This is a genomic window from Pseudoduganella sp. R-31, from assembly GCF_049913235.1.
Lineage (GTDB): Bacteria > Pseudomonadota > Gammaproteobacteria > Burkholderiales > Burkholderiaceae_D > Rugamonas.
The window spans coordinates 1,017,610-1,072,593 of sequence record NZ_CP183986.1; the positions used below are offsets into that span (position 1 = coordinate 1,017,610).

56 protein-coding genes and 1 pseudogene (2 of these 57 cut by a window edge) are annotated in these 54,984 nt (G+C 61.8%); 39 read left to right on the forward strand and 18 right to left on the reverse strand.

Features of this window, described 5'->3' with window-relative positions:
- Positions 1-489 carry the 5' portion of a hypothetical protein gene (locus tag ACN9MY_RS04670; protein WP_426336886.1) on the reverse strand. 240 nt of this gene lie to the left of the window's left edge, so 489 of the gene's 729 nt are visible here — the first part of the coding sequence; the start codon lies at positions 487-489; its stop codon lies off the left edge, out of view.
- Positions 486-839, reverse strand: coding sequence for a hypothetical protein (locus tag ACN9MY_RS04675; RefSeq protein WP_426167914.1), 354 nt, complete (start codon positions 837-839; stop codon positions 486-488). The genes ACN9MY_RS04670 and ACN9MY_RS04675 overlap by 4 nt, the downstream gene beginning before the upstream one ends.
- Positions 840-940: 101 nt before the next feature.
- Here ACN9MY_RS04675 and ACN9MY_RS04680 point away from each other — a divergent pair, with 101 nt between their 5' ends.
- Both ACN9MY_RS04680 and ACN9MY_RS04685 read left to right on the forward strand, forming a co-directional pair.
- Positions 941-1,315 (forward strand): VOC family protein, encoded by a 375-nt coding sequence (locus ACN9MY_RS04680; RefSeq protein WP_426320797.1) that lies wholly within the window; start codon positions 941-943, stop codon positions 1,313-1,315.
- A gap of 78 nt (positions 1,316-1,393) precedes the next feature.
- Positions 1,394-1,888 carry an arsinothricin resistance N-acetyltransferase ArsN1 family B gene (locus tag ACN9MY_RS04685; protein WP_426167918.1) on the forward strand — a complete coding sequence of 165 codons (495 nt, stop codon included), beginning with the start codon at positions 1,394-1,396 and terminating at the stop codon, positions 1,886-1,888.
- Here the strand turns inward: ACN9MY_RS04685 and rapZ are convergent, their stop codons facing one another.
- The 5 genes from rapZ to ilvA all read right to left on the reverse strand — a co-directional run bounded on the left by rapZ (position 1,889) and on the right by ilvA (position 6,990).
- Positions 1,889-2,752, reverse strand: a complete 864-nt coding sequence (rapZ, locus tag ACN9MY_RS04690; protein WP_426167920.1) for an RNase adapter RapZ — start codon at positions 2,750-2,752, stop codon at positions 1,889-1,891.
- Positions 2,753-2,899: 147 nt separating this feature from the next.
- Positions 2,900-3,835, reverse strand: coding sequence for an HPr(Ser) kinase/phosphatase (gene hprK, locus ACN9MY_RS04695; RefSeq protein ID WP_028101576.1), 936 nt, complete (start codon positions 3,833-3,835; stop codon positions 2,900-2,902).
- A 2-nt stretch (positions 3,836-3,837) separates the two neighbouring features.
- Positions 3,838-4,320 carry a PTS sugar transporter subunit IIA gene (locus tag ACN9MY_RS04700; protein WP_028101575.1) on the reverse strand — a complete coding sequence of 161 codons (483 nt, stop codon included), beginning with the start codon at positions 4,318-4,320 and terminating at the stop codon, positions 3,838-3,840.
- Between the two features lie 95 nt (positions 4,321-4,415).
- Positions 4,416-5,249, reverse strand: a complete 834-nt coding sequence (queF, locus tag ACN9MY_RS04705) for an NADPH-dependent 7-cyano-7-deazaguanine reductase QueF (protein ID WP_426167923.1) — start codon at positions 5,247-5,249, stop codon at positions 4,416-4,418.
- Between the two features lie 208 nt (positions 5,250-5,457).
- Entirely contained in the window at positions 5,458-6,990 is a 1,533-nt protein-coding gene (gene ilvA, locus ACN9MY_RS04710; protein ID WP_426336887.1) for a threonine ammonia-lyase, biosynthetic, read from the reverse strand.
- Positions 6,991-7,130: 140 nt separating this feature from the next.
- Between ilvA and ACN9MY_RS04715 the strand changes: the two genes are divergently transcribed.
- A complete protein-coding gene (locus ACN9MY_RS04715; RefSeq protein ID WP_426167927.1) occupies positions 7,131-7,625 on the forward strand; it encodes a YqaA family protein in 495 nt (164 codons plus the stop codon).
- A 2-nt stretch (positions 7,626-7,627) separates the two neighbouring features.
- Here ACN9MY_RS04715 and ACN9MY_RS04720 read toward each other — a convergent pair whose 3' ends face one another.
- Complete coding sequence (locus ACN9MY_RS04720) at positions 7,628-8,287, reverse strand: TetR family transcriptional regulator (RefSeq protein WP_426320805.1); 660 nt, start codon at positions 8,285-8,287, stop codon at positions 7,628-7,630.
- A 223-nt stretch (positions 8,288-8,510) separates the two neighbouring features.
- On the opposite strand from ACN9MY_RS04720, the pseudogene ACN9MY_RS04725 reads away from it, so the two are divergent.
- The 5 genes and pseudogenes from ACN9MY_RS04725 to ACN9MY_RS04745 all read left to right on the forward strand — a co-directional run.
- Positions 8,511-8,837 (forward strand): annotated as a pseudogene (locus tag ACN9MY_RS04725) (SDR family NAD(P)-dependent oxidoreductase); the annotation flags it as partial.
- 152 nt (positions 8,838-8,989) lie between these two features.
- Positions 8,990-9,367, forward strand: a complete 378-nt coding sequence (locus ACN9MY_RS04730; protein WP_426337672.1) for a hypothetical protein — start codon at positions 8,990-8,992, stop codon at positions 9,365-9,367.
- A 238-nt stretch (positions 9,368-9,605) separates the two neighbouring features.
- Entirely contained in the window at positions 9,606-13,616 is a 4,011-nt protein-coding gene (locus ACN9MY_RS04735; RefSeq protein ID WP_426320807.1) for a DUF3683 domain-containing protein, read from the forward strand.
- Positions 13,613-14,071 carry an HIT family protein gene (locus ACN9MY_RS04740; RefSeq protein ID WP_426167934.1) on the forward strand — a complete coding sequence of 153 codons (459 nt, stop codon included), beginning with the start codon at positions 13,613-13,615 and terminating at the stop codon, positions 14,069-14,071. The genes ACN9MY_RS04735 and ACN9MY_RS04740 overlap by 4 nt, the downstream gene beginning before the upstream one ends.
- Positions 14,068-14,487, forward strand: coding sequence for a gamma-butyrobetaine hydroxylase-like domain-containing protein (locus tag ACN9MY_RS04745; protein WP_426167936.1), 420 nt, complete (start codon positions 14,068-14,070; stop codon positions 14,485-14,487). The genes ACN9MY_RS04740 and ACN9MY_RS04745 overlap by 4 nt, the downstream gene beginning before the upstream one ends.
- Before the next feature lies 1 nt (position 14,488).
- Here ACN9MY_RS04745 and ACN9MY_RS04750 read toward each other — a convergent pair whose 3' ends face one another.
- The 3 genes from ACN9MY_RS04750 to ACN9MY_RS04760 form a co-directional block, all read right to left on the reverse strand.
- A complete protein-coding gene (locus tag ACN9MY_RS04750) occupies positions 14,489-14,752 on the reverse strand; it encodes a hypothetical protein (protein ID WP_426320810.1) in 264 nt (87 codons plus the stop codon).
- Positions 14,727-15,224 carry a hypothetical protein gene (locus tag ACN9MY_RS04755; RefSeq protein ID WP_426336888.1) on the reverse strand — a complete coding sequence of 166 codons (498 nt, stop codon included), beginning with the start codon at positions 15,222-15,224 and terminating at the stop codon, positions 14,727-14,729. Before ACN9MY_RS04755 ends, ACN9MY_RS04750 begins: the two co-directional genes overlap by 26 nt.
- Positions 15,225-15,306: 82 nt before the next feature.
- Positions 15,307-15,555, reverse strand: a complete 249-nt coding sequence (locus ACN9MY_RS04760; protein WP_028101568.1) for a hypothetical protein — start codon at positions 15,553-15,555, stop codon at positions 15,307-15,309.
- Positions 15,556-15,688: 133 nt separating this feature from the next.
- Here ACN9MY_RS04760 and ubiE point away from each other — a divergent pair, with 133 nt between their 5' ends.
- The 11 genes from ubiE (at position 15,689) to ACN9MY_RS04815 (ending at position 26,655) form a co-directional block, all read left to right on the forward strand.
- Positions 15,689-16,423: a bifunctional demethylmenaquinone methyltransferase/2-methoxy-6-polyprenyl-1,4-benzoquinol methylase UbiE gene (ubiE, locus tag ACN9MY_RS04765; RefSeq protein ID WP_426167943.1), complete on the forward strand. Its 735-nt coding sequence runs from the start codon at positions 15,689-15,691 to the stop codon at positions 16,421-16,423.
- Positions 16,424-16,434: 11 nt separating this feature from the next.
- Positions 16,435-17,376 (forward strand): Tim44 domain-containing protein, encoded by a 942-nt coding sequence (locus tag ACN9MY_RS04770; RefSeq protein WP_426336889.1) that lies wholly within the window; start codon positions 16,435-16,437, stop codon positions 17,374-17,376.
- A gap of 77 nt (positions 17,377-17,453) precedes the next feature.
- On the forward strand, positions 17,454-18,062 hold the full coding sequence (locus ACN9MY_RS04775) for a ubiquinone biosynthesis accessory factor UbiJ (protein WP_426336890.1): 609 nt from the start codon (positions 17,454-17,456) through the stop codon (positions 18,060-18,062).
- Entirely contained in the window at positions 18,059-19,618 is a 1,560-nt protein-coding gene (ubiB, locus tag ACN9MY_RS04780; protein WP_426320817.1) for a ubiquinone biosynthesis regulatory protein kinase UbiB, read from the forward strand. The genes ACN9MY_RS04775 and ubiB overlap by 4 nt, the downstream gene beginning before the upstream one ends.
- A 208-nt stretch (positions 19,619-19,826) precedes the next feature.
- Positions 19,827-20,291 carry a methyltransferase gene (locus ACN9MY_RS04785; RefSeq protein WP_426167951.1) on the forward strand — a complete coding sequence of 155 codons (465 nt, stop codon included), beginning with the start codon at positions 19,827-19,829 and terminating at the stop codon, positions 20,289-20,291.
- A gap of 33 nt (positions 20,292-20,324) precedes the next feature.
- Positions 20,325-20,606, forward strand: a complete 282-nt coding sequence (locus ACN9MY_RS04790; protein ID WP_426167953.1) for an FmdB family zinc ribbon protein — start codon at positions 20,325-20,327, stop codon at positions 20,604-20,606.
- A 22-nt stretch (positions 20,607-20,628) separates the two neighbouring features.
- The gene (locus tag ACN9MY_RS04795) at positions 20,629-21,207 is read left to right on the forward strand and encodes a DUF502 domain-containing protein (RefSeq protein ID WP_426167955.1); all 579 of its coding nucleotides are present in this window, start codon (positions 20,629-20,631) and stop codon (positions 21,205-21,207) included.
- 26 nt (positions 21,208-21,233) lie between these two features.
- Positions 21,234-23,039 carry an aspartate--tRNA ligase gene (aspS, locus tag ACN9MY_RS04800; RefSeq protein WP_426336891.1) on the forward strand — a complete coding sequence of 602 codons (1,806 nt, stop codon included), beginning with the start codon at positions 21,234-21,236 and terminating at the stop codon, positions 23,037-23,039.
- 122 nt (positions 23,040-23,161) lie between these two features.
- Positions 23,162-23,611: a dihydroneopterin triphosphate diphosphatase gene (gene nudB, locus ACN9MY_RS04805; RefSeq protein WP_426167959.1), complete on the forward strand. Its 450-nt coding sequence runs from the start codon at positions 23,162-23,164 to the stop codon at positions 23,609-23,611.
- A 78-nt stretch (positions 23,612-23,689) separates the two neighbouring features.
- Positions 23,690-24,970 (forward strand): HD-GYP domain-containing protein, encoded by a 1,281-nt coding sequence (locus tag ACN9MY_RS04810; RefSeq protein WP_426167961.1) that lies wholly within the window; start codon positions 23,690-23,692, stop codon positions 24,968-24,970.
- Positions 24,967-26,655 carry an ATP-binding protein gene (locus ACN9MY_RS04815; RefSeq protein WP_426167963.1) on the forward strand — a complete coding sequence of 563 codons (1,689 nt, stop codon included), beginning with the start codon at positions 24,967-24,969 and terminating at the stop codon, positions 26,653-26,655. The genes ACN9MY_RS04810 and ACN9MY_RS04815 overlap by 4 nt, the downstream gene beginning before the upstream one ends.
- A gap of 16 nt (positions 26,656-26,671) precedes the next feature.
- Here ACN9MY_RS04815 and ACN9MY_RS04820 read toward each other — a convergent pair whose 3' ends face one another.
- Entirely contained in the window at positions 26,672-27,352 is a 681-nt protein-coding gene (locus ACN9MY_RS04820) for a penicillin-insensitive murein endopeptidase (protein ID WP_426167965.1), read from the reverse strand.
- Positions 27,349-28,137 (reverse strand): CPBP family intramembrane glutamic endopeptidase, encoded by a 789-nt coding sequence (locus ACN9MY_RS04825; RefSeq protein WP_426167967.1) that lies wholly within the window; start codon positions 28,135-28,137, stop codon positions 27,349-27,351. Before ACN9MY_RS04825 ends, ACN9MY_RS04820 begins: the two co-directional genes overlap by 4 nt.
- A gap of 73 nt (positions 28,138-28,210) precedes the next feature.
- On the opposite strand from ACN9MY_RS04825, the gene ACN9MY_RS04830 reads away from it, so the two are divergent.
- The 10 genes from ACN9MY_RS04830 (at position 28,211) to ACN9MY_RS04875 (ending at position 39,331) form a co-directional block, all read left to right on the forward strand.
- Positions 28,211-29,023 carry an endonuclease/exonuclease/phosphatase family protein gene (locus tag ACN9MY_RS04830; RefSeq protein ID WP_426167969.1) on the forward strand — a complete coding sequence of 271 codons (813 nt, stop codon included), beginning with the start codon at positions 28,211-28,213 and terminating at the stop codon, positions 29,021-29,023.
- 3 nt (positions 29,024-29,026) lie between these two features.
- Positions 29,027-30,190 carry a cardiolipin synthase ClsB gene (gene clsB / locus ACN9MY_RS04835; protein ID WP_426167971.1) on the forward strand — a complete coding sequence of 388 codons (1,164 nt, stop codon included), beginning with the start codon at positions 29,027-29,029 and terminating at the stop codon, positions 30,188-30,190.
- Positions 30,187-30,567: an RNA-binding S4 domain-containing protein gene (locus ACN9MY_RS04840; protein WP_426167973.1), complete on the forward strand. Its 381-nt coding sequence runs from the start codon at positions 30,187-30,189 to the stop codon at positions 30,565-30,567. The genes clsB and ACN9MY_RS04840 overlap by 4 nt, the downstream gene beginning before the upstream one ends.
- Positions 30,568-30,837: 270 nt before the next feature.
- Positions 30,838-31,428 carry a TetR/AcrR family transcriptional regulator gene (locus ACN9MY_RS04845; RefSeq protein WP_426167975.1) on the forward strand — a complete coding sequence of 197 codons (591 nt, stop codon included), beginning with the start codon at positions 30,838-30,840 and terminating at the stop codon, positions 31,426-31,428.
- Between the two features lie 56 nt (positions 31,429-31,484).
- A complete protein-coding gene (locus ACN9MY_RS04850; RefSeq protein WP_426167977.1) occupies positions 31,485-33,275 on the forward strand; it encodes an acyl-CoA dehydrogenase C-terminal domain-containing protein in 1,791 nt (596 codons plus the stop codon).
- A gap of 139 nt (positions 33,276-33,414) precedes the next feature.
- The gene (locus tag ACN9MY_RS04855) at positions 33,415-35,811 is read left to right on the forward strand and encodes a 3-hydroxyacyl-CoA dehydrogenase/enoyl-CoA hydratase family protein (RefSeq protein ID WP_426167979.1); all 2,397 of its coding nucleotides are present in this window, start codon (positions 33,415-33,417) and stop codon (positions 35,809-35,811) included.
- A 6-nt stretch (positions 35,812-35,817) separates the two neighbouring features.
- Complete coding sequence (locus ACN9MY_RS04860) at positions 35,818-36,315, forward strand: PaaI family thioesterase (RefSeq protein ID WP_426167981.1); 498 nt, start codon at positions 35,818-35,820, stop codon at positions 36,313-36,315.
- Positions 36,316-36,341: 26 nt separating this feature from the next.
- Positions 36,342-37,538, forward strand: a complete 1,197-nt coding sequence (locus ACN9MY_RS04865) for an acetyl-CoA C-acyltransferase (protein ID WP_426167983.1) — start codon at positions 36,342-36,344, stop codon at positions 37,536-37,538.
- Positions 37,539-37,678: 140 nt separating this feature from the next.
- Positions 37,679-38,455, forward strand: a complete 777-nt coding sequence (locus ACN9MY_RS04870; RefSeq protein WP_426167985.1) for an enoyl-CoA hydratase — start codon at positions 37,679-37,681, stop codon at positions 38,453-38,455.
- Between the two features lie 12 nt (positions 38,456-38,467).
- Complete coding sequence (locus ACN9MY_RS04875) at positions 38,468-39,331, forward strand: CPBP family intramembrane glutamic endopeptidase (protein ID WP_426336892.1); 864 nt, start codon at positions 38,468-38,470, stop codon at positions 39,329-39,331.
- 116 nt (positions 39,332-39,447) lie between these two features.
- Here the strand turns inward: ACN9MY_RS04875 and ACN9MY_RS04880 are convergent, their stop codons facing one another.
- Positions 39,448-40,065 carry a hypothetical protein gene (locus ACN9MY_RS04880; protein ID WP_426336893.1) on the reverse strand — a complete coding sequence of 206 codons (618 nt, stop codon included), beginning with the start codon at positions 40,063-40,065 and terminating at the stop codon, positions 39,448-39,450.
- A gap of 10 nt (positions 40,066-40,075) precedes the next feature.
- Positions 40,076-41,101 carry a hypothetical protein gene (locus ACN9MY_RS04885; protein WP_426320835.1) on the reverse strand — a complete coding sequence of 342 codons (1,026 nt, stop codon included), beginning with the start codon at positions 41,099-41,101 and terminating at the stop codon, positions 40,076-40,078.
- 204 nt (positions 41,102-41,305) lie between these two features.
- On the opposite strand from ACN9MY_RS04885, the gene ACN9MY_RS04890 reads away from it, so the two are divergent.
- From ACN9MY_RS04890 to ACN9MY_RS04905, 4 genes are all read left to right on the forward strand, one after another.
- Positions 41,306-41,755, forward strand: a complete 450-nt coding sequence (locus ACN9MY_RS04890; RefSeq protein ID WP_426336894.1) for a hypothetical protein — start codon at positions 41,306-41,308, stop codon at positions 41,753-41,755.
- Positions 41,722-42,633 carry a DUF2145 domain-containing protein gene (locus ACN9MY_RS04895; protein ID WP_426336895.1) on the forward strand — a complete coding sequence of 304 codons (912 nt, stop codon included), beginning with the start codon at positions 41,722-41,724 and terminating at the stop codon, positions 42,631-42,633. Before ACN9MY_RS04890 ends, ACN9MY_RS04895 begins: the two co-directional genes overlap by 34 nt.
- Before the next feature lie 9 nt (positions 42,634-42,642).
- Entirely contained in the window at positions 42,643-44,721 is a 2,079-nt protein-coding gene (locus ACN9MY_RS04900) for a putative bifunctional diguanylate cyclase/phosphodiesterase (RefSeq protein ID WP_426167997.1), read from the forward strand.
- A gap of 84 nt (positions 44,722-44,805) precedes the next feature.
- Positions 44,806-46,884: a putative bifunctional diguanylate cyclase/phosphodiesterase gene (locus ACN9MY_RS04905; protein ID WP_426320841.1), complete on the forward strand. Its 2,079-nt coding sequence runs from the start codon at positions 44,806-44,808 to the stop codon at positions 46,882-46,884.
- 159 nt (positions 46,885-47,043) lie between these two features.
- Here the strand turns inward: ACN9MY_RS04905 and ACN9MY_RS04910 are convergent, their stop codons facing one another.
- A complete protein-coding gene (locus ACN9MY_RS04910) occupies positions 47,044-49,173 on the reverse strand; it encodes a ricin-type beta-trefoil lectin domain protein (protein WP_426336896.1) in 2,130 nt (709 codons plus the stop codon).
- A 158-nt stretch (positions 49,174-49,331) separates the two neighbouring features.
- Here ACN9MY_RS04910 and ACN9MY_RS04915 point away from each other — a divergent pair, with 158 nt between their 5' ends.
- From ACN9MY_RS04915 to ACN9MY_RS04930, 4 genes are all read left to right on the forward strand, one after another.
- On the forward strand, positions 49,332-50,312 hold the full coding sequence (locus ACN9MY_RS04915; protein WP_426336897.1) for a lipin/Ned1/Smp2 family protein: 981 nt from the start codon (positions 49,332-49,334) through the stop codon (positions 50,310-50,312).
- A gap of 42 nt (positions 50,313-50,354) precedes the next feature.
- Positions 50,355-50,732: a PH domain-containing protein gene (locus ACN9MY_RS04920; protein ID WP_426320847.1), complete on the forward strand. Its 378-nt coding sequence runs from the start codon at positions 50,355-50,357 to the stop codon at positions 50,730-50,732.
- Positions 50,729-50,857 (forward strand): hypothetical protein, encoded by a 129-nt coding sequence (locus ACN9MY_RS04925; RefSeq protein WP_426168007.1) that lies wholly within the window; start codon positions 50,729-50,731, stop codon positions 50,855-50,857. Before ACN9MY_RS04920 ends, ACN9MY_RS04925 begins: the two co-directional genes overlap by 4 nt.
- A gap of 77 nt (positions 50,858-50,934) precedes the next feature.
- Positions 50,935-51,840, forward strand: coding sequence for an alpha/beta hydrolase (locus ACN9MY_RS04930; RefSeq protein WP_426320849.1), 906 nt, complete (start codon positions 50,935-50,937; stop codon positions 51,838-51,840).
- Here ACN9MY_RS04930 and ACN9MY_RS04935 read toward each other — a convergent pair.
- Positions 51,837-52,589, reverse strand: coding sequence for a substrate-binding periplasmic protein (locus ACN9MY_RS04935; protein WP_426320851.1), 753 nt, complete (start codon positions 52,587-52,589; stop codon positions 51,837-51,839). The two genes, ACN9MY_RS04930 and ACN9MY_RS04935, sit on opposite strands and share 4 nt — an antisense overlap.
- A gap of 215 nt (positions 52,590-52,804) precedes the next feature.
- Between ACN9MY_RS04935 and ACN9MY_RS04940 the strand changes: the two genes are divergently transcribed.
- Positions 52,805-54,298 carry a tetratricopeptide repeat protein gene (locus ACN9MY_RS04940; protein ID WP_426336898.1) on the forward strand — a complete coding sequence of 498 codons (1,494 nt, stop codon included), beginning with the start codon at positions 52,805-52,807 and terminating at the stop codon, positions 54,296-54,298.
- A 9-nt stretch (positions 54,299-54,307) separates the two neighbouring features.
- Positions 54,308-54,883 (forward strand): nicotinamide riboside transporter PnuC, encoded by a 576-nt coding sequence (gene pnuC / locus ACN9MY_RS04945; protein ID WP_426336899.1) that lies wholly within the window; start codon positions 54,308-54,310, stop codon positions 54,881-54,883.
- Between the two features lie 6 nt (positions 54,884-54,889).
- Here pnuC and ACN9MY_RS04950 read toward each other — a convergent pair whose 3' ends face one another.
- Positions 54,890-54,984, reverse strand: the end of a protein-coding gene (locus tag ACN9MY_RS04950; RefSeq protein ID WP_426336900.1) for a TonB-dependent receptor plug domain-containing protein. The gene runs 1,999 nt beyond the window's last position; 95 of the gene's 2,094 nt are visible here — the last part of the coding sequence; its start codon lies beyond the right edge, outside the window; the stop codon is at positions 54,890-54,892.

Sequence of the window (54,984 nt, forward strand, 5' to 3'; positions counted from 1 at the left end):
AAGCTTGTCAAAACCAATTTCTTCTTTCCATTCTCCGCCAATGAAAATGGTGCCGCGCCGGGAATAGCGGTTGGCCAGCGCCTTGCGATCGCCGGCGGTGAGGTCTTCTGCATAGGTGTCCATGAAGAAGTGCGCGAGATCGAGGATATCGGTTGCCGCAGGATCCGCGCAGGCGATCTTTGGCAGTGGGCCGAAGATCACGATGGAATCCAGCGTGCCCGCGGACTGCTCGACGTAAGCGCTGCCGGCTTTGACATCAACGTACATGACATGCGACTTGCCGCCCGCATAGGCGCCCGCTGTGTTGAGCAGCATGGACCTCTTCTTGCGCAAGCGCTCCGGCAAGGCCTTCAGCACCGGCCATTTGGCCGCGGTTCCGGATGGCGAAACGAAGGCGCCATAGTGCTGCGCCGTGCAGCGCCAGGCCGGATCGGGATCGACGGGCGCAGAACCGGCAGCCGCTGCGGCCAGCAAGACGAGCAAGCTCATTTTTCCTTCAACTCCCTCATGCGTTGCGGGATCAGATCCATCTTGCCTTCAACGTTGAACTCTTCGCAGCTGTCCGCGACTCTTTGCTCTTGGCCACCCTCTTTGGTGAAGTAAAGCTTCTCGCAATCGCAACGCAGGCGAGCCTTGAGCTGCTTGCCCTGCTTGAGTTCCGCAGTCCAGCACGAGTCGGCACAGCCGCAGGATTGGTAGGTCAGGACTTCGCCTGCACGTGGCCAGTCCAGATTGTATTTGTGATGCTGTCCAGCTGCCTGCACTGCAGGAGTCAGGGCCAGCATCGCAAGCAGGATGAGGATAGGAGTTGATTTCTTCATATCGGCGAATGTTAGCATATCGCCAAGTGAGAAAATTTCTCACCGCTATAGAGGTAATCGGGAAATCGTTTCGCCTGGACTGCCTATGATGATCGCTCGTTGTTTGAAAGGAGAGCATCATGATTGACCACGTATCCATTGCCACCCGCGACCTGCCACGTGCAGTGGAATTCTACAAAGCCTGCCTGGAGCCGCTTGGCTACAGCGTGCAGCACGAAGACGAAGGCCAGGCCATCTTCGGCGCCGACGGCCACTGGGCCTTTGCAATCTACCCGGCGCAAGGCGATGCGCCGCTGGTGGGCCAGCGCGGGCACATTGCCATCAAAGCGCCGTCGCAGCTGGCAACGCACGCCTTCCATGCCAACGCCATGGCGCAAGGCGCCGCTTCTGTGCGCAAGCCGGGCCTGCGTCCCGACGTCAACGAGCGCTATTTTGGGACGATGATCACCGATCCTGACCAGCATACGATCGAAGTGGTGCACTGGCTGGATTAATTTGGTGCACGCGGCCGGCCGGCGGCTGGCCCGCATCTTGCTGTAACGCTTGGGTCATCAAACTTCACCCAAGCGCTCATGACCAACATACGCTCAGCCCACCCGGCCGATGCTGCTGCCATCGCTGCAATCTACAACCACTACGTTTCATCCACCACCATTACTTTCGAAGAGGCCGAAGTCGGTGTCGACGACATGGCCGGCCGAATCACGAAAGTGATTTCATCGAAGCTGCCCTGGCTGGTGCTGGAGCAGGACGGCAAGATCCTGGGCTACGCCTACGCCAGCAAATGGAAGGAGCGCTCCGCTTATCGCTTCTCGGTCGAAAGCTCCATCTACCTGCACCAGGAAGTGCGTGGCAAAGGCTTTGCGCGCAAGTTGTACCAGCATTTGTTCAACTTGCTGCGCCAGAGCGGCGTGCACCTGGTGATCGGCGGCGTGGCGCTGCCGAATGAAGCCAGCGTTGGCCTGCATGAGAAGATGGGCTTCCAGCCTGTCGGCGCGTTCAAGGAAGTCGGCCGCAAGTTCGGCCGGTGGATCGACGTCAGCTACTGGCAGCTACGCCTGGAGTGATCAGGATTGCTCGCGGTGGCGCAGCACAACGGTTTCAGTCGGCGCGAAGTGACGCGCCAGGCGTTCGGCCATATAGACTGAGCGGTGCTGGCCGCCGGTGCAGCCGACGGCTACCGTCAGGTAGGAGCGGTTGTCCCGCTTGAAGTGCGGCAGCCATTTGGTAACGAAGCCCTTGATGTCCAGGAACATCTCCTCCGCGCTCTCCTGCGCATCGAGGAAGGCGATCACCGGTGCGTCGCGGCCGTTCAACGGACGCAAGGTGAGGTCGTAATACGGGTTGGGAATCGCGCGCACGTCGAACACGAAATCGGCGTCGAGCGGCACGCCGAGCTTGAAGGCGAACGATTCAAAGAACAGCGTCAATGGCGCGTTCTCGCTGTGCACCAGGTCCTTGACCCAGGCGCGCAGTTTGTTGGCACTCATTTCCGACGTATCGATCACGTGGCCAAGCTGCTGGATCGCGGACAGGCGTTCGCGTTCTTCGGCGATGCATTCGATCAGCGTGCGGCGTGCTGCAGGATTTTCGCCAGGGGCCAGCTCGTGCGACAGCGGGTGGCTGCGGCGCGTTTCGGAGAAGCGCGCCACCAGCGAGTGGGTATTCGCGGTGAGGAAGATCACCTTGACCTCGTGGCCGTCTTCTTTCAGCTTGCGGTATTCGCCGGGCAGGCTGGCAAGGCTGGAAGCGCTGCGTGCGTCGACCGCGACGGCCAAAGCATCCGTTCCCTCGATTGCGAGGCGATTGATCAGGTCCGGCAGCAGGGCAGGCGGCAGGTTGTCGACGCAGTAGTAGCCGATGTCTTCAAGAACATTCAGCGCAACGGATTTGCCGGAGCCGGAGATGCCGGTGAGTAGGATGATTCGCATGTGACCGATAGTACCATTAGTCCGAATCAGTCGCCGGACATGGCCTGTCGTTGGTGAAGCAGGGGTTTCGCCGAGCGGGCTCGGCGCCTGCGGAACGGGCCCGCTATGCATAGCGGGCTTCCTTAGCAACATGAGTCATGGGTGGGGCTAGTCCCCACTCATGGCCTGGCGTTGCCGCTCCATGAATTCCTGCAGCGTGTCGATGCCGCGCAGTTGCAGGATGGTGTTGCGAACCGCAGCCTCCAGCAGCACCGCGATGTTGCGGCCGGCTGCAACGGGAATCACGACCTTGCGGATCGGAAGTCCCAGCACGTCTTCGGTCGGGAACTGGAACGGCAGGCGTTCCACCTCTTCTTCCAGCGCCGAACGGCGCACCAGGTGCACGATCAGCTTCAGACGCATCTTGCGGCGCACGGCAGTCTCGCCGAAGATCGCCTTGATATCCAGCAGGCCCAGGCCGCGCACTTCCAGCAGGTTTTGCAGCAGCGGCGGGCAGCGGCCTTCGATCATGTTGGGAGCGATGCGCGCGAATTCCACCGCATCGTCGGCCACCAGGCCGTGCGAACGTGAAATCAATTCAAGTCCCAGCTCGGATTTGCCGAGGCCGGAGTCGCCGGTAATCAGCACGCCCACGCCCAGCACGTCCATGAACACGCCGTGCATGATGATGCGCTGCGCCAGCTTTTTCGACAGGTAGACGCGCAGAAAGTCAATCACCTGCGCTGCAGGCAGCGGCGTGGAGAACAGCGGGATATTCTTTTCGTCGCAGATCGCCAGGATGTCAGGCGGGGTCTCGAGCCCTTGCGCGATGATCAGCGCCGGCGGGCCGCCTGCGATCAGTTCACCGATCACATGGGCGCGCGTCAGCGATTTGAGGCGCTGGTAGTAATTGATTTCCTGGTGGCCGAACACCTGGATGCGTCCAGGGTGAATCGTATTCAAGTGGCCAACCTGGTCGGCCGCCGAAGCGACGTCGCCGGAGATCAGGCGCTCGCCGCCTGGAAAGCCGGCGAACCAGCCCAGTTGCAGGGTTTCGCGATTGTCGTCGTACAGTCTCTGGATCGTCAGCGGCGTTTGCAGCATGTTCAACCTGCCGCTTGCAGGCTAGGCTGCCAGTTGACGATGCGGCTGTAGACCGATTTCGGGTCCGGGTCTTCCGTCAGTGCCTGGCGGAAGGCGTCGTCCGAGAACATTTCTGCGATCTCGGAGAGGATTTCGAGGTGCTGCTGCGTCACGTGGTCGGGGATGAGCAGGAAGAACAGCAGGTTCACAGGTTTGCCGTCCGGCGATTCAAAAGGAATCGGTTCGGCCAGGCGGACAAAGGCGGCCAATGGCGCCTTCAGGCTCTTGGAACCCTTGATGCGCCCGTGTGGGACAGCAACGCCGTGGCCGAGGCCGGTGGAGCCCAGGCGCTCGCGCGCGAACAGGTTGTCCGATACGGTGGAGCGAGCGATGCCGCAGTTGTTCTCGAAGATCAGGCCGGCTTGCTCGAAAGCGCGCTTTTTGCTGGAGACTTCCAGGTCGAGCTGGACGTTCTCTAGCGAAAGGATTTTGCTCAGGTTATTCATGACGCGACATTGATGTGCTTTGCGAGCGCATTATAGGCCTCTTTCTCAGCCGTGTAACTCGAATTTCACGCAATGTTTCTGCGTGGAAAAATCCCTTACTGGCGGGCGTTGCGCAAATTGGACGGCCGCTGTGCACTACTAAAGTTGGTGCGCCATGGGTTGATATCAAGGCCGCCTCGGCGGGTATACCGTGCATACACCGTCAAGTGTTGCGGCTTGCACTGGCGCAGGATGTCCGTGAAGATGCGCTCGACGCACTGCTCGTGGAACTCATTATGCTCGCGGAAGCCGATCAGGTATTTGAGCAAGCTTTCCTGGTCGATCTGCGGCCCGTAGTAGCTGATCTGCACGCTGCCCCAGTCGGGCTGGCCGGTGACCAGGCAATTTGACTTCAGCAAATGCGAGACGAGGGTCTCCTCTACTGGCAGCTCGTCGAAGTTGGCTTTCAAAGTTTCCGGCTGAGGGGAGTAGTTGTCGACGTCGATGTCGAGGCGGTCCAGCAACTGGCCTTCCAGCTCGCCCATTTCCAGTTTTTGGAAGTCCTCCTGCATGGTCAGGGTGACATGCACGCTGGCGCCGGCGGCGGCGGACAGGTCTTGCTGCAGCAGCATTTTCAGCGCGTCGGGGCCGGCCAGCCTGGTCTGGTTGAAGGAATTGAGGTAAAGCTTGAAAGATTTAGATTCGATCAAGTTTGGCGAATCGGCAGGGATGGTGAAGCGGGCCACCGCCACTTGCGGCTTGCCGCGCATGTTCAGCCAGGACAGCTCGTAGCCGTTCCAGATGTCCACTCCGAAGAAGGGCAGGGTGCCTGTCAGGCCCAACTCGTCGCGCTTGCCCTGGCGCGGGATGGGGAACAGCAGTTCCGGCGCGTAGTCGGTGCGGTAGGCGGAGGTTTTGCCGAGGGGGGAGTGTTCTGGGAGGTTGGACATGGCGGACTTTTCTTGAAACGGTCTGCCAGTTTACCAAAAACCGGTAAATCTGGGTCTGACCCGCAGGGTCAGACCCCGTACGGTCTCGAAGTCGCGGGTGGGTTCGAGGTCTTTGACTTTCGACGGAGATCAACGGCGCACAACCTACACCAACAGCGGTAGCGCAGACAGGGTCTGACCCTGCGGGTCAGACCCTGGTTTACCGGTTTCAGAGGAACAGCTTGTACACCGGATTCTGCGACTCATCCCAATAGCGATACCCCAAGGTAGCCAGGAACTGCGCAAACTTGTCCATATCCTGCGGCGGCACCTGCAAGCCAATCAGAATCCGCCCCACGTCGCCGCCCTGCGAGCGGTAATGGCACAAGGAGATATTCCATTCCGGCGCCATCGAATCGAGGAAGCGCATCAGCGCCCCCGGCCGCTCAGGGAATTCAAAGCGATACAGCAGTTCATCCTTGGCCAGCACGCTCTTGCCGCCGACCAGGTGGCGCAGGTGCGACTTGGCCAGTTCGTCATGGGTCAAATCCAGCGTCTTGAAGTTGTTCTCTTCAAAGCGCCGCGCAATCGACGACGACTCGCTGCGATCGGCAATCTGCACGCCGACGAACACGTGCGCCTGCTCCTGGTCGCTTATCCGGTAGTTGAACTCCGTCACATTGCGCGGGCCCACCAGGCTGCAGAAGCGCTTGAACGAGCCGCGCTGCTCCGGCATGGTGACGGCAAACACGGCTTCGCGCGACTCACCGAGTTCGGCGCGTTCCGCCACGAAACGCAAGCGGTCGAAGTTCATGTTGGCGCCGCTACAGATGGTCACCAGCGTCTCGCCCTGCACCGGATACTTGCCCATTTCCGAGCGCTCGACATAAGCCTTGGCGCCGGCTACGGCCAGCGCGCCGGAAGGCTCCAGGATCGAGCGCGTATCGGTGAACACGTCCTTGATCGCCGCGCAGATCGCATCGGTATCGACCACGATCACTTCGTCGACAAACTGCTGCGCGAGGCGGAAGGTTTCCTCGCCCACCAGGCGCACGGCGGTGCCGTCGGCGAACAGGCCAACGTCGGACAAGGTGATGCGCTCGCCGGCCTTGATGGAGCGGCCCATCGCATCCGAATCCATGGTTTGCACGCCGATGACCTTGATATCCGGGCGCAGCTGCTTCACATAGGCGGCGACACCGGCAATCAGGCCGCCGCCGCCGATTGGCACGAAGATCGCGTGGATAGGGCCGGAATGCTGGCGCAGGATTTCCATGGCAATGGTGCCCTGGCCGGCGATCACTTCCGGATCGTCGAATGGGTGCACGAAGGTCAGCTTCTGCTCTTTCTCGAGTTGCAGGGCGTGGTTGTAGGCATCCGTATAGGACTCGCCATGCAGCACCACTTCCACGCTGGCGCCGCCGCGGCGGCGCACGGATTCGACTTTCAGCAGCGGGGTGGTGGCAGGCATGACGATGAGGGCGCGGCAACCGAGTTTGGCTGCGGACAGGGCGACGCCCTGCGCGTGATTGCCGGCGGAGGCGCAAATGACGCCGCGCTTCAATTGCGCGTCGCTTAGATTCGCCATCTTGTTGTAAGCGCCGCGTACCTTGAAGCTAAAGACGTCCTGCATGTCCTCGCGCTTGAAGTAAATCTGGTTGCCAATTCGTTGCGAGAGAATCGGAGCCAGTTCGAGCGGGGTTTCATGGGCCACGTCGTAGACGCGGGAGGTCAGGATTTTCTTCAGGTAGTCGATAGTCATAATTTGCAAAGGATTTGAGTGGTGCAAGGACTGTCAACGGCGGGTAACCGAAGGGGTGGCACGCCTGCCATGCGGGTATGCAATGGCGCGGGCTGTCTGGTGTGCCGGGTGTTCTGGTCGGTTCATTATAATGGAAGCCTATGATCGAATCTGCAATCCAATGGCTGCTGGGTGTGTTGGCGGCGCCCGAAGTGGGACTGACCTCGGTCTTCATCATCAGTTTTGTCTCTGCCACGCTGGTGCCGCTGGGGTCCGAACCCGCTGTCTTTGCCGTCTGCAAAGCCAATCCCGACATGTTCTGGCCAGCCATTGCGGTCGCGACCGTGGGCAATACCTTGGGCGGCGTGGTCGACTACTGGATCGGTTATTACGCCAAGAAAGCCTTTACCAAGGAACGTTCCAGCCGCTGGTTCGGCTGGCTGGCGCACTACGGAGCCAAGACCATGCTGCTGTCCTGGGTGCCCGGCATCGGTGATCCGCTGTGCACGCTGGGCGGCTGGCTGAAGCTGCCGTTCTGGCCCGCGACCATGTATATGGCGATCGGCAAGCTGGCGCGCTACATCACGATGACTTCGCTGCTGTTGTATGTGCCGGACGGTGCCTGGCGCTCGATCGCGCATGCATTAGGCGGTTGACCTCAATCCGATCCCAGGCCGCGCAGCAGCAGCAGCAGGGCGGCGGCCAGCTCGCTCTCGTACTCATACCGTAACGGTTCCAGTTCTGGAGCGGCCAGCACTTCGCACAAGGCCGGCGCCGGGTGGCTGAGTGGCCAGAGCCCGATCATGAGTGGGATGGCCAGGCGCATGAAGGTGATATAAGCAGCGGCTGGCAACGCCGGTGCCCTCGCGTTCAACAGGTCCGCTACCGCAGCCGTCATGGCGATGGTGCGCAGCTTGAATTCCTTCAGCCTTTCTTGCGATACATTGCGCTCGATGATCGAAGGCAGAATGCTGAGCAGGCGGCACATCAGAGGATAAGCGGCGCTGGCGGCGGCGAACGCCTGTGCAAGCTGCTGTCCGGTTGCGGGCTGCACGGCGGCGAGCCGCTCATCCAATTCCTGCTGCCAGCGTCCAGTCTCCTCTTCCAGTAATGCCAGCAGCAAGGCTTCGCGATTCTCGAAATACCGGTAGACATTCGATTTGGTCATTTCGGCGCGCCGCGCCAGCTCATTCAAGCCAAGCTCGCTGACTTCCATGCCGTTGCGCAGGGCAGCCTTGGCGGTTTCCAGCAAATGGAGGCGGCGCTCCTCTTTCTGTTCGGGGCGGCGGGCGCGCTGAAATGTCTCTGGTGCTGTCATAAATTAATCAGACGTTCTGGTGAGTGGCGCAACTTTATCATCGCAAAGCTGCTTGACAAGAGACCAGTGGTCTTCTAAATTGGAGGCCAGTGGTTTCTTATGTCGAATGTCTCACACGGAGTACAAGATGGCTACCCCTTTAATGGTTCGTTCGGAAATTCTCGGGCAGGATCTGAGCGGCAAGACTTAGGTTGTCACCGGCGCCAATTCCGGCATCGGCCTGGTGACCACCCAGCAATTGGCCAAGCAAGGCGTGACCGTCGTCATGAGCGTACGCCGGGTCGAGGAAGGGAAGCGTGTCGCTGCTGAAATCCGGCAAGCGCTGCCTTCGGCAAAGCTGGCCGTGTACCGGCTGGCGCTGGACGATCTTGCTTCCTTGCGCGCCTTTGCGGTCGAGGTCAACCGCGAGCATCCAAAGCTGCAGGGACTGGTCAACAATGCGGGGGTCATGAAAACGCCATTCGGCCGCACCAACGACGGTTTTGAAACGCAATTTGGCGTCAACCACCTGGGCCATTTCCTGCTTACCGAGCTGCTGCTAAATGCGTTGAAGGCCGGCGCGCCTTCGCGAGTGGTCAACCTGTCGAGCTATTTCCATGAGTTTGCCATGGGGCGCAAGGGCGAAATCCACTTCGAGGACCTGAACTACGAGCAGCGGCCATTCGATACCTGGGAAGCGTACGCGCATCGAAGCTTGCCAACTTGCTGCACGCCCGCGAGCTCAGCCGCCGGCTGGCCGGCAGCGGCGTGGTTGCCGCCAGCGTCAATCCCGGTTTTGTGCGTACCAACCTGCTCAAGGTTCCGCTGCCGATGTGGCTGCAGCGCCTGCTGGTGATCCCGGTGCTGAGGCTGGCTGGAATGATCGAGCCTTGGGAAGGCGCGCAAACTACCCTGCACGCCTTGCTCGCGCCTGAAGTGGAAGGCCAATCGGGCGCATACTACAGCCAGATCGCTGGCTATCAGGACAAGGCGTCGCGTAAGGGTGGCTGGCCGCTGCGCTCGCCCAATCCGGTGGCACATGACGACGACGTGGCCCAGCGCTTATGGGACGTCAGCGAAGCACTGGTGCAGGCAAAGTAAGCGCTGGCCTGCCGCGCGAGCGGGATCGTAAGATTCCGCATAGCAGCAGTGTTGCGAAATTCCAGACTGATGGGCGGGCATCGCGGAAAATTAAGGGTGGAATTTTTGTTGAAATGCGAAATTATATTTTGATAATTGACGTTAACGGAACCCTTCGGCCTTCTAAGGCTGTTCCCATCTTGTGCGCCGCAATAAGATAGAATGGCCTGTCCCAGCGTCAGCCCCCCGTCCACGCAATATGAACGCACCAGCACAAATCCAGGCACTGCTCGCCGAATCGCCAGATGGTCACGCCCACACCCGCTTGCGGGAAATTCCGTACAACTACACCTCGTTCTCTGATCGCGAAATTGTGATCCGCCTGCTGGGCGAAGAGTCCTGGGCGTTGCTGGACGAACTGAGGGCCTCTCGCCAGACCGGCCGTTCCGCGCGCATGCTGTACGAAGTGCTGGGCGATATCTGGGTCGTACGCCGCAACCCTTACCTGCAGGACGACCTGCTGGATAACCCGAAGCGCCGCCAGGCCCTGATCGACGCGCTGCATCACCGCCTGTCGGAAGTGGACAAGCGCCGCAACACCGTCGATGCGGCTGCCGATGCCGATTCGCAGAAGCGCAGCGGCAACGTGGAAAAGCTGCTGCGTGCCGCCAGCAAGGCAGTCGCCGATTTCGGCGAAGAGTTCCGCCAGATGTACGACCTGCGCAAGCGCACGCTGAAGGTGCTGGGCAAGTACACCGAGAAGCACAACATCTGCTTCGACGGCATGAAGCGCATCAGCCACGTGACCGACGCCACCGACTGGCGCGTCGAATACCCGTTCGTGGTGCTGACCCCGGACAGCGAAGATGAAATGGCCGGCCTGGTGAAAGGCTGTATCGAACTTGGCCTGACCATCATCCCGCGCGGCGGCGGCACCGGCTACACCGGCGGCGCCATTCCGCTGACGCCGCTGTCGGCCGTGATCAACACCGAAAAACTGCTCAAGCTGGGCGCCGTTGAAATGAAGGTGCTGCCGGGCCTGGACCGCGAATACGCGACCGTGCACTCGGAAGCGGGCGTCATCACCAACAAGGTCAGCGAAGCGGCCGAGAAGGCGGGCTTCGTGTTCGCCGTCGATCCGACTTCGGCCCACGCCTCCTGCATCGGTGGCAATATTGCGATGAATGCGGGCGGCAAGAAGGCCGTGCTGTGGGGTACCGCGCTGGATAACCTGGCATCGTGGCGCATGGTCGATCCGAACGGCGACTGGCTGGAAGTCACGCGTCTGGACCACAACCTGTCCAAGATCCACGACACGCCGCTCGCGCGCTTCAAGCTGGAATGGACGCATCCGAATTCGCGCGGCGAAGCCAAGGGCGAACCGTTCAAGACCGAGATCCTGGAGATCGAAGGCCGCAAGTTCCGCAAGGAAGGCCTGGGCAAGGACGTCACCGACAAGTTCCTGGCCGGCCTGCCGGGCGTGCAGAAAGAGGGTACGGATGGCCTGATCACGTCTGCGCGCTGGATCCTGCACAAGATGCCGAAGTTCACGCGCACGGTTTGCCTGGAGTTCTTCGGCCAGGCGCGCGATGCGATTCCTTCGATCGTGGAGATCAAGGATTACCTGGACGGCCTGCCGGCGCAGGGAGAACAGTTCAAGACCATCCGCCTCGCCGGCCTGGAGCACCTGGACGAGCGTTACCTGCGCGCCGTCGGCTACGCGACCAAGTCCAAGCGCGGCGTGTTGCCGAAAATGGCCCTGTTCGGCGACATCGTCGGCGACGATGAAGACGCCGTGGCGCTGGCCGCATCCGAAGTGGTACGCCTGGCGAACACCCGCGTCGGCGAAGGCTTCGTGGCAGTGAGCCCTGAAGCACGCAAGAAATTCTGGCTGGACCGCGCCCGCACTGCGGCTATTGCGAAGCACACCAACGCCTTCAAGATCAATGAAGACGTGGTGATCCCGCTGAACCGCATGGGCGAGTACACCGACGGCATCGAGCGCATCAACATCGAACTGTCGATCAAGAACAAGCTGCAACTGGCGGAAGAGCTGCGCGAATACCTCGCTGCCGACAAGCTCCCGATCGGCAAGAGCGACGACGCCACCGACGACAAGGTCGGCTACGCGGAAATGCTGGGCGACCGCCAGGCGCAGGCGCTGGCCCTGGTGGACCAGGTGCATGCACGCTGGACCTTCATCCTGGCCAACCTGGACAAGCCGCTGGCCGAAGTGCGCGGCGACCTGCTGGCGCTGGGCCTGGAGCACCTGGCCGGCGCGCTGGACGACCGCCTGCAGCACCAGCCGCAAGCGACCCTGTTCGACGTAGCGCAGGACCGCACCGTGCGCATCAGCTGGAAGCAGGAGATTCGCGCGCAACTGCGCCAGATCTTCAACGGCGGCGCGTATAAGCAGATCCTCGACGAAGCCCAGGCGATCCACAAGCGCGTGCTGCATGGCCGCGTCTTCGTGGCGCTGCACATGCACGCTGGCGACGGCAACGTGCACACCAACCTGCCGGTCAACTCGGACCATTACGAAATGCTGCAGGACGCGCACAAGGCCGTGGCGCGCATCATGAAGCTGGCCCGTTCGCTGAATGGCGTGATCTCGGGCGAGCACGGCATCGGCATCACCAAGCTGGAATTCCTGACCGACGATGAAATCGGCGAATTCCGCGAGTACAAGAAACGCGTCGACCCGGAAGGCCGCTTCAACAAGGGCAAGCTGCTCAACCTGCCGGGCATGGAAGCCACGCTGGAAAACGCCTACACGCCGTCGTTCGGCCTGATGGGCCACGAATCGCTGATCATGCAGCAAAGCGATATCGGCGACATCGCCAACAGCGTGAAGGACTGCCTGCGCTGCGGCAAGTGCAAGCCGGTGTGCTCGACCCACGTGCCGCGCGCCAACCTGCTGTATTCGCCGCGCGACAAGATCCTCGCCACCTCGTCGCTGATCGAAGCTTTCCTGTACGAAGAACAGACCCGCCGCGGCATTTCGATCCGCCATTGGGAAGAATTCGAAGACGTCAGCGACCACTGCACCGTGTGCCACAAGTGCGCCACGCCGTGCCCGGTGAATATAGACTTCGGCGACGTGTCGATGAATATGCGTAACCTGCTGCGCAAGATGAACAAGCGATCGTTCAATCCGGGCAAGAAAGCGACCATGTTCTTCCTGAACGCGACCGATCCGGCGACCATCAACGCCACCCGCCAGACCATGATCGGCTGGGGCTACAAGGCGCAGCGCCTGGGCCACGAAGTGTTCAAGGCCGTGGCGCGCAAGCAGACCAAGGCACCGCCGCCAACCGTCGGCAAGCCGGCCGTGCGCGAGCAGGTGATCCACTTCGTGAACAAGAAGATGCCGGGCAACCTGCCGAAAAAGACGGCGCGTGCGCTGCTCGACATCGAAGACAACAAGATGATCCCGATCATCCGCGATCCGAAGAAGACCAATGCCAACACGGAAGCGGTGTTCTACTTCCCGGGTTGCGGCTCGGAGCGGCTGTTCTCGCAGGTGGGCCTGGCAACGCAGGCCATGTTGTGGGAGGTGGGCGTGCAGACCGTGCTGCCACCGGGATACCTGTGCTGCGGCTATCCGCAGCGCGGCGCGGGCGATTTCGACAAGGCCGAAAAGATGATGACGGATAACCGCGTCCTCTTCCACCGCATGGCGAATACGCTGAACTACCTGGACATCAAGACGGTGGTGGTGTCTTGCGGCACCTGCTATGACCAGCTGGCGACCTATGAGTTCGAGAAGATTTTCCCGGGCTGCCGCATCATGGACATCCACGAATTCCTGCTGGAGAAGGGCGTCAAGCTGGAAGGCGTGGAGGGTACCCGCTACATGTACCACGATCCTTGCCACACGCCGATGAAGCAGCAGGACCCGATCAAGACCGTGAATGCGCTGGTGTCGACCATCGACAACGTGAAGATCGAGAAGAACGACCGCTGCTGCGGTGAGTCCGGCTCGCTGGCGAATGCGCGTCCGGATATTTCGACCCAGGTCCGCTTCCGCAAGGAGCAGGAAATGGTGTCGGGCGCAGACAAGCTGCGTGCCGACGGCTTCCAGGGCGACGTCAAGATCCTCACTTCCTGCCCATCGTGCATGCAGGGCCTGAGCCGCTATAACGACGATTCGGGCACCACCGCAGATTACATCGTGATCGAAATCGCCAAGCACAAGCTGGGCGACAACTGGCTGGTGGATTACGTGGCGCGCGCCAATGACGGCGGCATCGAGAGGGTGCTGGTATGACGACGACTGCGAACTGCGACCTGTGCAAGCTGTTGGCCGGCTTCGATGCGGCGCCCGCCGGCGCGGCGAGCCCGCTGGTCTGGCGCGACGAGCGCCTGGCTGTGGTGCTGGTCGACGAGCCGGGCTATCCCGGCTACACCCGCGTGGTGTGGCACGACCATGTGCGCGAGATGACCGACCTGTCGCCGGAAGACCGCGACCACGTCATGTGGGCCGTGTGGGCGGTAGAGCAGGCGCAACGCACGACCATGGCGCCGCACAAGGTCAATGTGGCCAGCTTCGGCAATATGACGCCGCACGTGCACTGGCACGTGATCCCGCGCTACACTGACGATGCGCACTTCCCGAACCCGACCTGGGGCGCGAAGCAGCGCGAAGCCGATCCGGCCGCCGTGGCAGCGCGTGCGGCCTTGCTGCCGGCCCTGCGTGCGGCGATTATCCTGAACCTGAAATGAGCAATCCTACCGGCCTGACTGTCCACAGCAAATCGCGCTATCTTGAAGTCTCCTTCGACGATGGCGCAAGCTTCAATATTCCTTTTGAACTGCTGCGCGTGTATTCACCGTCGGCGGAAGTGAAGGGGCACGGGCCGGGCCAGGAAGTGCTGCAAGTCGGCAAGCGGGAGGTCGCCATGACCAACCTCGAGCCGGTCGGCAATTACGCCGTCAAGCCGACCTTTGACGACGGCCACAATTCCGGCTTGTATACCTGGGATTACCTGTACGACCTCGGCGCCCGCATGGAGCACCACTGGACTGACTACCTGAAGCGCCTGGAGGCGGCCGGCTTCCCCGGCGACTCCGGCCGCGAGCCCGGCACAGTTCTCCCCGGCGCTGCCGCAAAAGCCCACGGTTGCGGCCATCATCACTGAGTCAGTCGCAGTCCAGCTCCGGGTGCTGGCGCATGAACTCCTCATACTCCTTCACGTGGTTCAGCCAAACATATTTGTACATGGCGCGGTTTTTCGCTGGCAATGAACGCAGGAATTTTGGGGAAAATGACGTCACTTCAGGAATGTCATCTGGGTGGCCCGGGCAACACCTGAGCATTTCTGCGTGCATCCTGTCCATTTCCTCTTTGGTCGCTTGGTCCAGTTCAGGGAAGTCTACGTCAGCGGGAAGTCTGTATCGTTTCATAGTTGAGCTCCAAGAGTTGTAGCGGAGTGACGAAATCGATTTGTGCAAAACCTGCCTCGCCGAGCATCATGTGCAGATGTGGCAGGCGTTCTGCTTCCAGGCGCTGCCATTGCCATGTCATAAACAAGCTGGAACCGAATTGAGATGCACACGCGATTTGAGCGCCAAGCTTCGCCTCATTGGAACTTAGGCCGCCGCCGGCTATCAAAAGTTCCGCTTTTTCGCGAAATATTTTGTTGTCCGGTAGGACGAGCACGGATTCGGCTTTCGTCAGGCGGGCGGAGGCCAGTTCGGGTGGGCCAGCAATGATTGCCTGGAGGGCGATCTCGGATGTGCAGAGATTCCGGGTGTGCGGCAGGGCGCGGAACCAGCGCCGCGTCAGGGACTGGCAGGTGCGTGCATAGGCGCTGCGGGCTGGCGGGTCGGCCAGGGCGCAGAGGACGGAAGTGTCGAGGTAGATCTTGCTGGGCATTGGGCCAGCTTACGCTTGGCCCGAATGCCTGCTTTCGGATACATCAAGGAATGGCGGCATGTTGCCGCCATTGAAAGTGTGCTTAGTTGACCATCATTTTGCGACGCTGGAACTCTTCATAGCGCTGCTGCTCGCGTTCCCAGATGTAGCGGAATGCGGCGCGGGCTTCTGGAGTCAGGCGGCGAATTGCCTCGACGTTGAAGGTCATTGGATGCGGCTCAGCGGACGCCAGGGCGCGCGACTGGGCGCGGGTGGCATCGATGAACTGCTTGGTGGCTTCGTCGATATCCGGGAAAAAAATGTCCGCGGGCAATTTTTGCTGAAGCTCCATCTGAAAATCTCCTAGTAAGACAAATCGTCTGAGCCATAAAACGACTCGTTGAGCATTCTGGTTGACAAGCCTCATCAAAATCTGTGCGTCACCCCACAAATGTATAATGCGGCAATTACAAGGCACCCTCAAAATGACCAACACCACCCATTTCGGTTATAAAACCGTCAACGAAGACGACAAAGTCAAGGAAGTCGCCAAGGTCTTCCACTCCGTCGCCGCCAAGTACGACATCATGAATGACCTTCTGTCCGGCGGCTTGCACCGCATCTGGAAGGCTTTCACTATTGCTAACGCGGCCGTGCGCCCGGGCATGAAGGTGCTCGATATCGCGGGCGGTACCGGCGACCTGGCCAAGGCGTTTGCCAAGGCGGCTGGTTCGACCGGCGAGGTGTGGCTGACGGATATCAACGAATCGATGCTGCGTGTCGGCCGTGATCGTCTCTTGAATAAGGGCCTGGTTACCCCCACCTTGATTTGCGATGCGGAGAAGTTGCCGTTCCCGGATAACTACTTCGACCGTGTCAGCGTGGCGTTCGGCCTGCGCAATATGACGCACAAGGATGTTGCACTTTCTGAAATGCGTCGCGTGTTGAAGCCGGGCGGCAAATTGCTGGTGCTGGAATTCTCGAAAGTGGATCCGCTCTTGCAAAAACCGTATGACTTTTATTCCTTCACGGTGTTGCCGTGGATGGGCCAGAAAGTGGCCAACGATTCGGAGAGCTATCGCTACCTGGCCGAATCCATCCGCATGCACCCGGACCAGGAAACGCTGAAGACCATGATGCAGGCTGCGGGTCTGGAGCGCGTGCAGTACTACAACCTGACGGCGGGTGTGGCCGCTTTACACACTGGCATCAAAATGTGAGACATTCAACGATGAAAATGAAGAAATTCCTGGCCGGCGCGATGATTGCGCTGTCCGCTGTGAGCATGATGAGCGAATTGTCTGCCCGCCCGATGGGCGGCGGCAAGTCCTTCGGCCGCCAGTCGTCGAGCGTGAGCAGCATGCCGAAGCAGACCACTACTGCACCGGCGCCCACCGCTCCGACTGCGGCGCCGACTGCCACCCGTCCGGCTGCAGCGCCTGCGCCTGCAGCACCGGCTCCGGCGCCGAAACCTAGCATGTGGAAGGGCATCCTCGGCGGTGCACTGCTCGGCCTTGGCTTGGGCGCACTGCTGTCGCACTTCGGCCTGGGCGGCGCCATGGCGTCGGCCATCAGCTCGATCCTGATGATCGCCCTGATCGGCGTTGTGATCTTCTTCATCGTCCGCATGCTGCGTCGCAAGTCGCAGCCGGCGGCCCAGCCAGCGTTCAGCGGAGGCTATAACGGCGGCAACGTGCACCAGATGCAGCCAGCGGCTTTCGAGCCGGTGATGCCTGCTGCCGGCGCGGCATTGGCGGCGCCTGCTGCGGCAGAAGCTGCGGCGCATGCCCCATGGGGCGTGCCGGCCGACTTCGACACCGCCGGCTTCCTGCGTGCGGCCAAGTCCAACTACATCCGCCTGCAAGCGGCATGGGACAAGGCGGACGTGGAAGATATCCGTACTTTCACCACGCCCGAGGTTTTTGCCGAGCTGCGCATGCAGATCCAGGAGCGCGGCGCGCAAGCCGAGTACACCGATGTGGTGGCGATTGAGGCCGAGTTGCTGGGCATCGAGAACGACGGCAATGATTCCCTGGCCAGCGTGAAGTTCTGGGGCAAGATGAAACCCGCCGCCGATGCGCTGCCGGAACCGTTCCAGGAAGTCTGGAACCTGAGCAAACCGCATAACGGCAAAACTGGCTGGATGCTGGCAGGTATCCAGCAGCTTGCGTGAGTTGGCGCAGTAACTGGTAAGATCGAGACCGCCCTGGTTTTCCGGGGCGGTTTTGTTTTATTTGGACCCACTTGAATATGTTTCCATTCCCTCCCAGGCTGCCTGGCCTGAGCATGCCGGCAGCTGCCACCGTCAATCACCTGCTGGCGCAGGAGCCATGGGCGCGCACCGAGCTCAAGCTACATGCCGGCAAGGTCGCCGTGATCGATGCCAACCCCGCTGTGCTGCGCCTGCGCGTGGCGCCCGACGGCATGGTGGAAGCGGCAGGCAACGAGGCCGGGGCAGCGGTGACGATCCGCCTGAAGCTGAGCGACCTGCCCCTGATCGCGCAAAACCGCGAGCGTGCTTTCTCCTACGTGCAGATCGAAGGCGACGCCGAATTCGCCAACGCCATTTCACGCCTGTCGCAATCGCTGCGCTGGGAAGCCGAGTACGACCTGGAAAAACTGGTGGGCCCGATTGCAGCCGTGCGCCTGGTGCAGGGCGCCAAGGCGGTAGTGCAGGGTGCGCGCAACGGCCAGCGCAAAGTGGCCGAGAATGTCGCGGAATATTTCCTCGACGAGAACCCGCTGTTGATCCGCCCTGTGGTGGCGGAAAGCTTTGCGGCCGATGTGACCCGCTTCCGCGACGACGTGGAACGCGCCAGCAAGCGGCTGGAAAAACTCGAACAAAAACTGGCTAAATGATTCGCAAATTCCTCAGGCTGTTCAAGATTGTCCGCGTCTCCGTCCGGTACGGGCTGGATGAAATCGCCATTTCCGGCTTCGACAAGCCACGCATCAGCAAGTTTCTCGATACCGTCTTTTTCTGGCGCGACCTGTCGACGCCGCGCGCCGTGCGCCTGCGCCGCGCGCTGGAGGAGCTGGGTCCGATCTTCGTCAAATTCGGCCAGGTGCTGTCGACCCGCAGCGACCTGTTCCCGCTCGATATCGTGGCCGAGCTGTCCAAGCTGCAGGACCGCGTACCGCCCTTCGATTCCGACCTGGCGATCAGGATGATCGAGGAGTCGCTGGGCGCCCATCCTGACGAACTGTTTGCGCGCTTCGAGCGCGTGCCGGTGGCGTCGGCATCCATCGCCCAGGTGCACTTTGCTGCGCTGAAGGATGGCACCCAGGTGGCAGTGAAAGTCCTGCGCCCTGGCATGAAGAAACTGATCGATGAAGACGTAGCGCTGATGCATATCGCGGCCAACTTCATCAACCGCGTGTGGGCCGATTCAAAGCGCCTGAAAATCCAGGAGGTGGTGCAGGAGTTCGACAAGTACCTGCACGATGAACTGGACCTGATGCGCGAGGCCGCCAACGCCAGCCAGTTGCGCCGCAACTTTGCCGAGTCGAAGCTGCTGCTGGTGCCGGAGATGTACTGGGATTATTGCTCCAGCAATGTGATCGTGATGGAGCGCATGCACGGCATTCCGGTGTCGCAGATCGATCGCCTGATCGAGGCCGGCGTGGACTTGAAAAAGCTCTCGTCCGATGGCGTGGAGATCTTCTTCACGCAGGTGTTCCGCGACGGCTTCTTCCACGCCGACATGCACCCGGGGAATATCCTGGTGTCGATCGAGCCTGAGTCGTTTGGCCGCTATATCGCACTGGACTTCGGCATCGTCGGCACGCTGAACGATTACGACAAGGATTACCTGTCGCAGAACTTCCTGGCCTTCTTCCGCCGCGATTACAAGCGCGTGGCGGAGGCGCATATCGAATCAGGCTGGGCGCCGAAAGAGACCCGCGTCGATGAGCTGGAAGCTGCAGTGCGGGCGTGCTGCGAGCCGATCTTCGACCGTCCGCTGAAGGATATTTCGTTCGGCCAGGTGCTGCTGCGCCTGTTCCAGACTTCGCGCCGCTTCAATGTGGAAGTGCAGCCGCAGCTGGTGCTGCTGCAAAAGACGCTGCTGAATATTGAAGGCCTGGGCCGCCAGCTCGATCCTGACCTGGACCTGTGGAAGACGGCCAAGCCTTACCTGGAGCGCTGGATGGCGGAGCAGGTGGGCTGGCGCGGCCTGGTGGAACGCCTGAAGGCGGAAGCGCCGCGCTATTCGCATATCTTCCCGCAGTTGCCGCGGCTTGCGCACCAGGCGCTCACAGTCGCTGCGGAGCGCGACGTGGAGACCAAGGCTTTGCTGGCCCACTTGGTCGAAGAGCAACGGCATACCAATCGCTTGCTGTCGTTCTTTGCATTCCTGGTCGGGTCGTTTGTGTTGGGCGCTGTGGCGTACGTGGCTTATGCCCGACTTCACTAACCGCGATCCGCGCACGCCGGAGTTCTGGGACCAGCGGTTCGAGGCTGAATTCAAGCCGTGGGATCGCGGGGGTGTTCCGGCGCAGCTGGCGCGCTGGCTCCAAACCGGTAACCCAGGGTCTGACCCACAGGGTCAGACCCCCAGGTACGCGGCAGCCGCTGGACAGGTGTCTGACCCTGCGGGTCAGACATCGGGTGGCCGGTTTTCCGTGCTCATCCCCGGCTGCGGCAGTGCCTACGAACTGCAAGCGTTCTGCGAAGCCGGCTGGAACGCCACCGCCATCGACTTCTCCCCGTCCGCCGTTGTTGCGGCGCAACAAGCTGTCGGCCCCTGGCGTGAGCACGTGATCGAAGCCGATTTCTTCGAATACACACCGCAACTGCCGTTGGACCTGGTCTACGAACGCGCCTTCCTGTGCGCCATGCCGCGCGAGATGTGGCCGCGCGTAGTGCAGCGCTGGGTGCAACTGCTGCCCGAAGGCGGCCTGCTCCTGGGCTACTTCTTCTTCGACAGCAACCCGAAAGGCCCGCCGTTCGGTGCCGACCAGGAGCTGCTGAGCCGGTTATTGAGCGCTTACTTCGACCTCGAGCGAGACACGCCGGTCGAAGACTCCATCCCGGTATTCGAGGGCAAGGAGCGCTGGATGGCCTGGCGCCGGAAAAAAGCTTTATAATTCAGGGTTTTGATGTTTTTTGCGGAGTAATCGATGCCTATCTACGCTTACCGCTGCGAGGAATGTGGCTTTGCCAAGGACGTGCTGCAAAAGATCTCCGATCCGCAGCTCACCGATTGCCCTTCCTGCGGCAAGTCCACCTTTAAGAAGCAACTGACCGCAGCCGGCTTCCAACTGAAAGGCACCGGCTGGTACGTAACCGATTTCCGTGGCGGCAGCGCCCCGGCAACCGGCGTTGCCAGCACGGCCAAGACCGAAGCCCCGGCGGCAGCCGCGCCGGCACCTGCACCGGCGAAGTCCACCAGCGAGGCTTGATTTTCCCCGCACAAGGAACACGATGCGCAAATATTTCATAACCGGCTTGCTGGTCCTGGTACCGCTGGCCATTACGGCATGGGTGCTGAACCTGGTGATCTCCACCATGGACCAGTCGCTGCTGCTGATCCCGGAGAAGTGGCTGCCCAAGGACCGACGAATTTCGGGCCTGGGCACCATCCTGACCGTGCTGATCGTGTTCCTGACCGGCCTGCTGACCAATAACCTGGTTGGCAATTTCCTGATCCGCCAGTGGGAAAAGCTGTTGCACCGCATTCCAGTGGTCAGCTCGCTGTACGGCAGCGTGAAGCAGGTATCGGACACGCTGTTCTCCGATTCCGGCAACGCCTTCCGCAAGGCGGTGCTGGTGCCTTATCCGCATGCGGGCTCGCGCACGATCGCCTTCCTGACCGGCGCGCCGGCCACCGAAGTGCAGAAGCACATGGACGATGAATTCATCAGCGTCTACGTGCCAACCACGCCGAACCCGACTTCCGGCTTCTTCCTGATGTTCCCGAAAAAAGATGTAATCGAGCTCGATATGAGCGTCGATGCCGCACTGAAGTACATCGTTTCGATGGGCGTTGTCGTCCCTGAATAAAACTTAACCTGAAACTGAGAATCAATATGTCCATGCGTACTGAATACTGCGGCCTCGTAACCGAAGCCCTCGTAGGCCAAACCGTCAGCCTGTGCGGCTGGGTGCATCGTCGTCGCGACCACGGCGGCGTGATCTTCATCGACCTGCGCGACCGCGAAGGCCTGGTGCAGGTGGTCTGCAACCCGGACCAGGCGGAAGTGTTCTCCGTCGCCGAATCCGTGCGTAACGAGTACTGCCTGCGCATCACCGGCACCGTGAAAGACCGCCTGGCCGGCACCGTCAACAACAACCTGAAGTCGGGCAAGATCGAAGTCGTTGCCTCCAAAGTGGAAGTGCTGAACGCCTCCGTGCCAGTTCCATTCCAGCTGGACGACGACAACCTGTCCGAAACCACCCGCCTGACCCACCGCGTGCTGGACCTGCGCCGCCCGCAGATGCAGAACAACCTGCGCCTGCGTTACAAGGTGACCATGGAAGTGCGCAAGTACCTGGACGACCTTGGCTTTATCGATATCGAAACCCCGGTGCTGACCAAGTCCACTCCGGAAGGCGCGCGCGACTACCTGGTGCCGTCCCGCGTGAACGCGCACGAATTCTTTGCGCTGCCGCAGTCGCCTCAGCTGTTCAAGCAGCTGCTGATGGTCGCCAACTTCGACCGCTACTACCAGATCACCAAGTGCTTCCGCGACGAAGACCTGCGTGCCGACCGCCAGCCTGAATTCACCCAGATCGACTGCGAAACCTCGTTCCTGACCGAACAGGAAATCCGCGACCTGTTCGAAACCATGATCCGCAAAGTGTTCAAGAACACCATGGACGTGGATCTGCCAAACCCGTTCCCGGTCATGGACTTCGCCGAAGCCATGGGCAAGTACGGTTCGGACAAGCCTGACATGCGCGTCAAGCTGGAATTCACCGACCTGACCGACGTGATGAAGGATGTGGAGTTCAAAGTCTTCTCCGGCGCCGCCAACATGAAGAACGGCCGCGTAGTCGGCATGCGCGTGCCGAAGGGCGCCGACATGCCGCGTTCTGAAATCGACGCGTACACCCAGTTCGTCGCCATTTATGGCGCCAAGGGCCTGGCCTACATCAAGGTCAACGAGAAGGCCAAGGGCCGTGACGGCCTGCAGTCGCCGATCGTGAAGAATATCCACGACGAAGCCCTGAACAAGATCCTGGAACTGACCGGCGCGCAAGACGGCGACCTGATCTTCTTCGGCGCCGACAAGGCCAAGGTTGTGAACGACGCGATCGGCGCGCTGCGCGTGAAGATCGGCCACTCCGAGTTCGGCAAGGCCAATGGCCTGTTCAACGACGTGTGGGCGCCGCTGTGGGTGATCGACTTCCCGATGTTCGAATACGACGAAGAAGAAGACCGCTGGACCGCAACCCACCACCCGTTCACCTCGCCAAAAGACGGCCACGAAGACATGCTGGAAACCAATCCAGGCGCATGTATCGCCAAGGCCTACGACATGGTGCTGAACGGCTGGGAACTGGGCGGCGGCTCGATCCGTATCCACCGCGAAGAAGTGCAGTCCAAAGTGTTCCGCGCGCTGAAGATCGGTGCTGAAGAGGCTCGCGAGAAGTTCGGCTTCCTGCTGGACGCGCTGCAGTACGGCGCGCCTCCGCACGGCGGCTTGGCCTTCGGCCTGGATCGTATCGTGACCCTGATGACCAAGTCCGATTCGATCCGCGACGTGATCGCCTTCCCGAAAACCCAGCGTGCGCAGTGCCTGCTGACCCAGGCTCCATCGCCGGTGGACGAGAAGCAGCTGCGTGAACTGCATATCCGCCTGCGTTCGGCTGAGCCTAAGGTGGCTGGCTAAAACCGGCAAACCAGTGTCAGACCCGCAGGGTCTGACACTGGGCCCGCGACTGCCGCCGCACTTGCAGTGAAGGACGGGGGCTGGACCTAGGGCCAGTTCCCGCAGGTTCACCGGTTTAAAAAGTGAAGCCCTACAAAATCCCCGAATCCGTCCTGGTGGTCATCCACACCGCCGAGCTGGAAGTGCTCCTGATCGAGCGCGCCGGCAACCCCGGCTACTGGCAATCCGTCACCGGCTCGAAAGACGCCCTCGACGAACCCCTGCTCACCACCGCCACCCGCGAACTGTTCGAAGAAACCGGCATCGTCGCCGACGGCAAGCACATCGTACTGCGCGACTGGGGCCTGCAGAACATCTACGAAATCTATCCCATCTGGCGCCACCGCTACGAACCCGGCGTCACCCACAACCTCGAACACATCTTCAGCGTGCAGGTGCCGCGCAACGTGCCCGTCATGCTGAGCCCGCGCGAACATACCGCCCACGTCTGGCTGCCGTATCTGGAAGCTGCCGACCGCTGCTTTTCCCCCTCCAACGCCGAAGCCATCCTCCAGTTACCGCAATATATGTAACTTGCAGTTTGCTTGTAAATCGCACTCCGCGCGTTTGGCTATAATCGGACATCGACTGTCACGCTGGGGGCACATGCCATGCCGGAGACTCAGGATATTCTTCTGGAGCAGTTGCAGGTAGGCTTGTATGTCCACCTCGACCTGAAGTGGTTTGAGCATCCTTTTGCATTCAGCCATTTCAAGATCAAGTCGCAAGAGCAGATCCATCAGTTGCGCAGCCTCGGCTTGCACAAGATCCGCATCGATCCTGCCTTGAGCGACGTGCAGCCTGCCGCGCTGTCGGCCGAAGCGCAGGAAATTGCCGCGGCCGCGCCGCCGCCGCCGCCTGCGCCTGAATCCCCAGAGCTTGCAGCCAAGCGCGCCATGATGGAACGCATGCGCCAGCAGCGCGAGAACGCGGCCCGCATCGAACATGCGTTTGTCGATACGGCGCGCGCCATGAAAGACATGGAAAAGAACATCTTCGCGCGCCCGGCCGAGAACCTGCAGAAGGCCAGCGAGATGATCGGCAAGATCGCCGACTCCATCCTGAGTGCGCCGGAACTGGCGATCCACGTCATGGGCGACCGCACCGGCGGCGAGGAAATCTACCTGCATTCGCTCAACGTCACCATGCTGTCGATGATGATTGCGCGCGACATCAAGCTGCCGCGCGAGGTGGCGGGAGCGATGGGCGTCGGCGCCATGTTCCATGACCTTGGCGTGCGCAATATCCCGGACAAGGTGCTGACCAAGACCGAGCCATGGACGCACTCCGAGCAGCACCTGTACGAAACCCATTGCGCGGTGGGGACGGAAATGGGGCAGCAGCTCAAGTTCCCGGCCGCCGCCGTTGCCATCGTGCGCGACCACCACGAAATGTTCGATGGCAGCGGCTACCCGCGGCAATTGAAAGGCGAGGAGATCGGCGTGCTGGCGCGCATCGTGGCGATCGCCAACTACTACGACCGCCTATGCAACCCGGTCAACGGCACGCCCGGCCTGACCCCGCATGAAGCCCTATCGCTGATGTTCGCCAAGAACCGGGGCAAGTTCGATCCCAAGCTGCTGCAGGTGTTCATCCGCTGCCTTGGCGTCTACCCGCCGGGCACCATCGTGCAGTTGTCGAACGGCGCCACCGGCATGGTCGCCACCATCAATACCGAAAAGCCGAACAAGCCGGAACTCGTCGTGTATGAACCGGGCGTGTCGCGCGAAGATGCGATCATGGTGGACATGGCGCTGGAAAGCGACCTGAATATCGTACGGGCCATCAAGCCTGCGCAGGTGCCGAAGGAGATCTACGCTTACCTCAGCCCGCGCAAGCGGGTCAGCTACTACTTCGACGCCACCAAGCCGGGCCAGGGAGCGACCGGGTGATTTCCGCACTGCGCCAGCTGATGCTCGACCACAGTCCGCATATGATGCTGCTGGTCGATCCCACCGACCTGCACATCATCGTTGCCAACCGGGTGGCCGAGCAAGTGCTTGGCTATTCGGGAGCGCAACTGGTCGAAATGCAGATCACCGACATCGAGAGCTCGCTGCAGGACGTGTTTTACTGGGAGGACGTGCGCGGCGGCCACTTCCAGGATATCGATGCGCAGGAAGGCGAATACCAGCGCGCCGACGGCACGCAAATCATGGTCATGAAATCGCTGCGCGTGCTGCGCCATGAAGACCGCTGGCTGATCCTGATTCTGGCCCGCGATGCACGCCAGGAGCGCAAGGTGGAGGACGTGCTGGAGCAGACCCTGTCGCAGCTGCGCACCACGCTGGAAGCAACCGGCAACGGCATCCTGGTGATCGACTGGCACAACAAGATCGCCAGCATGAACCGTCAGTTCAGCGAAATGTGGCACATCCCGGAAGCCTTCCTCAAGAACGGCAACGACGCAGCCATCCTCGAATTCCTGACTGCCAATGTGGTCGAGCAGGATTTATGCCGCGAACGGCTGCAGCAAGTGAGCGATCCGCACGAGACGCTGGACCAGTTCCACCTGCACGATGGCCGCGTGTTCGAATGCAGTTCGCGCCCGCAATTCCTCGGCGAGCGCATTATCGGCCGGGTGTACGGCTTCCTCGACAACACGGAGCGCGTGCATGCGGAGCAGGCCCTGCGCGAATCGCGCGACCAGCTGGAGAGCCGCGTGCACGAACGCACTCTGGCGCTGCAGATGGCGAACATCACGCTGGAGAGCGAGAAGACGCGCCAGGCCGACCTGATCCGCAAGCTGGGGGAAGCACAGAACCAGCTCCTGCAATCGGAAAAGATGGCTTCCATCGGCGTGCTGGCAGCCGGCGTGGCGCACGAGATCAACAACCCGGTCGGCTTCGTCAATTCCAACCTGAGCAGCCTGCAGCGCTATATGCAGTCGCTGATGCGGCTGCTGGACGCCTATGAGGCGCGCGAAGAACACCTGCCGGAAAGCGACCGCGGCGAGCTGAATGCCCTGCGCAAGGAGATCGACGCCGATTACCTGCGCGAGGACCTGGGCAGCCTGCTGTCCGAATCGATGGATGGCCTGGACCGCATCAAGCGCATCGTGCAGGACATGAAGGACTTCTCGCACGCCGGGGGCGGCGACGTGCTGGTGGCCAACCTGGAAACAGGCCTGGACAGCACCCTGAACGTGGTCTGGAACGAGCTGAAATACAAGGCGGAGGTCGTGAAGGAATATGGCGGCGTGCCGGAAATCGAATGCATCCCGTCGCAATTGAACCAGGTGTTCATGAACCTGCTGGTCAATGCCGCCCACGCCATCGAGAACCGCGGACGCATCACGGTGCGCACCAGTTACGAGAACGAAATGGTGACGGTGTCGGTGAGCGATACCGGCAGCGGCATCGCGGCGGAGAACCTGGGCCGCATCTTCGAGCCGTTCTTCACCACCAAGCCGGTCGGGAAGGGCACTGGGCTGGGCCTGTCGCTGTCCTACAGCATCGTGCAAAAGCACGGTGGGCGTATCGAGGTCGACAGCGAAATCGGGCGCGGCACTACCTTCCGCGTGATCCTGCCGCGGCAGATGTCGCCTGCCGCCGAGGAAAACGACGTCATAAATTGACCTGGATGCGGGTGGCTTAGCGGCTGCAGGGCACGGCAAAGTCGACGTGGTAATGCTCGTCATGCCGTACCCACGGCTTGCCCGTCATGAACTTGAGCCGCTTCAGTTCGGCGCCGCGCGGCGTGGCGAACAGGCGCGGCAGGTAGGCGGTGTCGAAGATCACCAGCGCGAGACCATGTCCGCGCGCACGGGCCGCCTGGTCCAACTGGAGCAGGTGTTCGGCCATCGCGCCAAAGTCGATGCTGTAGTCGCCATGGCGAGCGTCGCGGTCGAATTCGATGTCGTAGCCGAAACGCTGGGTGGCCGGTGTCGGCAGGCGCGCCGGCCGGCCACCCTGGTCCCGCACCGGCACGAGGAAATCGACCGACAGGCCATTCTGGTGCGTGCGATGAGGGCGGAAGCGGCCGCCGAACTCGTTGCCGGATTCCCCGTACACATATTGCACTCCCGGCGCGGCGCGCTCGAGCTTACGGTAGGCGTCGAGGATGATGGCCGACACTTCGCTGTGCACGTGGTTGCGGCCCATGCCGATGGCCAGTTTGCTGTAGGCCGTGAAATTGGCGCCTTCGGACGGGAGCTTGACGCTGCCTTCGATGCTGCCGCGATTGACGGTGCCGTGGCAACGGCTGCCGTCTGCGCCGGCCGAGGATGCGCAAAACGCCAGGAGGGCAGCAGCAGTGGCGCGGGCCGCTTTCAACGGCCAGGCCCCGAAAGGACGCGGCGCAGCATATAGCAAGCGGGGAAGGCTGGCAGCAGCAAGAGGACTAAGAAGCCCGAGTTGCTTTCCGCAGCACCGGCTCCGGCATTTGCGGCCATCAGCATGACCGAGGTGTTGACGGCCGCGTGCATGGCAATGCCCGGAATCAGCGAGCGCGTCCGCTCATAAAGCCAGCCAGCGACGATACCGAACAGGCTGGCGCCGACAAGCTGGTAAATGTTCATGTGGTAGAAGCCGAACACGACCGCTGATCCCAGGATGGCGTAGCGACGCTCATACTGCTGCAGGAAGCTGCGCAGGATAATGCCACGGAACAGCATTTCTTCCACCACGGGCGCGATGACGCAAATCAGCAATATCTGCGGCAGCCCGGCCGACAGCCAGCTACTGATCTCGTTCTCCATCCCGGCGCGCATGGGAAATTCGGCAAGCAGCAGGCGGTTCACCAAGCCCATGAGCAGGAACAGGCATGGCGTGGCCAGCAGGACCAGGGGCACGATGACAACCATGGTGGCCGCGGTTGCCGCGCGCGAGGAATGGAACAGGTCGCGGTAGTCAAGGTTCTTCCAATGCAGCAGCGCGGTGAAAACGATGCCGTTGGCCAGCAGCCGGGAGAGCGTGACCAGGCTGTAGGGATCGTCAAGGCCCAGCAAGCCGTGCGCGTCGTACAGCACGCAGGTCATCAGGTAATCGACGGCCCAAAGGCATAAAACAAGGAAGAAAGCTTCTGGTGCGGAAGGGAAAGTGGTGTGTCGTTCATTCATGCGCATGACTATAAAGCAATTCCCGACACTTTTGACGGGGAGCAAGCCGGGCAGTTGGGGTTAGAATGGTTCCATGAAGATCCGCGTTGCCACATACAACATCCACAAAGGCATGTCATACCGTAGCCACCCACGGGTGCATGCCTTGCGCCATGCGATAGAGGCCTTCCATGCCGACCTGGTCTTCCTGCAGGAAGTGCAGGGCCAGCACGACCGGATCGAGGCCCGTTACGGCGAAGAAAGCGCGGGCCACCGGCACTGGCCGAAAAAGGCCCAGCATGAATTCTTCGCGGGCGAGTCGCACCAGTCCGTGTACGGCCTGAATGCGCAATACGATCATGGCCACCACGGCAATGCGCTGCTCAGCAGATATCCGATTGCGCGCTGGACCAATACCGATATTTCCGATCACGCCTACGAATCGCGCGGCATCCTGCATTCGGTGGTGGAAACGGAAGGGCAACTGGTGCACTGCTACGTGATCCACCTCGGCCTGTTCGAGCGCAGCCGCGTGCGGCAGGCGGACATGCTGATCGAAGCGGTGCGCAGTTCGGCGCCCGATGGCGAGCCCGTCATCATCGCCGGCGACTTCAACGACTGGCGCAATACGCTGACGGACAAGCTGCAAAGCGCGCTTGGCGTACGCGAAGTCTTCGACGAGATCAAGCACGGCCATTCGGTCGGCGACCTGGTGCGCACCCTGGCGCGGCGCAAGGCCGCCCAGCGCCCGGCCCGCACCTTCCCGGCCGCCTTGCCATTTTTCAGGTTGGACCGCATCTATGTGCGGGGCTTCAAGGTAGAATCCGCGGAAGTCCTGCATGGCCCGCTGTGGGCCAAGCTGTCGGATCACGCGCCCATCGTGGCGAACCTGAAACTGGTTTCCTGACACATGCGTCACGTTGATTTTCTAGCCGATAACGAAGTCAAACTCCTGCACTGCGGTACCGATTATTTTCCGGCACTGGTCGAGGCGATCGAGGCCGCGCAGTTTGAGATCTATTTCGAAACCTATATCTTTGCCGAGGATGAGACCGGCAAGCGTGTCATGGCCGCGCTGAAAGCTGCCGCCCAGCGCGGCGTGACGGTGCGCATGATTACCGACTGGTTCGGCACCGGCCACAAGCCCGCCTACCGTCTGCATGCCGAGGTGACGGCCGCCGGCGTCGAGCATCGCATCTTCAACCCCTGGTTCCGGCGCGGGGTGACGCGCACCCACCGCAAGATCTGCGTGGTGGACGCCCAGGTGGCATTTGTCGGCGGCATCAATATCAACGACGATATGTTCACCGACTACGACCACAACAAAGCGCTGGCAGCCCCGCGCTGGGATTTTGCGGTGGCGGTGCGCGGGCCGCTGGTCGAATCGATTCACAGCGAGGCGGAAACGCAATGGACGCGCCTGGGGCATATGAATATCGTCAAACGCCTGACCCTGTTCAACGAAGTGCGCAAGCTGAACAAGATCGCGCGCCAGAGCGCCATGCAGGCCGGCTTCGTGGTGCGCGACAACCTGCGCAATCGCCGCACCATCCAGCGCGCCTACTTGCAAGCGCTGGGACGGGCCAGGAAAAGCGTGCTGCTGGCCAATCCTTACTTCGCGCCGGGCCGCAAATTCCGCCGTGCGCTGGCTGCAACCGCACAGCGTGGGGTGGAAGTGGTGCTGCTGATCGGCGTGGGAGAATTCTGGCTGCAGGATGCGGTGGCACACTCCTTCTACCCGAAGCTGCTGGAAGCGGGCGTCAAGGTGGTGGAGTATCGCAAGACGCAACTGCACGCCAAGGTGGCGGTCATCGACGATGACTGGGCGACCGTTGGCTCCTCCAATGTGGATGGGCTGAGCCTGTTCCTCAACCAGGAAGCCAACGTGGTGATCAAGGACGCGGAATTCACGCGTTCCCTGCGCGGAAAGATCGAGGATGCCATCGCCGATGGCGTGGTGATCCACCCGCAGGATTTCGAACATGTCGGGCGCTTCCGGCGGGTCGGATACGAAGTGGCGTACTTCTTCTACCGCACGCTGATGCGCATTTTTGCAGTCGGAAAGTACACATGAGTGACGTAAGGATAGACAAATGGCTGTGGGCGGCGCGCTTTTTCAAGACGCGCCAGCTGGCCATCGACGCCATCGACAAGGGCAAGGTGAAACTGTCGAGCGGCGAACGCATCAAGCCCTCACGCAACGCGAAGCTGGGCGAGCGCCTGCATATCGATAACGGCGCGGACGAATGGGACGTGCTAGTGGTGGGCATTTCCGGCAAGCGCGAAGGCGCGCCGATAGCACGCCTGCTCTATGAAGAGAGCGAAGAATCGCTGGGCCGCCGCGCCGCCCTGATCGAGCGCAAGAAACTGTTCCCCGAGCCCTTCGCCGACAACAAAGGCCGCCCAACCAAGCGCGACCGCCGCACCTGGGAAAAGGCCACGGAAAGCTGAAAAAGGGGACGTAACCCTCTTTTCTACGGCTTTTTTCGCCTCCGGCGAATTTAAAAGGGGTACGTCCCCTTTTTAATTTTGTTGCAACGCAACAATAGAGGTGCACTTCTAGTGGTGCCGTTTGACTTTCGCCACACGCTGGATAATAGTACGAACGTTCGCAAAACTTTTCACCAGCGGCCGATCTGTTAGAGCGAGAATAAGGCTTTTCCTTCTATCTGGATGGGTTCAAAAGTGAGTGGAATTCTTGTCAATACACCAACGAAATTCATGCGCAAAGGCGAAATGACCCGTGCGGCCATCCTGGATGTGGCCCTCGACCTGGCAAGCCGTGACGGCCTCGAAGGCCTCACTATCGGCTTGCTCGCCGACAAGATGAACATGAGTAAGTCCGGTGTATTCGCGCACTTTGGTTCGCGGGAAGATTTGCAGATTGAAGTCCTGAAGCTGTATCACCATCGCTTCGAGCAGGAAGTGTTTTACCCGGCGATGAAGGAGGCCCGTGGCCTGCCTCGCCTGCGCGCCATGTTTGCCAACTGGATCAAACGTGTGAGCGTGGAAATCGCCTCGGGCTGCATCTATATCAGCGGCGCCGTCGAGTATGACGACCGCCCTGGCCCGATCCGTGAAGAACTGCTGGCCATGGTCGGCGCGTGGCAGGCAGCCTTGCTGCGTTGCGTGCGCCAGGCCATCGACAACGGCGACCTGCGGTCCGATACCGATGCGAGCCAGCTTGTGTATGAAATGTACGGCCTGATATTGGCCCTGCACCATGAGGCGCGTTTCATGCGCACTCCTGGCAGCGTGGACCGGGCAGGCGTGGGCTTCAACCGACTGATCGAAAACTATCAACCATCCTAAGGCTGCGTTTCGCAGCAGCCGAGCAAACATAACCTTTTAGCTTTCTGGAGAAAAAAATGGGTCAATACGTCGCGCCAATCCGTGATATGCAGTTCGTCCTGCACGAGCTGCTGAAGGTGGAAGAGAAGCTGAAAGAGCTGCCTCCTCACGCCGAAACCGACGCGGACATCATCAACCAGGTGCTGGAAGAAGGCGCCAAGTTCACCTCCGAAGTGCTGTTCCCGCTGAACCACTCGGGCGACCGCGAAGGCTGCCATCACGATGCAGCTGCCAAGACCGTGACCACTCCAAAAGGCTTCAAGGAAGCCTACGCACAGTACGTTGAAGGCGGCTGGGCTGCGCTGGCTTGCGATCCGGAATATGGCGGCCAGGGCCTGCCTATCGTCCTGAACAACTCTTTCTACGAGATGCTGAACTCCGCCAACCAGGCATGGACCATGTACCCAGGCCTGTCGCACGGCGCCTACGAGTGCCTGCTGGCCCACGGCACCCCGGAACAGAAATCGACCTACCTGCCTAAGCTGGTTTCCGGCGAATGGACCGGCACCATGTGCCTGACCGAGCCGCACTGCGGCACCGACCTGGGCATGCTGCGCTCGAAAGCCATCCCTAACGCCGACGGTTCCTGGAACATCACCGGCGCCAAGATCTTCATCTCGGCTGGCGAACACGACATGTCCGAAAACATCCTGCACCTGGTGCTGGCTCGTGTTCCGGACGCTCCAGAAGGTTCGAAAGGCATCTCCCTGTTCCTGGTGCCTAAGTTCATCCCTAACGCCGACGGTTCGATCGGCGAACGCAACCCGATCTTCTGCGGCGCGATCGAAGAGAAGATGGGCATCCACGGCAACTCGACCTGCCAGATGAACCTGGACGGCGCCAAGGGCTGGATCATCGGCCAGCCGAACAAGGGCCTGAACGCGATGTTCGTGTTCATGAACGCCGCCCGCCTGGGCGTGGGCGTGCAGTCCCTGGGCCTGACCGAAGTGGCTTACCAGAACGCGCTGGTGTACGCAAAAGACCGCCTGCAAATGCGCTCGCTGTCCGGCGTGAAGAATCCTGAAGGTCCAGCCGACCCGATCATCGTGCACCCTGACGTGCGCCGCATGCTGCTGACCGGCAAAGCCTACGCTGAAGGCGCGCGCGCTTTCGCTTCCTACGTGGCGCTGCAGATCGACCGTGAACTGCACCACCCTGACGAAGAAGTGCGCAAGGAAGCCGGCGACGAAGTTGCCCTGCTGACCCCGATCATCAAGGCCTTCATCACCGACAACGCATGGATCGCCACCTCCGACGCAATGCAGGTGTACGGCGGTCACGGCTACATCTCCGAGTGGGGCATGGAGCAGTACGTGCGCGACGCGCGTATCAACCTGATTTACGAAGGCACCAACACCGTGCAGTCGCTGGACCTGCTGGGCCGTAAGATCCTGATGGACAACGGCGCCAAGCTGCGCAAGTTCGGCGAGAAAGTGCGCGCCTTCGTGGAAGAAAACGGCACCGACGAAGCGATGTCCGAGTTCGTCACCCCGCTGGGCGACCTGGGCGAGAAGCTGACCAAGCTGACCATGGAAATCGGCATGAAGGCCTTCCAGAACCAGGACGAAGTGGGCGCCGCTGCAGTTCCTTACCTGCGCGTGGCCGGCCACCTGGTGTACTCGTACTTCTTCGCACAGATGGCGAAGATCGCCCTGGAAAAAGAAGCGTCGGGCGACAAGTTCTACACCTCGAAGCTGGCAACCATCCGCTTCTACTTCGGCCGCCTGTACCCAGAAACCGCAACCCTGATCCGCCAGGCTCGTTCCGGCGCCGCCAACCTGATGGCCCTGGACGCTGACCTGTTCTGAAGTTGATGGCGCTGGCTGATCGCGCGCCAAACCGGTAGTGCGGTGTCAGACCCAATGGGTCTGACACCGGTTTGCCGGTTTTGCTGTAGAAAGCCAGCCCCCATGGCATAGCAACGGAAATACCAACCAAAGGATATATATGAGCAACTTCAACGTGAAAAAAGTAGCGGTGCTGGGCGCCGGCGTGATGGGCGCGCAGATCGCTGCCCACTGCGTCAACGCTAAAGTACCAGTCGTCCTGTTCGACCTGCCAGCCAAGGAAGGCAACAAGAACGGTATCGGCATCAAGGCCATCGAAGGCCTGAAGAAGCTGTCCCCGGCTCCTTTCGGCGACAAGGCCGACGCAGAACTGGTGCAGATCGCCAACTACGAAGACAACCTGGACCTGCTGGCCGGCTGCGACCTGATCATCGAAGCGATCGCCGAGCGCATGGACTGGAAGCATGACCTGTACAAGAAAGTTGCTCCGCACATTTCGCAAAACGCAATCTTCGCATCCAACACCTCCGGCCTGTCGATCAACAAGCTGGCCGAAGGCTTCGACGCTGACCTGAAGGCGCGCTTCTGCGGCGTGCACTTCTTCAACCCACCGCGCTACATGCACCTGGTGGAACTGATCCCGACCACCGACACCAAGCCGGAAATCCTGGACCAGCTGGAAACCTTCATGACTTCCGTGCTGGGCAAGGGCGTGGTCCGCGCCAAGGACACCCCGAACTTCATCGCTAACCGCGTTGGCGTGTTCGGCATCCTGGCCATCATCCACGAAGCCGAGAAGTTCGGCCTGTCCGTCGACGTGGTCGACGACCTGACCGGCGCCAAGCTGGGCCGCGCCAAGTCCGGTACCTTCCGTACCGCCGACGTGGTTGGCCTGGACACCATGGGCCACGTGATCAAGACCATGGAAGACAACTTGCCGAACGATCCGTTCGCAGCGCTGTACAAGACACCTGCCGTGCTGTCCGGCCTGGTCGCCAAGGGCGCCCTGGGCCAGAAATCCGGCGCCGGCTTCTACAAGAAGGTCGGCAAGGACATCATGCGCCTGGACGCAGCAACTGGTGAATACGTCGCCGGCGGCAAGAAGGCAGACGACATCATCGCCCGCATCCTGAAAGAAAAGGATCCGGTCAAGAAGATGAAGGCACTGCGCGAATCGACCAACCCGCAAGGCCAGTTCCTGTGGGCGATCTTCCGCGACGCTTTCCACTACATCGCGATCCACCTGGAATCGATCGCCGACAACGCACGCGACATCGACTTCGCCATGCGCTGGGGCTTCGGCTGGAACGTTGGTCCGTTCGAAACCTGGCAAGCAGCCGGCTGGGGCCAGGTTGCACAGTGGGTCAAGGAAGACATCGAAGCCGGCAAGGCGCTGTGCAATGCACCGCTGCCAGCGTGGGTCTTCGAAGGCAAAGTGGGCGAACAGGGCGTGCATACCCCTGAAGGCTCGTTCTCGCCAGCGACCAAGTCCTACACCCCGCGTTCCGAACTGGCTGTGTACAAGCGCCAGGAATTCCGCGCTCCAGTCGTGGGCGGCGGCGGTGCAGATCCCAAGACTGCCGGCGTGACCGTGCACGAAGACGAATCCGTGCGGCTGTGGCACACCGGCGACGACGTCCTGATCCTGTCGCTGAAGACCAAGATGCACGTGATCGGCAAAGGCGTGATCGGCGGCATCCAGCGCGGCCTGGCCGAAGCTGAGAAGAACTTCAAGGGCCTGGTGATCTGGAACACCGACGCAGCCGAAGGCGGCGCCTTCTCGGCCGGCGCCGACCTGCAGGAAGCCCTGCCAGCCTTCATGGCCGGCGGCGCGAAAGCGGTCGACCCGATCATCAAGGAGCTGCAAGACACCTTCATGAAGATGAAGTATTCCAACGTGCCAGTGGTGGCGGCTGTTGCCGGTATCGCCCTGGGCGGCGGCTGCGAAATGATGCTGCACGCATCGAAGCGCGTGGCTGCACTGGAATCGTACATCGGCCTGGTGGAAGTGGGCGTTGGCCTGATCCCTGGCGGCGGCGGCCTGAAGGAAGCGGCAGTACGCGCTGCCCGCGAAGCCAAAGGCAACGACATCCTGCAATTCCTGAAGACCGGCTTCACCAACGCTGCAACCGCGAACGTATCCAAGTCCGCGCTGGAAGCGAAGGCCATGGGCTACCTGAAGGAAGACGACATCATCGTGTTCAACGCCTACGAGCTGCTGCACGTGGCGAAGACCACTGCCCGTGCGATGGCTGACGCAGGCTACCGCGCTCCGATCCAGCGCCCAGTGCCGGTGACCGGCCGTTACGGCTGGGGCACCATCCGCGGCCAGTTGGTCAATATGCGCGATGGCGGCTTCATCTCCGCACACGACTACAAGCTGGGCGACATGATCGCCGAGATCGTGTCCGGTGGCGACATCGACCAAGGCAGCGTAGTGAGCGAGCAGTGGCTGCTGGATATGGAACGCAAGGCCTTCCTGGAATTGCTGAACCATCCTAAGTCGCAAGAGCGCATCATGGGCATGCTGCAGACCGGTAAGCCGGTTCGCAACTAAGAGCAAATGTCCATCCTGTCGCTGGCCTTCAAAATCCTGTTGCGAGTGAAACCAAGCATGGTCTATGAGCAAATCAAGAAGCACATGACGGAGTCGCTGCCGTTCGTGCGCCTGCTCGGCATCCGTATCGACAGCATCGGCCCGGGAACGGCCGAAGTGTCGATGCCGGACGACGGCAAGCTGCACAACCACCTCGGCACGCCGCATGCAGGCGCGTTGTTTACGCTGGCCGAAACGGCGTCCGGCGCGGCCATGGCAGGCGGCTTCGCCGACCTGATCATGGACATGCGCCCGGTCGCCAAGGAGTCGCGCATCCAGTACCAGAAAGTTGCCAAGGGCGCGACGCGCGCCTCCGGCAAGGTACCGGGCGACCTGGCCGCGATCCGCGCCCAGCTCAAGGATGAAGGAAAAGTAGCGTTCCCGGTCAACGTCGACATCTTCGACGAACACGGCACGCTGGCAGCACAAGTACAGGTGGACTGGTACCTCTCCGCCAAACGCTAACGAACACAGATACTGGAAAGCTTAAAATGAGCAAACAACTGCAAGACGCATACATCGTCGCCGCAACCCGCACCCCGATCGGTAAAGCACCGCGCGGCATGTTCAGCAAGACCCGCCCGGACGACCTGCTGGTCGCCGCCATCAAGGGCGCCATGGCTGCCGTGCCTAACCTGGACCCGGCCCTGATCGTCGACGCGATCGTCGGCTGCTCCTTCCCGGAAGCAGAGCAGGGTTTCAACATCGCCCGTAACTCCGTGGTGCTGGCAGGCCTGCCGAACACCGTGGGCGGCGTGACCATCAACCGTTACTGCGCTTCGGGCATCACCGCCCTGGCCATGGCTGCCGACCGCATCCGCGTTGGCGAAGCCGACGTGATGATCGCCGGCGGCGTGGAATCGATGTCCATGGTGCCGATGATGGGCCACCACCCATCGATCAACATGGACACCTTCAAGGACGAGAACGTGGGCCTGGCCTACGGCATGGGCCTGACCGCCGAGAAAGTGGCGCAGCAGTGGAAGATCTCCCGCGAAGACCAGGACGCCTTCGGCCTGGAATCGCACCGCAAGGCGATCGCCGCACAACAGGCTGGCCTGTTCAAGGACGAGACCACCCCGGTCGAAATCATCACCCGCACCCCTGACCTGCGCACCGGCGAGATCAAGGTTGGCAAGCGCACCGTGGACACCGACGAAGGCGCGCGCGCCGACGCCTCCATGGAAGGCATGGCCAAGCTGAAGCCAGTGTTCGCCGCCAAGGGCACCGTGACCGCCGCGACCTCCTCGCAGATGTCCGACGGCGCCGGCGCGCTGATCGTGGTCTCCGAGAAGATCCTGAAAGAACACAACCTGACCCCGCTGGCCAAGTTCTCCTCGTTCGCTGTTCGCGGCGTGCCACCGGAAATCATGGGCATCGGTCCTAAGGTCGCCATCCCAGCCGCTTGCGCAGCTGCCGGTATCACCCAGGACCAGCTGGACTGGATCGAACTGAACGAAGCGTTCGCCGCCCAGGCCCTGGCCGTGATCCGCGACCTGAACCTGGACACCAGCAAAGTGAACCCGATGGGCGGCGCAATCGCCCTGGGCCACCCGCTGGGCGCAACCGGCGCGATCCGCGCCGCGACCGTGGTGCACGCACTGCGCCGCAACTCGCTGAAGTACGGCATGGTCACGATGTGCGTGGGCGCCGGCATGGGCGCAGCAGGCATCATCGAGCGCGTATAATCCGCGCAAGCAAGCGATAAGCAACAGGGCGCTTCGGGAAACCAAGCGCCCTTTTTCACATCCACAATCCGGCGAGAAGACAGTGTCTGACCCCTGCGGGTCAGACACAGGTTTACCGGTTTAAAAGGAGACAAACGACAATGGCCATCCAGACCAGCAAAGCCAACGGCATCCTGACCATCGAATTCGACCGCGTGGACCGCAAGAACGCGATCACCTCCGCCATGTACCAGACCATGGCCGACACCATCAACGCCGCCGAGGGTGACGCTGAAGTACGCGCCATCCTGATCACCGGTAAGCCGGAGATCTTCACCGCCGGCAACGACCTGGTCGACTTCGCCATGACCACCACCGCCAACGACGGCGTGGCATTCACCGACCGTCCCGTGATCCAGTTCATGAAAGCCCTGTTCAACAGCACCAAGCCGGTCGTAGCGGCCGTGAATGGCGCAGCCATCGGCATCGGCACCACGATGCTGATGCACTGCGACCTGGTGTACGCCGCCGACAACGCCAAGTTCTCGGTGCCGTTCGCAGCACTGGGCCTATGCCCTGAATTCGGCTCCAGCATGCTGCTGCCGGCCAACGGCGGCCACGCCCGCGCGGCGGAAAAGCTGATGTTGGGCGAACCGTTCAGCGCCCAGGAAGCCTACGACATGGGCCTGATCTCCAAGCTGCTGCCAGCAGACCAGGTGCTGGCCCACGCTCAAGCGCAAGCCGCCAAGCTGGTCGCGCTGCCAGCCGAATCGATCCGCCAGACCAAGCGCCTGATGAAGGCCGGCCGCGAAGCGCTGAAAGCCCACATCGACGTGGAAAGCGCCCAGTTCGGCGCCATGCTGACCGGCGCCGAAGCCAAGGAAGCCTTCACTGCCTTCTTCGAAAAGCGCAAACCGGACTTCTCGAAGTTCGCCTGATCGGAGCCACAATTGATTTCCGCGCCTGCCTGGCTGCCATTCGGCTTGCTGGGCCTTTCGATTGCAAGCACCGGCCTCGCGGTCACGCATAGCGAGCGGCCGGCTTTCTTGCGCAATCTCTGGCTGGTTTTGCTCGCACTGGCGACCGGCGCCGGCCTGGCGGCGGGCGTGTTGCGCCCCATCGCCCTGGCCAGCATCGCCGCTTTGCTGGCTTTCGCCTGGCTGGCAACCCGCCATGGCAAGTCCGCTGTGCGGGCGCTGTTGACGATATTGACGCTGGTGCTGGCACTTGCGCTTGCAATGCACGCCGTTCCCGGCTACGACAATCCGCTGCTCCTGAAAGATGTCCGGCTGTCGGCGCACTCGGCGCCTTACACCTTGTATGCGAACTTCGACAAAGGCGTGGTCGGGCTGGTGCTGCTCGCGTTGTTCTGCCGCCGCGCCAGTTCCTGGCGGGATTTTGCCGTCGCATCGAAGTCGCAAGTACCGGTGGTTGCGGGGCTGTTGTGCGGAGTGCTAAGCATAGGCTGGGCGATTGGATTCGTGCATCCGGATTTCAAGCTGTCGCCATTCCTGCCGCTGTTCGCCGCCATCAACCTGCTGTTTGTCTGCGTGGCGGAGGAGGCATTCTTCCGTGGCGTCATCCAGGAACAGCTCGCACGCTACGGCGATGCCATTGCCGTCGTCGTTTCCGGCCTGGTGTTCGGCGCTGCGCACCTGGGCGGCGGCTGGCAGTTTGGTGTGCTCGCCAGCCTGGCCGGACTGGGTTACGCGGTGCTGTATTCAAGGACAAAGCGCATCGAGATTCCGATTGCGGCCCACTTCGTGTTAAACCTGGTGCATTTCGTAGCATTCACGTATCCGCGCGCTGGCTGAGAAAAGTCTCAGGAGAAGCGCCTGACGGCAAGCACTTGATCTAATTCGCGATGAATGGCCGTTGGCAGTCGGAAGCCAAAGGTTCCTGGACCGCGATCTCGCGCGCGCCTTACCTTTTAATATTCTTCCACCAAGGTTGCGCGCGTACCGCAGTTTTCAAAGCCATGGAACAGCGGTAGCAGGCTTTTGTGGCACACGACGCCGGGCGAGAAGCAACCATCAATGACGAAGAGCAGGCGCTCGTTGATTGGCGTACTTGCCATCAACTGCGTGTTGAAGCGGAAGGTCGTGACGTCGGGCGGGCTGGAGCCTAATCCCCTGTCAACCTCGTCGTCCCCACTCATGATCTCCGACAGTTCCCAGTCCAGGCAAGCGAACTTCGCCGTGAATCCTACGTACCAGTAATCGTGCAGCGTTTTGTCGTCGTGGACATACTGCGCAGGGTGCGTGAAGATCCGGCTGACGCCTTGTCCCAGCAATGCATCCCGTACCGGCTTGCGCACCAGCAGGTTATCGAATTCGAACATCACATCGGGTGGCACCGCCAGCGATGGATGGCCCAACCGGCGAGCCCACTGCTTTGAAATATTGTAGAAGGCAAGCGGGGGAGAGCCGGGCGGCAAGGGCTTGGTTTCGTATTCGAGTTCTTCCGTTTCGTGGAAGGGGCGCGGCGTTGGCAGGGAATCGCTGTGGCCGCGCTTGATGAAGTAATACTCTTTTTCGAAGTTGCTCATTGTGTGCTCGTTATTCGTAATCGACAGTACCGACTTGGGGACCTGACGTCCTGTGGTCCAGGCTTCCGCAGCGGCGGCATGATTTGTCTTTGTGGATTGCTGCTTTCAGCGTCGCCAGGTTGGAGCGCGACGTGGGCGGCAACTCCAGGTCATCTTCCCGTCCCTCGGTGCGAAGGGCGCCGATCTTGTGCACTTCATCTGCAGCACGCGTGAACTGGATCAGCGACTCGGCGAAGACTTCAGGCGCCCAGTCAAATGCCAGGCCGTCGTGCCCGCCGGTCAGCGACGCTTCAAGGCGTTCTCCGATTTCGAAGATGATGTTGTCGACCACCCGCCCAGTGGAAAGCAGCAGGAGGGGCAGCAACAGCCGCAGTTCCAGCATCAGCGTGCCGCCTCCAGCGCCCGCGATATAGGCGTACATGGCGGGTGGAATAGCGTCGAACATGATCTCCATATGGGCCAGCCAAATGAGCATGCTCTCGTGCTCCTCGAGCAGGTCGTCGACCAGTTGCCTGTCTTGCGACGCGCGGATTGCTTCAGCCAGTTCAGGCCAGATCGCCGGCAGCACGCGCGCGAGAAAGTCTTCGATGCCGGCCTTGTCGCCGTTGGCGATCAGCGTGGGAAGGGACAAGACGGCGCCGCGATGTTCGCGCAGGGCGGCGGCAAACGCTTCCCCGTTGCCTGTGGTCCCGTGGGTGAAGTCATGCGAAGCCGCGCGACGCTCGCGGCCGGGTCGCAGCTTGAGACCACTGGTGACGGGCAGGCCTTGCATCGATTCCTTCCACCAGACCCATTCGTCCGCCTGGTCGGACTGCGCCGCTTCGCCTGGAATGGCATGCAGGCGCAAACTGTCGGAAAAGTCGTTCCACAGCCCCGCGTCAAACACGATGGGCCGTGAACGGAGCCACTTGGCAGGCGGCGGATTCCAGCCCACTTCCGCTGCCGCCTGGTAGGTAATGGCGGCCGCTTCCTCCCAGTGTTCACGATAGGTCTCCAGTGCTTCCACCATGTACAGGAAGGCGCTGTGCAAGCGCATGGCAATCATCCTGCGCTGTCCCCTGATTTCATGCGCAAGCTCTTTCGTGAGAAGGTCTATAGCGACTGGCGATACAAGTTTCGACATGGCTCTACAAATTGCAAAAAAAGCAAACAAGTATTGTAACAACAGGTCCAAAGTCGTGTCGTACAGCCATGCGGTGCCGCGTATAATGCAAGCGACTTTTCAACCGGAGACCTGTCAATGTCCATGCAAGTCCTGCGCCGCGCCGCTGTCCTGTCCGTTCTGGCCGCCGCCATCGCCATCCCTGCCTACGCCGGCAGTTCCGCTTCGTCCGCATCGAGTGCCGGTTCCGAGTCCTCGGGCAGCGTGTCCGATTCGATCGGCGGCTCCAGCAAGAGCTCCAGCGGGGACGACAGGAAAGTGGCCGCTGGCCAGTACCGCGTCATCGACGTTGCAGAAGCGCCGGGCAAGCCGGGTGCCACGCGCCTGAAGCTGCAAGGCCAGGGCAATGAATTCTTCCTGACCGTGCCGAAAGCCGCCCTGGCAGAACGCGCACTGCCAGCCGGCGCACTGGTGCAGGTCAACGAGCGTCCATACGGCTACGAATTCGCATATGCCGATACGCAGCAGGCCTTCTTCCTTGCCCTGGACGAAGCATGGCAACGCGAACTGCGCTCGCACGCCATCTGATCGCTGCCTGCCTGGCGCTCGGCTGGAATGCCGCAGCGCAGGCGGGCGGAATGATGTTCTGCGACCGTCCCGCGAAAGTCACGGCGACGGCGCAGGACCACGTGCTGCGTTTTGCAGCCGTGGTGAAGGATGAACTGGAACGCTCGGGCGCCACGGCCGCCGTCGTTTCGCGCGCCGGCCTTGACCTGGCGCGCCTCGGCCTGCGTTACTCGCACGCCGGCCTGGCGTTGAAAGACAATCCGAACAGCCCCTGGTCGGTGCGCCAGCTTTACTATGCCTGCGACGAAAAGCGCCCACGCATCTTCGACCAGGGCATGGCCGGCTTCGTGCTCGGCGCGGAAGAACCGGCGTACGGCCACCTGTCGCTGGTGCTTCTGCCGGACGAGCAGGCCAGGACGCTGCAGGCGGCGGCACTGGATGCGCAAACGCCGCTGTCGCTGCTGGCAGGGGAGTACAGCGCCAATGCGTATGCCTACAGCACGCGCTATCAAAACTGCAACCAGTGGCTCGTAGAGCTGATGGCAAGCGCCTGGGGCGCAGCCGCTCCCCGGCGCGAAGACGCGCAAAGCTGGCTGCGCGAACGCGGTTACCAGGCGGAGCCGGTCGCCGTAGGCCGCACGCTGGTGATTGCCGCACATTTCGTGCCGCTGGTGCATGTGCAGGACCATCCCGACGAAGACCTGCGCGCGCAGACCATGCGCGTCAGCATGCCTTCGTCGATTGAACATTTTGTTCATCGCGAGTCGCCGCAAGCGCGCCGCCTCGAGCTTTGCTATAACCCGAACCATATCGTGATCCGGCGTGGTTGGGAACCAATGGGCGCAGGCTGCGAAGCGCAGCCTGGCGACGAGGTAATCGCTTTTGAAAACAGTCACTGACAAGGTCATATGAATACGATTGCTTCGCTTTACCTGATCTCCGCAGGGGCGCTGGCAATGTCGGCATTCCAGTCGGCCCTGGTGGCGCGCAACAGCTCCTACGGGCGCGCGTGCTGGGCGTTTGCGGCCATCTGCCTGTCCTTTGCCTGTTTCCAGTACGCGAACGTGCAGCAGCAGCTTGCTCCGGGATTGGCGGAAGCCATCGCGGCGCACAAATGGGTCAACTTCTTTTCGATCCTGCTGGCGCCGCAGTTCTGCTACCTGGTCGCCTCGCTCGACCCAAGCCGGAACGCATTCCGCCTTACCTACGGCATTGCCTTCATCTCGGCCATACTGGCGGTGGACAATTTCATGGTGCCTTATGGCTACCGCTTTTCTGCGCTGGAGACCGAAGCGCCCATCGAGCTGGTGTGGGGCGGACATGCATTCCTGCTGTTCGGTGAAACAACGGCTGCCTATACGGTCAGCCGCTTGCTGTCGCTGGGGGCGACGGCGTTCGCAGTCGTCTACTGCATCCGCGTGCAACGCCAGAAGGCGCGTTTTTCAAACCGGCTGGTGTGGAGTTCCGCCGCGCTGGTGGTGGTGACGACGGCGCTGGGAGGTGCGACCGACACCGGCATGCTGCGAATGCCGTATTTGAGCGGTTTCGGATTCCTGTTCCTGGCTGCCTCCTACCTGCTGCTGGTCAGGCGTGAAGCGACCCAGCGCCTGACCGAGAAGATCCGCATCAGTGCCGCGCTGGAGCGCGAATTGGAGAACCACAAGCTTTCCAGCAGGCGCATCGAGCGCGCCCTGACCAATGATGAACTGACACGGTTGCCGAATCGCGAGGGCGCGCTGGAAAAGCTGCGCGCCATGTTCGTCTGGAGCGAATCCAGCCTGACCAGGACGGCTGTGCTGCTGCTTGACCTGGACCGGTTGGCGATCATCAACGGTACGCGCGGCTACGAGATAGGCAACCAGGTGTTGATCGAGGTGGCGCAGCGGCTGCGCGAACATTGTGGCAAGCGCAGGCTGGTGGCAAGGCTGGGCAGCGCGCGCTTCGCGGTTGGCATTGCGGGCCACAAGACCCTGGCAGGGATCGAGCGCGAAGTGGAGGGCATCATGGCAGCGATCAAGCCGCCATTCACCGTGGCGGACACCGTACTGAACATGACGTTCAGTGCCGGCGTGGCGATCTATCCGGATCATGCCAATTCGGCGGAAGACTTGCTGGCGTCGGCAGGCCTGGCGCTGCACGAGGCACGCGACCTGGGGCCGGGCAATCTGCGCGTGTTCCACCCTTCGCTGCAGCAGTCGCTGAGTGAGCGCATCGGCCTTGAAAATGAGCTGAAGGAAGCACTCGAGAACGGCGAGCTTTTCCTGCACTACCAGCCGCAGGTCTGCGCCGTTACTGAACGGGTGCTGGGCATGGAAGCGCTGATCCGCTGGCAGCACCCGGAGCTGGGCCTGGTCATGCCGGACAAGTTCATTCCACTGGCCGAGGCGACGGGTACGATTGCGGCGATTGGCGCGTGGGTGATTGAAAGCGCCTGCCAGCAATTGCAGAATTGGCGGGCGCTGGGCTTCGGCGACGTGCGGATGGCGGTCAACCTGTCGGCACAGCAGCTGCTGCTAAGCGATCTTGGCGACAACGTGCAGGCAGCCTTACGGCGCGCGGGGCTGATGGGTGAAGACCTTGAACTCGAAATCACCGAGTCGGTGCTGATGCAGGACCCGCAGCGCTCCATCGAAAAACTGGAGTCCCTGCGCAGGCTGGGTGTGCGGCTGTCAATCGACGACTTCGGCACCGGCTATTCCTCGCTCGGCTACCTGAAGATGCTGCCGGTGCACTCCTTCAAGCTTGATCGCAGTTTCGTGCGCGATATCGGCACCAGCGAAAAGGATCTCGAGATCTGCGCCACGGCTGTCGGCCTGGCGCGCAACCTCGGCCTGGAAATCGTTGCCGAAGGCGTGGAAGATGCGGTGCAGGCCGACCAGCTTCGCCAACTGGGCTGCAACCTGCTGCAGGGCTATTACTTTGCGCGCCCGCTCGCGGCGCATGCGGCGACCAATTACCTGATGGACCGGATGGAAGCTGCTGCATAAGCTGGCAAATCGAAAAGTAACTTGTTCAATTTGCTTTCGTTTAAAATAACGTGCATTGCAAAGAAGAAATGAACGAGGATCGATATGGACGCACCCATTGCTTCGCTCTACCTGATATCCGTGGGAGCGCTAGCAATGTGTTCATTCCAGGCGGCTTTGCTGGCGCGCAGCAGTTCCTACGTGCGGGCTTGCTGGGTCTTCGCCGTGATTTGCTTCACGTTTGCCTTGTTCCAGTATGCGAATCTGCGGCAGCAGCTGGCGTCCGACCTGGCGGCGGCGATTGCCGCCCACAAGTGGGTCAACCTGTTTTCGCTATTGCTGGTGCCGCAGATCTGGTACCTGATTGCCGCACTCGACGACCGCAAGCGGGCCTTCTTCCTTAGTTATTTTGTCGCGGGCGTGACGCTGCTCCTGGTGGCGGACAATTTCATCTCGCCATTTGGCTACCGCTTCGCTTCCCTTGCTGCCGAGGCGCCCTGCAAACTGCCCTGGGGTGAACAGGCATTTCTCCTCGCCGGTGAGACGACTCCGGCTTATACCGTCAACCGGCTGTTGTCGCTGGGAGCCGCCCTGTATGCCGCGGCCTTCTGCATCCGCGCCCGGCGCGAGCGCGCGCGCTTCTCCAATCGCGTGGTATGGCTTTCCGTGGCGCTGATCGTAGTGACGACCGCCATGGGCGGCGCAACCGACGCGGGCAAGCTGCAACTGCCTTACCTGAGCGGCTTCGGCTTCCTGTTCCTCGCTGCTTCGTACTTGCTGCTGGTGCGGCGGGAGGCCGCGCGGAGCATGACCGAGAAGATTCGTATCAGCGCCGCGCTGGAACGCGAAGTCGAAAGCCATAAGCTTTCCAGCCTGCGCTTCGAGCATGCGCTGACCAACGATGCGCTGACGCGTCTGCCGAATCGCGCGGGTGCGCTGGAAAAGCTGCGCGCCATGTTCATCCAGAGTGAATCGAACCTGACCAGGATGGCGGTGCTGCTGCTTGACCTGGACCGGCTGGCGATCATCAACGGCACCCGCGGATACGAGGCCGGCAATCAATTGCTGGTCGAAGTGGCGCAGCGCCTGCGCCAGGACTGCAGCAAAGGCGGGCTGGTGGCGCGCCTGGGAAGCGCGCGCTTTGTCGTCGGCATTGCGGGCCACAAGACTGTGGCTGGCATCGAGCGCGAAGTGGAAGAAATACTGGCCGCAGTCAAGCCGCCATTCAGCATTCCCGGCACGGTACTGAACATGACCTTCAGCGCCGGCGTGGCTGTCTATCCCGACCATGCTTCGTCGGCGGAGGATCTCCTGGCTTCGGCCGCGCTGGCCTTGCACCAGGCGCGCGACGCCGGGCCGGGCAACCTGCGCGTGTTCCACCCTTCGCTGCAGCAGACGCTGAGCGAGCGCATCGGCCTGGAAAACGAATTGAAGGACGCGCTTGAAAAGGAGCAGTTCGTCCTGCATTACCAGCCGCAGATATGTGCCGCCTCCGGGCGCGTGGTGTGCATGGAAGCGCTGATCCGCTGGCATCATCCTTCGCTCGGGCTGGTCATGCCGGACAAGTTCATCCCGCTGGCCGAAGCGACCGGCGCGATTGCCGCCATTGGGTCGTGGGTGATCGATGCCGCCTGCCGGCAATTGGCGAGCTGGCGTGAAAACGGTTTCATCGATATTCGCGTGGCGGTCAACCTGTCGGCGCAGCAGTTGCTGCTGTCCGATCTTGGCGATACCGTGCAGGCAGCCTTGCAGCGCGCCGGCCTGTGGGGCGCCGATCTGGAACTCGAAATCACGGAGTCCGTGCTGATGCAGGACCCGCAACGCTCGATTGAACGGCTGGAGGCTTTGCGCAGGCTGGGCGTGCGCCTGTCGATTGACGATTTCGGCACAGGCTATTCCTCGCTCGGCTACCTGAAGCTGCTGCCGGTGCATGCCTTCAAGCTTGACCGCAGCTTTGTGCGCGATATCGGCAAGTCGGCCAAGGACCTGGAGATCTGCGCCACCGCGGTCGGCCTGGCGCGCAACCTTGGCCTTGAGATCGTGGCCGAAGGGGTGGAAGATGCGAGCCAGGCGACGCAGTTGCGCAAGCTCGGCTGCCATCTCCTGCAGGGCTATTACTTCGCCCGTCCATTGGCCGTCTACGCCGCAACGGACTTCCTGGCAACCGAAAGGAGGGTTGCATGAGGCCCGGCTGGAAACCGACCCGGCGCAATCGCAACGCCGGCACCAAGGCGAATGGCCTTGGACGCGGAGGCCCAAGGGCGGCTGCAGCGCTTTGGGCCGATCGTCGACCCTGAGCGCATGGCAAAGGAAGGGCTGCAGCCGGCCTGGTTCACCTTCTGATCATTCCCAGTGCCAGGACTGGCCCCAGCTTTCCTGGTAGTCCCACAGGTGCAGGTCCTGGCCATCGAATGAACCCCACCAGGCGTCTTTGACGTCGATTGCCTTGCCAGGGGCGTGGCCAGGGCGCAGGGTCTGGCCGGACCAGGAGAAACGCTGGTTGGCCTTGTCGTTGCAGTCCCAGACGACCAGCCTGGCCCCGTTGCCGGTACCGAAGGCGTAGACGTCGACGCATTTGTCGGGGTTGTTCTTGCTGCGCAGCAGGCCATCCGGGTCCTCGTACCACAGTTGCGTGACCTGGCCCTGGCAGCTCCAGTGGTGGACCGGCGTGCCGTTGGCCATGTTGTTGCCCTCGATGTCCATGCACTTGCCACGGCCGTCGACCAGCTTGCGGAACACATAGGCGCCGCCAGGCTTGACGCTGGCAATCACGCCCACCCCAGTGACGGAACCATCCGACACCAGGCGGATGCGCGCGCTGTCGCCGTTGACCATGAAGCTGGTGGCGATGGCGCCGGACAGCGATTTCACCAGCGCTCCATTGCGGTCATATACGTGGATGAAGTCCCGGTTCGCATCGGTGCCGCCGTTGACGTAGACTTTCAGCGCGGCTGCGCCGGGGATAGTCAGCCACTGGGAGCGGTCTTCGTTATTGCCGTAGGCGCCGCTGCTCCAGCTTGTGGCAAGCGCTTCGATGCTGACGCTTGCTCCGCTGGACGTGCCGGCGCCGTCGGAGACCAGTTGCGCGATGACGCCGTTCTCGGCGACAACCAGCGATTGGGCAAGCGTTCCGCTGAAGCTTTGCAGCAGGCGACGGTTGCTGTCGTAAATGCGCAGCGCGTCGCCCGCGCCCAGCACGCCGCTGACGTTGACGCGCACTGCGCCGGCACCGGGCAGGCGCAAGGTTTGCGCGAGGTCGGCGTTATTCCCGTAGGCGCCGGTGTCCCAGCGCGTTGGCGCATCGTCATATTTTTCCCATTTGCCTTCCTCCGCCTGGTCCGAGTAATTGAGCCAGACGGGATTGGCGCCGGCCGCCAGGCGCAGGCGTTCATTCATGTACGCGTTGGCGGGAACGGAAAACGCGAAGCCGCTGCCGAAAGCCGCGACGCAAGCCTGCTTGCCGCCCTGCCAGGCGCCGGCCGCAGGCGTAACGCGCCAGTCGTCCGGCTGGGCCTTGCTCTGGCAGGCGAAGCGCAGCGCCACGGTGCAAGCGGCATCGTTCCAGCGCCCGTCGCCGCGCATTTGCGCGCAGTCTTCATTGTTATAGTCGTTCGGTTCGCCTTCGGCCCAGGACCAGATGGCGGAGGCGATCATGCCTTCGTCCCAGCGGTCCGCATCGACGTTGTCCACGCCGCAGCGCATCAGGGCAGGGATGTTGGAAGGGTCGATGGTGCCGGTTTCGTCGACCCAGGAATCGGGCAGCACGTCTTTGCCCAGCTTGGAGTCGGAGACCGCGTAGATTTTGTCCTGCTCGATCGGCAAGCCGTCCACTGTGCAGTTAGCGGTGTTGACGTACTTGACTTGCCGGCTGTTCCAGCCGCCCGCAGCGCCGGTGGCGAACAATGGGCCTTGCCAGACCACGGCGCCATCGTAGGTATTGTTGGCAGACTTGACGATCACCCGCTTGCCGCGGGCGATCATTTCGCGCGGCGTTTCCCAGCGGTTGGCCGGCTTGTCGGAGGGCTTGTACAGCAGGTTTCCGAAGACTGCTGTCAAGGGACCCACCACGCCGGCCTGGTTGTTGGCACGATCCTCCAGGTCGACAAAGACGATTGCCTTCGGATTCGCGTCAAGCCAGTTGCGAATCTTCCACAACTCATTGGGGTAATTGTCCGGAGCGCCGTAGATCGCCGCACAGTCCTGGTGGCACAGCTGAACCTCTCCATTATTCATGTGCAGGTCCAGGTCGACGTTGCGGATGCCCGAATTGAGCAACTGGTTCATCGGCCAGCGCTGGTTGGCCCAGGTGGCGCCGCTGTCGTTCCATGCATTATGCGCGCCCAGTACCTGGATGCGATTGAGCGGGGTGTCCATGGCTACGTCGTATTGCGTGCGGATGCCCAGGCCAAGGTCCGCAGCGTGCAACGCCTGCATCCCGAGCAGGAGAGAAACGATGACGCCTGCCAGCTTCATTCTGCCTCCGAAAGGTGAGTGCCCTGAACCGGAAAACATACCCCAGGAAGGGTGTGCGCACGATGGAGGGCAGCCTCTAGGATTTTGGCTCGTGCGGTCATTTACTTGTAGCAGAGTCCTGCTAGTTTGGCCGGCACACCCATTCATAGGAGGAACAGATGCTGAAAACCGTTAGCTGCGCGGTCGTGGCCGCGTGCGCCTTTTCCGTCTTGCCGGCCTTGGCGGCTTGCCCTGACTACGTGACGGCGGCCAATCCGCCTGCACTGTCGGGCCCTGCGCGCAAGGGCTTTGCCAACTTCGGCAACACCATCCTGGCCGGCCTGTACAAGCCCTGGCATATGGTGCACGACGTCATCGTGAAGACGGGACAGCCCGCGACCATCACCGGCAAGTTCGATTACGATGCGGTCCTGCACAAGGACCTGGAAGGCGAACGGGTGCATGCCTACCTGTATGGCACCGGCATGCAGCAGTGGCAGTATCTCGGCAGCTTTATTACCGACAGCGACGGCAAGGCCAGCGTGCCCCTTGGCGTGCGCCCGGTCGGCGACTATGTGGTGCGCTTCGTGGTGGAGGGAGACCTGAGCAGCACCAACGGCTACCTGAGCGTGGTCGATCCAAGCCGTGACGCGGTGCTGTTCGACATCGACGGCACCCTGACCATCAACGATTTCGAAGCCTATGCCGATTACGTCGGCGTCAAGACTGCAACGGCGTATTCCTACGCGCCGCAGGTCGTGAATGCCTACCGCCAGAAAGGCTACCAGGTCATTTTCCTGACCGGACGGCCTTACTGGGTAACGAAGGATGGCCTGGAATGGCTGAAGATCCAGAACATGGGGCAATGGCACTACCACTCAAATCCCTACGGCGGCGGCCCCATTCCTCCGGACACGCAACAGTTCAAGACCGAGTATGTGCGATACCTGCGCAACACCGTTGGCCTGAATATCGTGCGCGCCTACGGCAACGCCACGACCGATATTGCGGCCTATGCCGACGGCGGCATACCGAAGGCGCAGACCTATATCATCGGCCCGAATGCAGGCGCGTCCGGCACGCAGCCGATCCAGGGCGATTACACCGCCCATTACAGCTTCGTGGTGGAACCTACGCCGGTGGCGAGCTGCCGCCTGTAACGTGGTAGATTCCCACTTTGAACACTGAGAAGGAGGTTTGAAGTGGGAATCCTTGACGGCATGCTGGGTAACGCGTCCAAGATCGACATCGCGGACTTGCGGGAAGACTTTGCGAAAGTCCTTGCACCGAATGAGCGAGTGGAGCATGCTTACCAACTGATACGCGACTATTTCGTGTTTACCGACAAGCGCCTGGTGGTAGTGAACATCCAGGGTGTCACGGGCAGCAAGAAGGAGTATCACTCGATCCCTTACAAGAGCGTGACGCATTTCAGCATCGAGACCGGCGGCACGCTGGACCTCGACGCCGACCTGAAGATCTGGATCTCCAGCATTGCGGAACCGTTCACGCAAAAATTCAACAAGCGCCTGAGCATTTACGAAGTGCAGGCAGTCCTGGCGAGCTATGTGCTGAAATGAAGCGAATTGTCTTCGTGCTGGTGTTGGCTGCAGCCGCCTTCTATATCTGGGGCGATCCTGCGGGGCTGCTGCACCGCGTCAGCATGTGGACTTGCGACTGGCTGCGCGTCTTCAAGGTTTGCTGACGCATCCATTGTTCGCCGGCGGACGAATTGTTACGGCGAGGCGCTCGCTAGCATGATGGCTTTGAAGGGAGCCAGCCATGCCAGCCTACGAAGTCATCGACATCCCCAGCCACCAGCCAGCCCTGGTGGCGCGCGTGCGGCACACCGCCCCCGACCGTGCCAATGGCGCTCTGCCCGTACTGTTCGTGCACGGGGCTTCGTTCCCCTCGGGATTGTCTTTCGATTTCCGCATGGATGGCCAGTCGTGGATGGACTGGATGGCTGCCCGCGGCTACGACGTGTATGCGCTCGACTTTCCCGGCTACGGGCTGTCGGATCGCTATGCCGGCGCTGCTGCATCGCCGCCTGGCCGGGCGCGCGAGGTGGCGCAGGATGTGGGCAGCGCGGTGGACGCCATCCTGCGCAGGACGGGCAAGCCGCAAGTCCTGCTGGTCGGGCATTCCTGGGGCGGCTCGGTGGTGGCGCGCTACGCCCTGGACCACGCGGCCAAGGTGGCGAAGCTGGTGCTGTTCGCGGCCATCACGCCGCGCGCTGCAGCCGGCCCGGCGCCGGCGGCTGCACCTGCCAAGCCGGTCGATGCCTACGAGGCATTGACGCCCGCCCAGCGCATCGCTGCCATGGACGGCTTGCGCCCGCCGCAGGAACCGCCACTGTTGCACGCCGATGTCTTCGCTCGCTGGGGTGCGCAATGGCTGGCGTCGGATGGGCGCCGCGATGGCGCAGTAAGCTTCCCTGCCGGTCCCAGTGCCGACCTTGCGGACTTGCAGCAGGGCAGCAGCTATTACGATCCCGCGCGGCTGCAAATGCCCGTGCTGCTGGTGCGCGGCGAATGGGACGCCTGGCCCGGCGACGCGGACTACCGCATCTTGCAGGCCGCGATCAAGGGCGCACGCTACGTAACCATCGCGCGCGGCACCCACGTGATGCACCTGGAAGCGGCACGCGTGCAGCTCTATGAAACGGTGCGCGGATTCCTGGACTAATTGATGCCGTAGCGCGCACGGATGGCAGCCAGCGCGCCGTTCTGCTCGAGCTGGGCGATCGCCTGGTTGATGCGCGCGAGTTGCGCTTGCGTGGTGCTGGCGGCATTCAGCATCAAATGCACCGGCGCGCGGTAGGGCATGTAGGGCAACTGCACGATCCGGACCTTTTGCAGGCGCGCGATGTGGCGCAGGGCGTGGGCATCGCCCATGATCAGGTCGCCGCGTCCGGCCTCGAGCATCTTGATGCCCTGTTCGAAAGTGCCGAAGGTGCTGCGCCGTCCTTCCGCGTTCAGCAGCGGCAGGGCGCGTTCGTAGTCGTCGCCGTAAAAGCCAAGGCGCGGCGCCAGCAGGCTGGCATGCTGGGTGGCGATGTCCTGGAAACTGTCGATGCGGCGCAGTTTGTCCAGCTTTTCGGGCAGCGTGAACAGGCCCACCGTCTCCTGCCGGTAGGGCAGGCTGAAACGGGCGTAGCCGCGCCGCTCCTCAGTGGCGGATGCGGCCATCAGCAGATCCAGTTTGCCTTGCTGGAACAGCACGTTGCGCCGCGCCGGCGGCATTTCCTTTTCCAGTTGCAGGGCGCAGCCGGCATGCTTGAGTATGGCCTGCAGCAATTCGAAATCGACGCCACCCAGCACTTCCTTATCATTGTGATAAAAGTAGGGCGGCCACTCTTCCGGCGCCAGGCGCAAGGTGCACGCCTCGGCCGGGCAGGCGAGCTGAATCAGGAGTGCAGCGAGCAACATCCTCATGACCGAGGGCATCCGAAAATATCCACGAGGACAGTGTTTCAGATGGCAGCGTCGCTGTAAAGAAAAAAGCTGGTGAATGTGGTGCCGGTATATTTCCCGACCGCCGGCCCCGGTAGTGGCGCCGCAGCGCCAGGTGCACGCATTTTGCTGGCCGAATGTGACCGCCGTTTGACGCCCGTTTGACGCCCGTGTGACGGCTTGGTGTAATAGCGGCCATGAAAGAAATACATGCACTGCTGCAACAAGCCGTCGCCCTGCACCAGAAGGGCGAACTGGCGCGCGCGCAAGCCATCTACGACGAGGTGCTGCGCGTCCAGCCGCTCAATTTCGATGCGCTGCACCTGAGCGGGGCACTGGCGCGCCAGCAGGGCGAGCCGCAGCGCGCGCTGGACTTGATCGATGGCGCGTTGGCCATCGATGCCCGCCGCGCCATCGCCCATTGCAACCGCGGCGTCGCCTTGCAGGACCTGGGCCGCTATGAAGAAGCCCTGGCCAGCTTCGAACGCGCGCTGGCCTTGCAGCCGGATTACGCCATCGCCCTGAGCAACCGCGGCAACGCCCTGCGCCACCTCGGACATCTCGATCGCGCGCTGGAAAGCTACGAGGCGGCGCTGCGCCTCTCGCCCGGCTATGCCGACGCCCTGTGCAACCGTGCGCTGGCGCTGCAAGCGCTGGCACGCCACGAGGCTGCGTTGGACGGCTTCGGCGCGGCGCTTAGGCTGCGCCAGGAATATCCGGAGGCCTTGCATGGCGCCGCCGTTTCGCTGCTGGCCCTGGGCAAGCCGGCCGATGCGCTGGAAGGCTTCGAGCGCGCACTGCACCTGCAGCCGGAGTACGCGGAAGCATGGTGTTCGCGCGGCGCCTTGCTGCTGCGCGCGCAGGATCATGAGGAAGCGCTGGCGAGCTTCCAGGATGCGCTGGCGGTGCGCCCGCGCTACGCCCGCGCCCAGCTTGGGCTGGCGAACACCCTGCGCGCCATGGGCCGCCGCGATGAAGCGGTAAAAGCCTACCAGGCAGCGCTGGCCTTTGGCGCCGATGCCGACACCGTCGGCTACATGCTGGCCATCATGGGCGCCGAGCAGGCGCCGGGCGCCTCGCCGGCCGCTTATGTGAAGGCGCTCTTCGACCAGTATGCCGGCAATTTCGACCGCCACCTGGTCGACGTGCTGCGTTACCGCACGCCGTCGCTGCTGGTGGAAGCCTTGCGCCGCCACTTGCCGCCGGGCGAGCTCGATGTGCTGGACGCCGGCTGCGGCACCGGCCTGTGCGGGCCGCTGCTGCGGCCACTGGCCTGCCTGCTGGAAGGCGTCGACTTGTCGCCGCACATGCTGGACCGCGCCCGCGATACCGGCCTGTACGACGGCTTGTACTGCGGCGAGATGGTGGGCTATTTGCGGACCCGCCCGGCCAGCGTCGACGTCATCGTCGCGGCCGACGTGTTTGTCTACCTGGGTGAGCTGAAACCGGTGTTTTCCGTGGCGCGGCTGGCGCTGCGCAGTGGCGGCCGCCTGGCCTTCTCGGTGGAGGCGCACGATGGCGCCGAGGACTTCGTATTGCGTTCCTCCGGCCGCTATGCGCATTCGCGCCAGGGCATCGAAACGCTTGCGCGCAGCCACGGCTTTGCCATCAATGAAATCACCCCAAGCACCCTGCGCCAGGAAAGCGGCGAAGACATGCGCGGCTTGCTGGTCATATTATCGAGAGGCTGAATACATCCCATGCGCATGATCATGGCAGAGCCGCTTGAAATCGCCGCAAATGCGATCATGGCAGTCTCGATCGTCCTGGCGGGACGCAACAATGTCCATTCCTGGTGGACCGGCATTGTTGGCTGCTCGCTGTTTTCCGTGCTGTTCTACGACTCCCAACTGTATGCCGACGTGGCGCTGCAGCTGTTCTTCATCGTCACCTGCATTATCGGCTGGCGCCAGTGGCTGCGCGGCGACCATGGCCATGCGCTGCATATCCGTACCACGCGGCCTGCCGTCCTGCTGGTGATGGCGCTGGTGGGCGTCGCGGCCACCGCCGCGTACGGCCTGATGCTGAAGCACTACACCAACGCCTTCGCGCCTTTTGTCGATTCGACCGTGCTGATGTTCTCTGTCATCGCGCAAGTGCTGCTGATGGGGCGCCGCATCGAAAACTGGCCGGTGTGGCTGCTGGTGAACACCATCTCGGTGCCGCTATACGCCAGCCGCGGCCTGTACCTGACGGCCGTGCTGTATGCGGCCTACTGGATCAATGCCCTGGTGGCGTGGCGGCATTGGCGCCGCGAGCGCCGGGCAGGGCGCTAGGCAGTCTCAGAACTGGCGCTCGTAGCTGGCGCGGATCCAGGCCGGATTGTCGATGGACTGCACATTCTCCTTGCGGCCGTTGGCATCCGCATACACGCTCC

Excerpts from the sequence above, each read along its gene's own strand:
- ACN9MY_RS04675 (WP_426167914.1), bottom strand. The coding sequence starts at position 839 with ATGCTAACATTCGCCGATATGAAGAAATCAACTCCTATCCTCATCCTG.
- ACN9MY_RS04680 (WP_426320797.1), top strand. The coding sequence starts at position 941 with ATGATTGACCACGTATCCATTGCCACCCGCGACCTGCCACGTGCAGTG.
- ACN9MY_RS04685 (WP_426167918.1), top strand. The coding sequence starts at position 1,394 with ATGACCAACATACGCTCAGCCCACCCGGCCGATGCTGCTGCCATCGCT.
- rapZ (WP_426167920.1), bottom strand. The coding sequence starts at position 2,752 with ATGCGAATCATCCTACTCACCGGCATCTCCGGCTCCGGCAAATCCGTT.
- hprK (WP_028101576.1), bottom strand. The coding sequence starts at position 3,835 with ATGCTGCAAACGCCGCTGACGATCCAGAGACTGTACGACGACAATCGC.
- ACN9MY_RS04700 (WP_028101575.1), bottom strand. The coding sequence starts at position 4,320 with ATGAATAACCTGAGCAAAATCCTTTCGCTAGAGAACGTCCAGCTCGAC.
- queF (WP_426167923.1), bottom strand. The coding sequence starts at position 5,249 with ATGTCCAACCTCCCAGAACACTCCCCCCTCGGCAAAACCTCCGCCTAC.
- ilvA (WP_426336887.1), bottom strand. The coding sequence starts at position 6,990 with ATGACTATCGACTACCTGAAGAAAATCCTGACCTCCCGCGTCTACGAC.
- ACN9MY_RS04715 (WP_426167927.1), top strand. The coding sequence starts at position 7,131 with ATGATCGAATCTGCAATCCAATGGCTGCTGGGTGTGTTGGCGGCGCCC.
- ACN9MY_RS04720 (WP_426320805.1), bottom strand. The coding sequence starts at position 8,287 with ATGACAGCACCAGAGACATTTCAGCGCGCCCGCCGCCCCGAACAGAAA.
- ACN9MY_RS04735 (WP_426320807.1), top strand. The coding sequence starts at position 9,606 with ATGAACGCACCAGCACAAATCCAGGCACTGCTCGCCGAATCGCCAGAT.
- ACN9MY_RS04740 (WP_426167934.1), top strand. The coding sequence starts at position 13,613 with ATGACGACGACTGCGAACTGCGACCTGTGCAAGCTGTTGGCCGGCTTC.
- ACN9MY_RS04745 (WP_426167936.1), top strand. The coding sequence starts at position 14,068 with ATGAGCAATCCTACCGGCCTGACTGTCCACAGCAAATCGCGCTATCTT.
- ACN9MY_RS04750 (WP_426320810.1), bottom strand. The coding sequence starts at position 14,752 with ATGAAACGATACAGACTTCCCGCTGACGTAGACTTCCCTGAACTGGAC.
- ACN9MY_RS04755 (WP_426336888.1), bottom strand. The coding sequence starts at position 15,224 with ATGCCCAGCAAGATCTACCTCGACACTTCCGTCCTCTGCGCCCTGGCC.
- ACN9MY_RS04760 (WP_028101568.1), bottom strand. The coding sequence starts at position 15,555 with ATGGAGCTTCAGCAAAAATTGCCCGCGGACATTTTTTTCCCGGATATC.
- ubiE (WP_426167943.1), top strand. The coding sequence starts at position 15,689 with ATGACCAACACCACCCATTTCGGTTATAAAACCGTCAACGAAGACGAC.
- ACN9MY_RS04770 (WP_426336889.1), top strand. The coding sequence starts at position 16,435 with ATGAAAATGAAGAAATTCCTGGCCGGCGCGATGATTGCGCTGTCCGCT.
- ACN9MY_RS04775 (WP_426336890.1), top strand. The coding sequence starts at position 17,454 with ATGTTTCCATTCCCTCCCAGGCTGCCTGGCCTGAGCATGCCGGCAGCT.
- ubiB (WP_426320817.1), top strand. The coding sequence starts at position 18,059 with ATGATTCGCAAATTCCTCAGGCTGTTCAAGATTGTCCGCGTCTCCGTC.
- ACN9MY_RS04790 (WP_426167953.1), top strand. The coding sequence starts at position 20,325 with ATGCCTATCTACGCTTACCGCTGCGAGGAATGTGGCTTTGCCAAGGAC.
- ACN9MY_RS04795 (WP_426167955.1), top strand. The coding sequence starts at position 20,629 with ATGCGCAAATATTTCATAACCGGCTTGCTGGTCCTGGTACCGCTGGCC.
- aspS (WP_426336891.1), top strand. The coding sequence starts at position 21,234 with ATGTCCATGCGTACTGAATACTGCGGCCTCGTAACCGAAGCCCTCGTA.
- ACN9MY_RS04810 (WP_426167961.1), top strand. The coding sequence starts at position 23,690 with ATGCCGGAGACTCAGGATATTCTTCTGGAGCAGTTGCAGGTAGGCTTG.
- ACN9MY_RS04825 (WP_426167967.1), bottom strand. The coding sequence starts at position 28,137 with ATGAATGAACGACACACCACTTTCCCTTCCGCACCAGAAGCTTTCTTC.
- ACN9MY_RS04830 (WP_426167969.1), top strand. The coding sequence starts at position 28,211 with ATGAAGATCCGCGTTGCCACATACAACATCCACAAAGGCATGTCATAC.
- clsB (WP_426167971.1), top strand. The coding sequence starts at position 29,027 with ATGCGTCACGTTGATTTTCTAGCCGATAACGAAGTCAAACTCCTGCAC.
- ACN9MY_RS04840 (WP_426167973.1), top strand. The coding sequence starts at position 30,187 with ATGAGTGACGTAAGGATAGACAAATGGCTGTGGGCGGCGCGCTTTTTC.
- ACN9MY_RS04845 (WP_426167975.1), top strand. The coding sequence starts at position 30,838 with ATGCGCAAAGGCGAAATGACCCGTGCGGCCATCCTGGATGTGGCCCTC.
- ACN9MY_RS04850 (WP_426167977.1), top strand. The coding sequence starts at position 31,485 with ATGGGTCAATACGTCGCGCCAATCCGTGATATGCAGTTCGTCCTGCAC.
- ACN9MY_RS04855 (WP_426167979.1), top strand. The coding sequence starts at position 33,415 with ATGAGCAACTTCAACGTGAAAAAAGTAGCGGTGCTGGGCGCCGGCGTG.
- ACN9MY_RS04860 (WP_426167981.1), top strand. The coding sequence starts at position 35,818 with ATGTCCATCCTGTCGCTGGCCTTCAAAATCCTGTTGCGAGTGAAACCA.
- ACN9MY_RS04865 (WP_426167983.1), top strand. The coding sequence starts at position 36,342 with ATGAGCAAACAACTGCAAGACGCATACATCGTCGCCGCAACCCGCACC.
- ACN9MY_RS04870 (WP_426167985.1), top strand. The coding sequence starts at position 37,679 with ATGGCCATCCAGACCAGCAAAGCCAACGGCATCCTGACCATCGAATTC.
- ACN9MY_RS04880 (WP_426336893.1), bottom strand. The coding sequence starts at position 40,065 with ATGAGCAACTTCGAAAAAGAGTATTACTTCATCAAGCGCGGCCACAGC.
- ACN9MY_RS04885 (WP_426320835.1), bottom strand. The coding sequence starts at position 41,101 with ATGCGCTTGCACAGCGCCTTCCTGTACATGGTGGAAGCACTGGAGACC.
- ACN9MY_RS04890 (WP_426336894.1), top strand. The coding sequence starts at position 41,306 with ATGTCCATGCAAGTCCTGCGCCGCGCCGCTGTCCTGTCCGTTCTGGCC.
- ACN9MY_RS04895 (WP_426336895.1), top strand. The coding sequence starts at position 41,722 with ATGGCAACGCGAACTGCGCTCGCACGCCATCTGATCGCTGCCTGCCTG.
- ACN9MY_RS04900 (WP_426167997.1), top strand. The coding sequence starts at position 42,643 with ATGAATACGATTGCTTCGCTTTACCTGATCTCCGCAGGGGCGCTGGCA.
- ACN9MY_RS04905 (WP_426320841.1), top strand. The coding sequence starts at position 44,806 with ATGGACGCACCCATTGCTTCGCTCTACCTGATATCCGTGGGAGCGCTA.
- ACN9MY_RS04910 (WP_426336896.1), bottom strand. The coding sequence starts at position 49,173 with ATGAAGCTGGCAGGCGTCATCGTTTCTCTCCTGCTCGGGATGCAGGCG.
- ACN9MY_RS04915 (WP_426336897.1), top strand. The coding sequence starts at position 49,332 with ATGCTGAAAACCGTTAGCTGCGCGGTCGTGGCCGCGTGCGCCTTTTCC.
- ACN9MY_RS04925 (WP_426168007.1), top strand. The coding sequence starts at position 50,729 with ATGAAGCGAATTGTCTTCGTGCTGGTGTTGGCTGCAGCCGCCTTCTAT.
- ACN9MY_RS04930 (WP_426320849.1), top strand. The coding sequence starts at position 50,935 with ATGCCAGCCTACGAAGTCATCGACATCCCCAGCCACCAGCCAGCCCTG.
- ACN9MY_RS04935 (WP_426320851.1), bottom strand. The coding sequence starts at position 52,589 with ATGAGGATGTTGCTCGCTGCACTCCTGATTCAGCTCGCCTGCCCGGCC.
- ACN9MY_RS04940 (WP_426336898.1), top strand. The coding sequence starts at position 52,805 with ATGAAAGAAATACATGCACTGCTGCAACAAGCCGTCGCCCTGCACCAG.
- pnuC (WP_426336899.1), top strand. The coding sequence starts at position 54,308 with ATGCGCATGATCATGGCAGAGCCGCTTGAAATCGCCGCAAATGCGATC.